Source organism: Thermococcus camini (genome assembly GCF_904067545.1).
Lineage (GTDB): Archaea > Methanobacteriota_B > Thermococci > Thermococcales > Thermococcaceae > Thermococcus > Thermococcus camini.
In genome coordinates this window covers 112,039-169,709 of sequence record NZ_LR881183.1, presented here as the reverse complement: position 1 = coordinate 169,709, position 57,671 = coordinate 112,039, and the positions used below count along the sequence as shown (strand labels likewise).

43 protein-coding genes (2 of these 43 only partly in view) are annotated in these 57,671 nt (G+C 54.2%); 25 read left to right on the top strand and 18 right to left on the bottom strand.

Annotation, left to right across the window (positions count from 1 at the left end):
• The 6 genes from TIRI35C_RS00770 to TIRI35C_RS00745 all read right to left on the bottom strand — a co-directional run.
• Positions 1–10, bottom strand: the start of a protein-coding gene (locus TIRI35C_RS00770) for a hypothetical protein (protein WP_394354777.1). It extends 2,246 nt beyond the left edge of the window; only the first 10 of its 2,256 coding nucleotides appear in the window; the start codon lies at positions 8–10; the stop codon falls past the left edge of the window.
• 12 nt (positions 11–22) lie between these two features.
• Positions 23–754, bottom strand: coding sequence for a carbohydrate binding domain-containing protein (locus TIRI35C_RS00765; RefSeq protein WP_246454631.1), 732 nt, complete (start codon positions 752–754; stop codon positions 23–25).
• A gap of 106 nt (positions 755–860) precedes the next feature.
• Entirely contained in the window at positions 861–3,377 is a 2,517-nt protein-coding gene (locus TIRI35C_RS00760) for a DUF2808 domain-containing protein (RefSeq protein WP_246454630.1), read from the bottom strand.
• Positions 3,378–3,699: 322 nt separating this feature from the next.
• Complete coding sequence (locus tag TIRI35C_RS00755; RefSeq protein ID WP_188201383.1) at positions 3,700–4,773, bottom strand: glycosyltransferase family 4 protein; 1,074 nt, start codon at positions 4,771–4,773, stop codon at positions 3,700–3,702.
• On the bottom strand, positions 4,773–5,891 hold the full coding sequence (locus tag TIRI35C_RS00750) for a glycosyltransferase family 2 protein (protein ID WP_188201382.1): 1,119 nt from the start codon (positions 5,889–5,891) through the stop codon (positions 4,773–4,775). Before TIRI35C_RS00750 ends, TIRI35C_RS00755 begins: the two co-directional genes overlap by 1 nt.
• Complete coding sequence (locus tag TIRI35C_RS00745; RefSeq protein WP_188201381.1) at positions 5,881–7,005, bottom strand: glycosyltransferase family 4 protein; 1,125 nt, start codon at positions 7,003–7,005, stop codon at positions 5,881–5,883. Before TIRI35C_RS00745 ends, TIRI35C_RS00750 begins: the two co-directional genes overlap by 11 nt.
• A gap of 102 nt (positions 7,006–7,107) precedes the next feature.
• On the opposite strand from TIRI35C_RS00745, the gene TIRI35C_RS00740 reads away from it, so the two are divergent.
• From TIRI35C_RS00740 to thpR, 8 genes are all read left to right on the top strand, one after another.
• Positions 7,108–9,465 (top strand): oligosaccharyl transferase, STT3 subunit, encoded by a 2,358-nt coding sequence (locus TIRI35C_RS00740; RefSeq protein ID WP_246454629.1) that lies wholly within the window; start codon positions 7,108–7,110, stop codon positions 9,463–9,465.
• A gap of 218 nt (positions 9,466–9,683) precedes the next feature.
• Positions 9,684–11,615, top strand: a complete 1,932-nt coding sequence (locus TIRI35C_RS00735) for an ArnT family glycosyltransferase (protein WP_188201380.1) — start codon at positions 9,684–9,686, stop codon at positions 11,613–11,615.
• A gap of 48 nt (positions 11,616–11,663) precedes the next feature.
• Positions 11,664–12,482, top strand: a complete 819-nt coding sequence (locus tag TIRI35C_RS00730) for an HAD-IIA family hydrolase (RefSeq protein ID WP_188201379.1) — start codon at positions 11,664–11,666, stop codon at positions 12,480–12,482.
• A complete protein-coding gene (locus tag TIRI35C_RS00725) occupies positions 12,479–12,913 on the top strand; it encodes a ferritin family protein (RefSeq protein WP_188201378.1) in 435 nt (144 codons plus the stop codon). Before TIRI35C_RS00730 ends, TIRI35C_RS00725 begins: the two co-directional genes overlap by 4 nt.
• 189 nt (positions 12,914–13,102) lie before the next feature.
• Entirely contained in the window at positions 13,103–15,835 is a 2,733-nt protein-coding gene (locus tag TIRI35C_RS00720; RefSeq protein WP_188201377.1) for an adenosylcobalamin-dependent ribonucleoside-diphosphate reductase, read from the top strand.
• 132 nt (positions 15,836–15,967) lie between these two features.
• Positions 15,968–16,429, top strand: a complete 462-nt coding sequence (locus TIRI35C_RS00715) for a phosphoribosyltransferase (protein WP_188201376.1) — start codon at positions 15,968–15,970, stop codon at positions 16,427–16,429.
• Between the two features lie 89 nt (positions 16,430–16,518).
• The gene (locus TIRI35C_RS00710) at positions 16,519–17,412 is read left to right on the top strand and encodes a hypothetical protein (RefSeq protein WP_188201375.1); all 894 of its coding nucleotides are present in this window, start codon (positions 16,519–16,521) and stop codon (positions 17,410–17,412) included.
• 446 nt (positions 17,413–17,858) lie between these two features.
• Positions 17,859–18,413 carry an RNA 2',3'-cyclic phosphodiesterase gene (gene thpR / locus TIRI35C_RS00705; RefSeq protein WP_188201374.1) on the top strand — a complete coding sequence of 185 codons (555 nt, stop codon included), beginning with the start codon at positions 17,859–17,861 and terminating at the stop codon, positions 18,411–18,413.
• Here thpR and TIRI35C_RS00700 read toward each other — a convergent pair.
• Entirely contained in the window at positions 18,377–19,696 is a 1,320-nt protein-coding gene (locus TIRI35C_RS00700) for an ATP-binding protein (protein WP_188201373.1), read from the bottom strand. The two genes, thpR and TIRI35C_RS00700, sit on opposite strands and share 37 nt — an antisense overlap.
• A 73-nt stretch (positions 19,697–19,769) precedes the next feature.
• Between TIRI35C_RS00700 and cca the strand changes: the two genes are divergently transcribed.
• Positions 19,770–21,137: a CCA tRNA nucleotidyltransferase gene (cca, locus tag TIRI35C_RS00695; RefSeq protein ID WP_188202895.1), complete on the top strand. Its 1,368-nt coding sequence runs from the start codon at positions 19,770–19,772 to the stop codon at positions 21,135–21,137.
• Here cca and TIRI35C_RS00690 read toward each other — a convergent pair.
• The gene (locus tag TIRI35C_RS00690) at positions 21,060–21,281 is read right to left on the bottom strand and encodes a hypothetical protein (protein WP_188201372.1); all 222 of its coding nucleotides are present in this window, start codon (positions 21,279–21,281) and stop codon (positions 21,060–21,062) included. The two genes, cca and TIRI35C_RS00690, sit on opposite strands and share 78 nt — an antisense overlap.
• 95 nt (positions 21,282–21,376) lie before the next feature.
• Positions 21,377–23,113 carry a glycoside hydrolase gene (locus TIRI35C_RS00685; protein WP_188201371.1) on the bottom strand — a complete coding sequence of 579 codons (1,737 nt, stop codon included), beginning with the start codon at positions 23,111–23,113 and terminating at the stop codon, positions 21,377–21,379.
• A 125-nt stretch (positions 23,114–23,238) separates the two neighbouring features.
• On the opposite strand from TIRI35C_RS00685, the gene TIRI35C_RS00680 reads away from it, so the two are divergent.
• Together TIRI35C_RS00680 and TIRI35C_RS00675 are read left to right on the top strand one after the other, a co-directional pair.
• The gene (locus TIRI35C_RS00680; RefSeq protein ID WP_188202894.1) at positions 23,239–23,547 is read left to right on the top strand and encodes a hypothetical protein; all 309 of its coding nucleotides are present in this window, start codon (positions 23,239–23,241) and stop codon (positions 23,545–23,547) included.
• Between the two features lie 30 nt (positions 23,548–23,577).
• Positions 23,578–24,414 (top strand): DMT family transporter, encoded by an 837-nt coding sequence (locus TIRI35C_RS00675; protein ID WP_188201370.1) that lies wholly within the window; start codon positions 23,578–23,580, stop codon positions 24,412–24,414.
• Here TIRI35C_RS00675 and TIRI35C_RS00670 read toward each other — a convergent pair.
• Both TIRI35C_RS00670 and TIRI35C_RS00665 read right to left on the bottom strand, forming a co-directional pair.
• Positions 24,411–25,829: a COG1470 family protein gene (locus TIRI35C_RS00670; protein WP_188201369.1), complete on the bottom strand. Its 1,419-nt coding sequence runs from the start codon at positions 25,827–25,829 to the stop codon at positions 24,411–24,413. The genes TIRI35C_RS00675 and TIRI35C_RS00670 overlap by 4 nt on opposite strands.
• Positions 25,830–25,952: 123 nt before the next feature.
• Positions 25,953–27,032, bottom strand: a complete 1,080-nt coding sequence (locus tag TIRI35C_RS00665; RefSeq protein ID WP_188201368.1) for a hypothetical protein — start codon at positions 27,030–27,032, stop codon at positions 25,953–25,955.
• A 503-nt stretch (positions 27,033–27,535) separates the two neighbouring features.
• On the opposite strand from TIRI35C_RS00665, the gene ileS reads away from it, so the two are divergent.
• From ileS to TIRI35C_RS00650, 3 genes are all read left to right on the top strand, one after another.
• Positions 27,536–30,733 carry an isoleucine--tRNA ligase gene (ileS, locus tag TIRI35C_RS00660; protein ID WP_188201367.1) on the top strand — a complete coding sequence of 1,066 codons (3,198 nt, stop codon included), beginning with the start codon at positions 27,536–27,538 and terminating at the stop codon, positions 30,731–30,733.
• 99 nt (positions 30,734–30,832) lie between these two features.
• Positions 30,833–33,007, top strand: coding sequence for a DEAD/DEAH box helicase (locus tag TIRI35C_RS00655; protein WP_188201366.1), 2,175 nt, complete (start codon positions 30,833–30,835; stop codon positions 33,005–33,007).
• Between the two features lie 20 nt (positions 33,008–33,027).
• Entirely contained in the window at positions 33,028–33,798 is a 771-nt protein-coding gene (locus TIRI35C_RS00650; RefSeq protein ID WP_188201365.1) for a DUF655 domain-containing protein, read from the top strand.
• 20 nt (positions 33,799–33,818) lie between these two features.
• Here TIRI35C_RS00650 and TIRI35C_RS00645 read toward each other — a convergent pair whose 3' ends face one another.
• The 3 genes from TIRI35C_RS00645 to TIRI35C_RS00635 form a co-directional block, all read right to left on the bottom strand.
• Positions 33,819–33,971 (bottom strand): hypothetical protein, encoded by a 153-nt coding sequence (locus TIRI35C_RS00645; protein WP_188201364.1) that lies wholly within the window; start codon positions 33,969–33,971, stop codon positions 33,819–33,821.
• Between the two features lie 36 nt (positions 33,972–34,007).
• Entirely contained in the window at positions 34,008–34,787 is a 780-nt protein-coding gene (locus TIRI35C_RS00640; RefSeq protein WP_188201363.1) for a hypothetical protein, read from the bottom strand.
• Positions 34,788–34,911: 124 nt separating this feature from the next.
• Positions 34,912–35,997 carry a radical SAM protein gene (locus TIRI35C_RS00635; protein WP_188202893.1) on the bottom strand — a complete coding sequence of 362 codons (1,086 nt, stop codon included), beginning with the start codon at positions 35,995–35,997 and terminating at the stop codon, positions 34,912–34,914.
• 73 nt (positions 35,998–36,070) lie between these two features.
• Here TIRI35C_RS00635 and TIRI35C_RS00630 point away from each other — a divergent pair, with 73 nt between their 5' ends.
• Positions 36,071–36,433 (top strand): ribonuclease P protein component 2, encoded by a 363-nt coding sequence (locus tag TIRI35C_RS00630; RefSeq protein ID WP_188202892.1) that lies wholly within the window; start codon positions 36,071–36,073, stop codon positions 36,431–36,433.
• 11 nt (positions 36,434–36,444) lie between these two features.
• Here the strand turns inward: TIRI35C_RS00630 and TIRI35C_RS00625 are convergent, their stop codons facing one another.
• The 3 genes from TIRI35C_RS00625 to trmBL1 form a co-directional block, all read right to left on the bottom strand.
• Complete coding sequence (locus TIRI35C_RS00625; protein ID WP_246454628.1) at positions 36,445–39,312, bottom strand: ABC transporter substrate-binding protein; 2,868 nt, start codon at positions 39,310–39,312, stop codon at positions 36,445–36,447.
• 110 nt (positions 39,313–39,422) lie between these two features.
• The gene (locus TIRI35C_RS00620; protein ID WP_188202890.1) at positions 39,423–40,772 is read right to left on the bottom strand and encodes a glycogen synthase; all 1,350 of its coding nucleotides are present in this window, start codon (positions 40,770–40,772) and stop codon (positions 39,423–39,425) included.
• A 56-nt stretch (positions 40,773–40,828) separates the two neighbouring features.
• Positions 40,829–41,851, bottom strand: coding sequence for an HTH-type sugar sensing transcriptional regulator TrmBL1 (gene trmBL1 / locus TIRI35C_RS00615; protein WP_188201362.1), 1,023 nt, complete (start codon positions 41,849–41,851; stop codon positions 40,829–40,831).
• Positions 41,852–41,924: 73 nt separating this feature from the next.
• Here trmBL1 and TIRI35C_RS00610 point away from each other — a divergent pair, with 73 nt between their 5' ends.
• The 8 genes from TIRI35C_RS00610 (at position 41,925) to glmM (ending at position 54,597) form a co-directional block, all read left to right on the top strand.
• The gene (locus TIRI35C_RS00610; protein ID WP_188201361.1) at positions 41,925–43,829 is read left to right on the top strand and encodes an alpha amylase N-terminal ig-like domain-containing protein; all 1,905 of its coding nucleotides are present in this window, start codon (positions 41,925–41,927) and stop codon (positions 43,827–43,829) included.
• Between the two features lie 179 nt (positions 43,830–44,008).
• On the top strand, positions 44,009–45,349 hold the full coding sequence (locus tag TIRI35C_RS00605; RefSeq protein WP_188201360.1) for an extracellular solute-binding protein: 1,341 nt from the start codon (positions 44,009–44,011) through the stop codon (positions 45,347–45,349).
• A gap of 39 nt (positions 45,350–45,388) precedes the next feature.
• Positions 45,389–46,288 (top strand): carbohydrate ABC transporter permease, encoded by a 900-nt coding sequence (locus TIRI35C_RS00600; RefSeq protein ID WP_188201359.1) that lies wholly within the window; start codon positions 45,389–45,391, stop codon positions 46,286–46,288.
• Entirely contained in the window at positions 46,285–47,535 is a 1,251-nt protein-coding gene (locus tag TIRI35C_RS00595) for an ABC transporter permease subunit (protein WP_188201358.1), read from the top strand. Before TIRI35C_RS00600 ends, TIRI35C_RS00595 begins: the two co-directional genes overlap by 4 nt.
• 9 nt (positions 47,536–47,544) lie before the next feature.
• Positions 47,545–51,615, top strand: coding sequence for a glucodextranase DOMON-like domain-containing protein (locus TIRI35C_RS00590; RefSeq protein ID WP_188201357.1), 4,071 nt, complete (start codon positions 47,545–47,547; stop codon positions 51,613–51,615).
• Positions 51,616–51,645: 30 nt separating this feature from the next.
• Positions 51,646–52,764, top strand: a complete 1,119-nt coding sequence (locus TIRI35C_RS00585) for an ABC transporter ATP-binding protein (RefSeq protein ID WP_188201356.1) — start codon at positions 51,646–51,648, stop codon at positions 52,762–52,764.
• Between the two features lie 34 nt (positions 52,765–52,798).
• Entirely contained in the window at positions 52,799–53,203 is a 405-nt protein-coding gene (locus TIRI35C_RS00580) for a UPF0146 family protein (protein ID WP_188201355.1), read from the top strand.
• 29 nt (positions 53,204–53,232) lie between these two features.
• Complete coding sequence (glmM, locus tag TIRI35C_RS00575; protein ID WP_188201354.1) at positions 53,233–54,597, top strand: phosphoglucosamine mutase; 1,365 nt, start codon at positions 53,233–53,235, stop codon at positions 54,595–54,597.
• Here the strand turns inward: glmM and TIRI35C_RS00570 are convergent.
• The gene (locus TIRI35C_RS00570) at positions 54,594–55,409 is read right to left on the bottom strand and encodes an MBL fold metallo-hydrolase (protein ID WP_188201353.1); all 816 of its coding nucleotides are present in this window, start codon (positions 55,407–55,409) and stop codon (positions 54,594–54,596) included. The genes glmM and TIRI35C_RS00570 overlap by 4 nt on opposite strands.
• Positions 55,410–55,706: 297 nt before the next feature.
• Between TIRI35C_RS00570 and TIRI35C_RS00565 the strand changes: the two genes are divergently transcribed.
• Positions 55,707–57,581, top strand: a complete 1,875-nt coding sequence (locus tag TIRI35C_RS00565) for an OPT family oligopeptide transporter (protein WP_188201352.1) — start codon at positions 55,707–55,709, stop codon at positions 57,579–57,581.
• A 51-nt stretch (positions 57,582–57,632) separates the two neighbouring features.
• Positions 57,633–57,671: the 5' portion of a PqqD family protein gene (locus TIRI35C_RS00560; RefSeq protein ID WP_188201351.1), read on the top strand. Its footprint extends 297 nt past the window's final position; the window shows 39 of its 336 coding nt (coding positions 1–39); the start codon lies at positions 57,633–57,635; its stop codon lies beyond the right edge, outside the window.

Below are 57,671 nucleotides of genomic sequence, written 5' to 3'. Positions count from 1 at the left end.
GAACGGCCACTTCCAACTTGCTTTACCCCCCTGACTCCAGAAGGGCCCTCAAGGAGTATTTCTCTCCGGAACTGGAGACGACAACGACCCGTATCTCCACAGGGCGGGGAACGTACTCCACCTTGAGCGTTCTCAAAGAGAGCACGTACCCGTCGCCACTGCGTGTTAGGTTGAATTCCCTGCGAGTCTCTATGAGCCTGTCCCCGTCTTTCCTCATGGAAACGTCTGAGATACTGGTCCCATTGGTGGTGTTGACGATAATCGAGGTCTCGTTGGTAACATACATGAGGGGGAAGTTCTCCAGAACGTGGATAAGGTCTTCTCCGGTGAGGTTGAATTTCGCGAGATCGATGCCATACGCCCGTGGAGCACCAACAACGTCCGAAGAGCCGTTCACCTTCAGAGTCCTCGTTTCATTCAGCAGCACTCTCTTGGAGTAGTCAACCTTATCGATGGAAAAGCTGAATTGAATCCTATGGAGGTCACCCGGATTCAGTGTGACCTTACCGGTTTCTATCGAGGAGTTATCTAGGTAAACCGCATACACATAAGTACTGACGTCCTCCTCATGGGACTCAATAAGGAACGCAAGCTCGTACGTCCTGTTCGGCTCAACCCTGGGGAAGATGTCGCTTTCAAAATAGACTTTGGTGTAACCCTGAGAATGAGGCTGATTGAGCGTCACAACCAGCAGGGAAGCCCCCAACAGCACCACAGCAATTAGAGCCAGAGGATAAATCCACCGCCGCCTCATACAGACCCCCACGTGTCCCTCGTCTAGGATAAACCCAGAGAATTTAAAACTTTTGCCAGAAGTCAGGACAAAACTTGAAAAGGAAGAAAAAGGAAACCCTCAAGAATCACCACGGTTCCCTGCAGTAGCAGTTGCAGCTCGGGATGCTGTAAGTGACGACCCAATCTCCAGGTTCAAGGCCAAAGAGTCCTGGGTCGCTCATGTACTCTATCTTAAGGATGTCGTCGCCGGTGCTGAAGCCGTTGACATCGTCTGGGGCTCCCCTGATCCAGGCAGGAGCAAAGACATTGAGGTTCCACGGAAATCCCTCCGCAACGTCCTCGTACCACTTTCCGACTATGTATCCGCTCGGCGGGAGCGGCTGGCAGCCGTAACCCCTGTAAGTTATCCAGTCAACGAGCCAGGAGGCAGCGACCGTACCGTCGACTCCAGAGCCCTCAATGGAGAGTACCAGGACGCCGTCGTCTGTGGTGAACCACTGGATGACAAAGACATCCTCCCAGACGTCGTACCACTGCTCGTCAGGTCCAGCCCACTCGACAACGGTGCCGTTCGGGAGCACGAACGCATCGTACATTCCGTTCTGAGGCGGCCTTCTGACGACGGGCGCTACGCCCTCGGTGTACTCGTAGTATCCGAGCGGCAGGTTGACTCCACTGCCACCGACGAGTATAACGATGTCACCAGGCTGGAGGCCAGGCATCTCACCGGTGGTCAGGTCGACGTACTGCGGGTTGTCGTCGAAGATTACCCTGCTGGCGTTGGCACCGGCCTGGCTGAGGTAGAACAGCACACCGAGGTTGTCGGCTGCCAGGGTGCCGTGACCGGTGGTTATGACCGGGTTCTGGTTGGCGTCAAAGCTCCAGCCGTAGTACGGCTGCGGTGAACCTGGGGCCCAGCTTCCGCCACCCTCGACTATGTACCTAGCGTTCCGGAGGACGTCACAGAGGCCAAGTTCAAGGCAGATACTCCTGTTAACGGTGAAGTCCTGGGTGGCAACCTGTATCGGGTCGTACTTCTCAAGCTGCTCGCCGTGGAGCTCGTATATGGCCTCAAGCTCGATGGTCTTCTCCATACCGGGGGACAGGTACTCGCGGAGTATCTGGCTAAGGTTGTACACGAAGAGCGTGGTTATGTTGTTGTCAAGCTCGTTGACGGCGTAGAACGTGTCGCAGTCCTTCACGTACTCGTTGATGACGTTGAAGCTGAAGAGGGCGAAACCGGGCTTGGTGAACTGGTCAACGTTGGTGTAGGTGACCACGAACCTGAACTTGATCATGGTAACCCCACTAACCGAGAAGTTAACGGAGGCCGTGGAGTACGGGGTGTTGTCCTGTTCGGTGAGGCTCATAAGGTCAGTCCAGCTGCCCCAACCGTTCACCGGGTCGTACACCATGTACTGGAGGGTAACGGTGACGTTCGGGTCAAGGGCAAGGGCATATGAGAACGTGGCGTTAACGGTTCCGGTATAAGTCTTAACGTCAGCGCTGGTGCCATCGATGAGTGGCATTGCGTCGGTCATTATGTAGCTGTTGTTGTCGATCTGGTAGCTGGTTGGATAGGTGGTGAGGGCCCATCCGTATCCTCTGTTGTAGTAGACAACCATGTCAGCAGGCTCGGCGTGCTCGAATCCGTTCGAAAGCGTCCAGCCGTGGAGGTAGTCATCTTCACCGGCCGGAACCTTGGTGGTGAAGTCCTCGGTTATAACACCATGGCTGACCTTGCCATCGCTGATAAGGACGCACTCCTTGTAGGTCTGGAAGTACTCGGCCGGGAGCCAGTACCTGAATTCGTTGTCCACGAATATCTTCATTCCCTTGAACGTCAGGTTCTGGTAGCTGAGGTTCCAGGCGTAGACGTTGTAGTCGAACCTGCTCTCATCACAGTCAAGCGTGTAGTGAAGCGGGTAGCTTATCGTGTAAACAGGACCGTCATCAAGGTACTTAACGAAGGTCTTGTCGAGGATGTCATAGTGCTCGTCCGGGCTGCAGCCACCGCACTCGGAGTAGTTGTAGTGCCAGCCGATGAGGAACGGCTTCGGAAGGTTGAGCGGTGGCTTGGGGCCCTTGATGACGACCTTATCAACACCCGATGACCTCATGTTGCCAGCGACGTAGGTACCAACGCTGATGGTGTATGTTCCCGGGATCGTCGGGTTCTTGAGGCCTCCGAGAATTATAGTAACGTTATCCGTTACGGCTATCGGCGATGTGACGTAGATGAACACCGACTGAACGTTGGGATCGGTGGGATCCTGCTGGTAGCGGACGACGTTAACGACCTGGGACATCTTGTCAACGCCGTTTATCTTGAATGCGACCAGGGTGACTCCCGTGACGTTGAACGGCGCCAGTCCTGTGAAACCGATCTTTATGAGACCCTGGCCGCCTCCAGGCAGGTCAAGCAGGGAGTTGTTGAAGTACAGGGTCAGCTGAACGTTCGTGGCGCCGGTGGTGTCGTTGGAGAGCTGCGGCGGGTTTATGAAGTAGATGTCCGGCAGGGACTCATCCTGAAGCGGCGCCATAACTATCGGGCTTGTTGGCAGCGAAGTACTTACTGCAGCAGGTACTGCAGCCACTAAAACAAACAAAGCCAACAACAAACTAAGGGTCTTCCTTCTCATACCATATTCACCTCTCTATCCCGGTACCGGGGGGTAACCCCACTCGTCATATAGTGTTTTAGAATATATAAGCTTTTCTTTGATTAACAACACTCATATGATAGATTGTAATTAGTAACCAGATAATTGTGCGTAGATTACGTGTAAGGTTTAAGAAGAGAAAAACATCAAATTTAGTAGAATCTTAACATCGATAATTTCCAATTGTAATTCTAGTGTAGAGTAATTATTTACAATGTACCATTTCTGATTCAACAGTATGCAACAATACATACAATGGGACCCTTTCAAGGTACAGCAGGTAACATTCAAGAACTAAATATTAAGTATCAGGTTGAGATTCAAACCCAAGGCGAGCCAAGACAGACATTTTCCGCAGAAGCTTAGGATTGTCCATCATCAACCTTACAACATTGACAAGAACCGGCACGCTTAAATCCCCCAAAACAAAGCCGTTCTTGCCGGATTCTACCAGAATCCTCGCCCCTGCATGGGGGGACACGATGACAGGAACACCAAAGGCCAGGGCCTCGGCGACTACCATTCCAAAGGACTCGAAGGAAGACGGGAGAACGAGAACCCCCGACTTCAAGTATATTCCCGCCAGTTCCTCAGGGTCGTCGATTCTGCCGAAGAACCGGACTCTCGAACCGAGGCCGAGCTCAAGGGCCATCTGCCTGTACTCATCAAGAAGATCACCATCCCCGACGACCCAGAGCTTCCACTCCGGAAACTCGGCCGAAAGCTCAGAGAACGCCCTTATCAGGAGGTCGAGGTTCTTGAACCTGTGGTACCTCCCGAGCTGCCCCACGAAGAGAATCACCTTTTCCCTGGAGCGGCCCCTCTGCCTGGAGGCGTGCTCGGGAAGGCCGATTTGAGGATGGGAAACTCGTGGATTGTAGCCGTTCCCCCGCAGATACTCCCAGACCGTTTTTGAAACGGCTATTATCTCAGCCCCCCAGAGGGTGAACCGTTCCAGGGTCGCGGAGTACAGCCCGGCAAGGGCATCAAGAAAGCCGGCACCCTTTTTGAGCCCGACGGTGTGGTAAACAATCCTGATAGGGATCCCCATGAGCTTGGCCAGAAAGGAAGCAACGTCTGCCGCGAAGGGAACCGGCGTGTGGGCGATAATGAGATCCACACCCTGGATCATCGAGGCCACCTTCATGACAAACTTCAGGCTCAGGGGAGTGTTGGAAACAACGAGACCCGGTTTAACGCGATGAACTTTAATTCCACCAATGTTATCAATACCCCCCTCCCCCCGGGTCATGCAGAGAACCTCGACCTCGTTCTCACCGGATAGCGCCCTGGCCATGTCGAGGGCGTATCTCTCCAGTCCGCCGCCTTCTGGATAAAAATAGGGAGAAACCACAAGGATCCTGCGCCGTCCCATCAATGCTCCCCCTTCAGCATGTAGATGCTGATGAAGAATGAGAAGAATATCACCGACAGCCCCAGGGTAGTGAGGGTGAGCACCAGGACGGCCTCCCTGAGCATGAAGAGGGCCCCGTAACCGGACGAGCTCCACTCCAGGAAGATGTAGATTCCCAGGAACACGCCGACGAGGAACATCAGGCCGCCAACGAGCAGACCCTCCTCTAGTATAGAGTACCTCATGAAGAACCTCGTCAGGCGGGTGGGCTCGTCGAGGCCCTCCTTGACGGCATAGACCCTGGCGGAGATTCCGAACCCAAGTATCTGGAAGCCTAAAAGAGTCAGAGCGCTGCCGAGGATAAGGGTGTGGAGCCTCTCGGGCTTGATGAAGTACGCGTAGCCCATCAGACCGGCACCCAGGGCCATGAAAACTACCGCCGGGAGAAGGAAGAGGTATGAGGGAGAATAGAGAAGCATGAGCCTTAAGTGCCTCCACCCATCCCTGAAGGAACTGAGTTTGGATTCTCCTATCCTGGGGTGGTACCTTATAGGAACCTCCACCGTGCGAAGGCCCCTCCTTGCGGCCTCTATAACCATCTCACTGGCGAACTCCATCCCCTTGCACTGGAGGGGGAGTTTTTCAAGGGCATCCTTTCGTATCGCCCTCATGCCACAGTGGGCATCGCTTATGCCCGCCTTGAAGAGGAAGTTGAGTATCCACGTGAGGAGGGGGTTCCCAATGCGTCTGTGGAGCCACGGCATGGCCCCATCATCCATCTCCCCTTTAAGGCGGGTCCCCATGACGAAGTCCGCTTCCCCACTGAAGAGGGGTTCTAGGAGCTTCGGGATGTCCCCGGGGTCGTAACTACCGTCGGGGTCCATCATCACGATGAACCTGCCCCGAGCGTTTCTGAAACCCGTCAGGTAGGCATCGCCATAGCCCTTCCCCTCCTGCATTATCACGCGTGCCCCCATGGATTTCGCTATCTCAGGCGTCCTGTCGGTGCTCTTATCAACGACTACTATCTCATAGGGAACGCCCATCCTTTCGAGGACACCCTTTATACGGGGCAGCATTATGGATATTGCCTCTTCCTCGTTCATAGTGGGCAGTACTACCGTTATCTCAGGCTCCATTGACAACACCTTTGTAATACCTTTCAAGCTGATTTGCAACGTTGTCCCAGTCATACCTGCGGGCGTATGAAACGGAAGGACGCCTCATGCGGTGAGAGTCCTCCCACACTAATAAGAGTTTCCTTGCAAAGTCCACGGGGGTAGGGTCACTGACGTAACCATTTCTGCCCGCGATGATGAGGTCTGCGGAGGCGTTCATTGGGGCACTGACAACGACCGCCGGAATGCCGGCAGCGTTGGCCTCCAGCACGGCTATCCCAAATCCCTCCCTGAGGGAAGGGAACGCGAAGACCCGCGAGGATTTGACGACGGAAACTACTTCCTCGAAACGCGGAAGAAAGCCGAGGAAGTCCACATTCTTCTCAACCCCCAGTTCACGGGCCATCCGCTCAAGCTCTCCCCTCATGGGGCCGTCCCCCACGATTCCAACCCGGAACGAGGGAACGTCACGCAGTATTATGCGCAGAGCCTCGAGGAGGAGCCCCACGTTCTTGTGCTCGATGAGGCGACCAACGAAGACCGCGTCGTACCACAGTTCGGGATGCGGCTCAACCGAGCGGATAAACTCGAAATCTATCCCGTTGGGGACGAGGCCGAAGTTGAGCCTCCTCAACCCTTTCAGCCTGTGCAGTGTGTGCATGGAAACGACGAGGTGATTTTCCGTCAGCTTCAGGAGATTTCTCTCAATGGCTCCTCCAACGGAAGAGCCCGCGGCAAGGTACTCGTTCCAGTACTCCCCCCAGTACTCGTGCCAGGTTATCACGAAGGCCTCGGAGCCGCTGAACTTCCATCTGGAGGGATAGGCGTGAAGGTAAGGAAACTCCTGACAGTCCACCACATCGTACGAGTCAACCTCTCCCATGAGCACCCTCAGGGAAAACTGCAAGGCCTCGAGGGGGCTCCTTACACCGCCCATGTACAGCTCAACGGGCTTCCCCAGGCCGTGGATCGTTATCCCATCCCTCTCAATAGTCCCTTTACCCCCCCACCATCCAAAGGTGTACCAGTGAACCTCGTGCTTTCTGGCCAACCGCTTCCCGAGTTCGTAGAGCCTTCGCTCCACGCCTCCCTTGACCTCTGGGTAGAGGGCATCGTAGATGAACGCTATCCTCATTCCAGACTCTCCCCACTAGAGCTAGTAACTACCCAATTTAAAAATATCCCCTCACACGATGAAAACACAATACTTTTTAATACTCCAGCCGAAGGTATCCCCGTGGGGATTCAAGTGGATACTCCAAAAACCAGGGAGCCCAGGGTTGGTCTGGGGAGCCTTATAAAAACAAGGTATCTTCTTCCGGGTATAATACTCCTAGCCCTTATCCTCCGTCTGATACCCATGAGGTTCAGCTACTTTCTGGGTTATGACACATATTTCCATGCGACATACGTCGAGTACTCCGCCGCCCTGGGGAGCTGGGTAAACTTCTTCCCCTACGCCAACGCACCCTGGGGAATGCTGATTGACCAGTTCCATCCGAAGTGGTTCTGGATGCCGCCATTCTACCTGTACAAACTTCTCTCCCCCCTTGGAGTATCCATCGGTGAGGCATTCCGCGTGACCCCCGCAATAGTGGGCACCGTGACCATCATCTTCGCGTACATCGCCATAAAAAACCTGTACAGCAACACAGAAGCCGCCCTCTCAGCAGTATTCATGGCGATCTCCTTCGGACACATCTTCCGCTCGATGGCGAACTACTACCGCGGCGACAACTACCTGCTGCTCTGGTACTCCCTGGCACTCCTGGGGATCGGGTTGGCGCTCTCCCCAAAGCTCAGAAAGAAGCTGGGACGCGGGGTGCTCATCCTCTACCTGATCCCCGGGCTCGCGGCAGGGCTGGCCGCAGGATTCTGGAGTGCCTACTATCTGATATTCGTACTCCTGCTCGCCAACGCGGCCTTCCTAGCCCTGGGGAGCCTGCTCCTCAGAAAACCCTGGGCTTTCGTTGATTCCCTCGCTCTGACCCTGTCAACCGCAGTGGGCGCCCTGATGGCAAACTCCCTAGGCCCCCACCTTGGCTACGGAATGTTCGGCTGGAACCGTCCGGACGGAGCTGCGGCCGCAGAAAAGCTGGGCCTGGAGTTTGGGTTGGTGAAGGACGCCTTCCTGCTCGCATACCTGAAATACGCCGTTCCCCTCATGGTGCTGCTGATAGTCCTCCTCCTCGCGGCCTCACACGTTCTGGGAGATACCCGCCATAGGGTGGCCCTCGTAGCCATCATAACGCTCGCAGGAGTAATCATGGGGATCCACTACAGGGGATTAATCGAGAGCGTGTTTCTGACGTTCCTCCAGAGGTTCGGGGACGAAGCCATAGCCGAGACCCAGAGGACGTCCCTGAGGGACGCATGGATCTCCTACGGAACCCTCCTGCTCGCAACTCCCTTCTTTGCCCTCCGTATGAGGCCCTCACAGGTCAAGATACCTGACTTCATCGTTCTGGGCTTCGCAATTCCAGGGCTCATTATGATGGTTCTCTGGACCAGATTCCTGTTCATCGGCTCGCTGGCGGTGGCGGCTCTGGCAGGGATCGGGACGGTCGAGCTGATGAATCTCCTGAGAGAGAAAAATATCAGGAATAGGAAATACATCACCGCAGCGGTGGTGGCACTCCTGATAATACCGTCGGGCGTCCTGGGGATCCAGCACACGCTGAACGCAAGGCCCTTCGTGAACGAGAAATGGGAGACCGCCCTTAAGGTGCTCGAGGAAACATCCAGCAAAAACGATGTCGTCCTCACCTGGTGGGACCAGGGGTACTGGGTGACGTACTTCTCCCACAGGGCAACCCCCTCCAGGGGCGTGCCTGACGAACTGACGGCAAAGTACTACCTCGGCCTCGTTGGCGAGGAAGAGCTGATGAACCTCGGCGTTGATTATGTCATCGTCTCCTACGACACCGTCCTCAAGTTCCCGGCGGTGCTGAAGACTGCAGGGGTTCCGGTTAAGGACTACCCGATGGTACCGATCCCCCTGGTTGAAGAGAGCGGGAACACTCTGATCTTCGCGCAGGACGGGTACTCAATAACGGCCCGGCCTGAAAAGAACGGCTGGAACATCATTGTCAGCGTGGGTGGAAGCGCGTTCTCACCGCTGGGGGCTTTCGTGGAGGGGGGACATGGCGCAAAGGCTGTAAACGTCACAGGGGGCCCAAAGGCGGAGGCCTTCGTGTACATAAACCTGAATTACGGCTACGCAGTCCTTATGAACTGGAAAGCTTTCAACACAACCCTCGCAAGGCTGATGTTCACGGAGAGCCTGCCAGGATACCGCATGGTGTACTCCGACGGAGGATACGTCAAGATCTTCAGATTCGAACACCCCAACGTGGCCGTTGTTTCCAGAGAAGGAAAGATTATCCTGGAGTTCGCGAACGCCACTGGGACGCGCCTGATACTCGAGGGCTTTATGGACAACGGCACTAGGGTCTTCGAGGAAAGCTACGACGTGAGGGGGTTGGATGAGTTCCCTCTACCCCCTGGGCTAGAAGGCAGTGCCGTCGTGAGATATACCTATGAAAGGAATGGAAAGGTGCTGGATAGAGGCACATTTAGGACAAAAGATATTTAAATCAATATCCCTCCCTGTTAGGGGGATGTTAAATGAAAGCCTCCTTGAATGAAGGTATAGAAAAGAGCACAATAATAGTAATCACAACACTTTTCATCGTGTTGATACTGACTAATGTCTTCGGCACGACTATGACACCGATGATATGGGATCCGGCGATCCATTTTATGGACAGCATCAAATATTATCAAGCCATCCGAACCCTATCCCCTCACTCCATGATAACGATAGACCGATACTATCCCCCACTGGCAACGTTAATTCCCATCCCGATCTACGCGATTACAGGCCCAGATCCCAGAGTCGGCATATTCATCGAAAACGCCGTGTTCATTGTGATACTGGTCTACGCGTTGTACAAGCTTTCGGAGTTTACTGGAAGCAGAGTCCCCTCCATTATTGCAGTGTTTGCGGTCCTAACTTCCCCGCTAATCCTGGATCAGGCAATAACATTCATGCTGGACATCCCCCTTACCGCCATGGCAGTACTAACCTGGTACTTACTCCTAAAGAGCAACGGTTTCAGATCAAGAAGATACTCCGTCCTCTCGGGGATTTCTCTAGGGGCGGGACTACTGGCAAAGTGGACCTTTCCGATCTTTGTCATGGTTCCGGTTTTTTACGAGTTGAACCTGTCCATCAGCCCTCTGACCCTCGGGATAAGAGGAATCCTGAAACAAAGAAAAAATGAGCTCAAGAACCTCCTTACGCTGAGCGTTTTGGCAGTACTGGTGGCGGGCTGGTGGTACATACCGAACTTCAAAGCCCTGCTCTCGGCACTAAAGTACAACAGCCAAGTCAGCGGTGCCCTTGAAGGGGATCCCCCAATTCTAACGCTGCAATCTTTCATATATTACCCCAGTTCAAGCATAAATTACTATTTCGGGCTACTTGGAACCATCGTGTTAATTGGGATGTTCATTGTAGTCCTCAAGCTTAGAAAAGACGACTTTGAGAGCCTCCTGATTATTCAAATAATCACGGGGTTCCTGATATTCACATTGACTAGAAACAAAGCACCCCGGTTCCTCATGCCCATGATACCATTTATGGGACTGGTGATTGGGATAGGGATACACAAGATATTCAAACGAAAAAAATATGCAGCAATTGCAGTTACCATCGTCTTAATGGTATCTGGAATTGTGAACGTTCTAACGTTTCAGGGCGTTATCTCCCAGAGAACACTCATAGAGGATCCTAACATGATCCCAGTATCAGGGGGCAGAATTTTTGCAACCGGATTCTATGAGAGCAGGATTTTCGGTCATGTTGAATGGGCGGAGTACCTGAAGACAGACGAAAGGGATTGGAACATTAAGGAGATACTTGCAGACATCAACGATACAAGTGACGATCCCGTGACACTCTATATTCTGGCCCAGAATCCATGGATCTCCTGGCCATTGAGATACAGAAGTTTGATGGAAGACAAGCACATAGATGTCATAGAACCCACCAATGAGAGGAATATAATTCCCTTACTATCGGCAGATTACGTGCTCTACACAGAGGGAGGATTCCTATCGGAGCCGTGGGCACTTGACTATGTGAAGAGAGCTCGGGCAATATTTAAAAAGTACAACAACATCACCAGAGAGTTCTATCCAGTATCCAGATACAAATTTCCAGACGGGGCTATTGGAGTATTGTATGCAAGGAGGAACAGTACTCCCCTCCCCGAAGAGAAGTCTGACAGTGATAACTGCGAGAACATCTCTGCAGTTTTCGGAAACAGCATCGAACTGACAAGGTTCTGTATATACAATCTAAGTGAAATCTCAAGGAGCACGGTTCTAATAACATACACCTGGAAATCCCTCAAAAAGGTCAAAAAAGATTATATCATCTTTGTCCATTTCACCCCCAAAGGGAGTATAGACGCGAAATTCCAGCAGGATCACGGCCCCTGTGGAGGAAAATGCCCCACTTCATCGTGGCAACCAGGCGATACAGTAACAGAATCCTACGTAGTCCAGATCCCCAGCGGGTGCTACACAATACGGCTTGGATTCTGGGATCCCGCAAGCGGGGAGCGTCTTGAAGTCGATGAAATTCACAACGACGGGTACAATCGGGCTATTGTGAGCACAGTATGCAACGATGAAAGCCATGCCATCATAACCAACGGGACCCAAAAGCGTAGGTAATCATTAAAACCCCCAACGACTCCACCAACATCAAGCGGGTGATTGTAGATGATAGGTCTAATCTTCGACATGGACGGCGTTCTCTACAGGGGAAACAAACCGGTTGACGGTGCCAGGGAGTTGATAGAATTCCTGAGGGATAGGGGTATTCCCTTCATCTTCCTCACCAACAACTCCACAAAGGATCCCTCCATGTACCGGAAAAAGCTCCTCTCCATGGGCATAGACGTCCCCGAGGAGGCGATAGTAACCTCCGGCCTGGCAACGAGGCTCTACATGGAAAAACACCTCGAACCGGGGAAAATCCTCGTCATCGGCGGGGAAGGGCTGCACAGGGAGATGGAGCGCCTAGGATGGGGGATCGTTGGCGTCGATGAAGCCAGAAATGGAGGATGGAGAGAGGTCAAATACGTCGTCGTCGGCCTCGACCCGGAGCTGACCTACGAGAAGCTCAAGTACGCCACGCTGGCGGTAAGGAACGGCGCTGGGTTCATAGGCACCAACCCAGACACCACGTACCCCGCAGAGGACGGTATTCACCCCGGGGCCGGGGCGATAATAGCCGCGTTGAGGGCCTCAACGGGCGTGGAGCCGCTGGTGATAGGCAAGCCCAACGAACCGGCCTTCGAGGTGGCCAGGGAGAGGCTAAGAGGGTTCGGGGACGTTGATGAAATCTGGATGGTCGGCGACAGGCTCGACACAGACATCGTCTTCGCCAAACGCTTCGGCATGAAGGCGGTAATGGTTCTGACGGGGGTAAACACGCCGGGAGATGTTGAAAAAACCGGCATAGTTCCAAACATCATCCTTCCGAGCGTTAAAGAGCTCCTCGACTACCTGAAGACCTTCGTGGAGGCATCGGAATGAAACTTGGGGAACTCCTTGAGAGGCTGGTCTGGCAGGAGAACGAGCTGTACAACCTTCACAAGCTCGGTGAGACCTTCGCCACCTTTGAGAGGCCCGATCTGGTGGAGACGTTTCAGCTGATGGCTGAGGAAGAGCTGAGGCACAGGAAAACCCTCGAGGCACTGCTCGCCGAGGGAAGTTTGGAGGGAACCGCGGTCATAGACTACCTCGATTCCCTGTCCCTCGAACCAATGTTGGGTGATGAGAGGGCAAAGCCTGATAGCCTCGAGGAATTGGTGCTCGACGCCCTCGTGAGGGAGAAGCATGCCTACGAGCTCTACACAAAGCTCGCCCAAATACTGGGCGGTTCCCTGGGACACATATTCAAAATGATGGCCGGGGAGGAGCTAAAACACGCCTACCGGCTTAAACTGGTCTACGAAACCCTTTGACATATGGATAAATTATCCGACATCCCATTTTTCTATCCCTTCACCCTCCGGGCAAATTTTGAAGCCCAAATTCGTCACCATGGCAACACTGGGTGGGGCAAGGTATATTTACCGGGCGCACCATAGGGGCATGCTGATGCTTCTCCTAACAGGGGCAACGATAGATAACTGTATGTCAGGGGTGTTTATATGCCAGTTGAAAAAGTGATGAAAAGAGATGGCAGAATCGTCCCGTTCGATAAAGAGCGTATAAAGTGGGCTATACAGAGGGCAATGCTTGAAGTCGGCGTCCGCGACGAAAAGCTCCTCAACAAAGTCGTTAGAAGGGTCGTCAGGAGAGTCAACGAGCTGTACGACGGCCAAACCCCACATATAGAAAACATTCAGGATATAGTCGAGCTTGAACTCATGCGCGCCGGACTCTTCGATGTCGCAAAGGCCTACATACTCTACCGCAAGAAGAAGGCCGAAATCAGGGAGGAGAAGAAGAAAATCCTCAACAAGGACAGGCTGGATGAGATAGACAAGCGCTTCTCAATCAACGCTCTCCGTGTCTTAGCTTCCCGCTACCTGATAAAGAACGAGAAGGGGGAGATAGTTGAGAGCCCCCGGGAGCTCTTCGAGCGCGTCGCGGTTCTCTCGGTCATCCCAGACCTGCTCTACGACGAGCGCGTTTTTGACAAGGAGGGGAATCACGAGCAGGACTTAGGCAGGGTTGAGGAGTACTTGAGAACCATTGACGAGTACGACGGAAAGCTCTCCATCGGAAGGTTCAAGCTCAACAAATACCACTTCGAGAGGCTCCTCCGCCTCTACCGCGAGCTGGCTGAGAAGGGCCAGATGAAGGTGCCGATCGACGATGTAATAAAGATGCTCGAAAACGGCGCATTCGACCACTACGAGGACGAGGTGGAGGAGTACCTCAGGCTGATGACGGGCCAGGTGTTCATGCCTAACACCCCAGCGCTGATCAACTCTGGGAGACCCCTTGGAATGCTCTCGGCGTGCTTCGTTGTCCCGATAGAGGACGACATGGAGAGCATCATGAAGGCGGCACACGATGTGGCAATGATACAGAAGATGGGCGGAGGCACTGGAATCAATTTCTCAAAACTCCGCCCTGAGGGCGACTTTGTTGGAACAACGGCAGGAGCAGCGAGTGGCCCTGTTTCGTTCATGCACCTCATCGACGCCGTCAGCGACGTCATCAAACAGGGCGGCGTTAGAAGGGGCGCGAACATGGGCATCCTCGAGGTCTGGCACCCGGACATAGAGAAGTTCATCCACGCCAAGGAGAAGAACGTCGGAACCAACGTGCTCAGCAACTTCAACATCAGCGTCGGCATCTGGGCCGACTTCTGGGAGGCACTCAGAGAGGGAAAGCGCTACCCGCTCATCAACCCGAGGACGGGCGAGAGGGCAAAGGAAATCGACCCCAAGAGCCTCTTTGAAGAACTCGCCTTCATGGCCTGGGCGAAGGCCGATCCCGGTGTTGTGTTCTTCGACGTCATCAACAAAAGAAACGTTCTGGAGCCGGCGAAGGGCGAGAAAATCCGCGCGACCAACCCATGCGGGGAAGAGCCTCTCTACGACTACGAATCGTGCAATCTGGCCTCAATAAATCTCGCAAAGTTCGTGAAGTACGACGAGAACGGAGAGCCCTACTTCGACTGGGACGAGTACGCCTATGTAATCCAGAAGGTCGCCAAGTACTTGGACAACGCCATCGATGTGAACAAGTTCCCGCTCCCCGAGATAGACAGGAACACCAAGCTCACGAGAAGGATAGGCGTCGGCATGATGGGCCTTGCCGATGCCCTCTTCAAGCTGGGCATAGCCTACAACAGCAAAGAGGGCTACGACTTCATGAGGAAGGCCACCGAGTACCTCACCTTCTACGCCTACAAGTACTCCGTCGAGGCGGCCAAGAAGCGCGGGCCCTTCCCGCTCTACGAGGAGAGCAAATACAAGGACGGCGAACTGCCGGTTGAGGGCTTCTACCACCGCGAGATATGGAACCTGCCCTGGGACGAACTGGCCGAGGAGATCAAGAAGTTTGGGGTTAGAAACGGAATGGTAACCACATGCCCGCCAACCGGCTCGGTTAGCATGATAGCAGACACATCCAGCGGAATCGAGCCGATATTTGCCCTCGTCTACAAGAAGAGCGTCACCGTCGGCGAGTTCTACTACGTCGATCCGGTCTTCGAGTCCGAGCTGAAGAAGAGGGGACTGTACAGCGACGAGATACTAAAGAAGATAAGCGACAACTACGGCTCGGTTCAGGGCCTGGAGGAGATTCCGGAGGAGGTACAGCGCGTTTTCGTCACCTCGATGGACATCCACTGGCTCGACCACATATTGGCTCAAGCCAACATCCAGCTCTGGCTCACCGATTCAGCGAGCAAGACCATCAACATGCCGAACGATGCAACGGTCGAGGATGTCAAGGCCGCTTACCTCTTAGCTTACAAGCTCGGCTGTAAGGGAATAACCGTCTACCGCGACGGCTCACTCTCGGTGCAGGTCTACAGCGTCGAAGGGGAGAAGAAGCAGCGCGTCAAGGCCAAGCCGAGCGATTATGCGGTGGAGAAGCTTAAAGCCGTCGTTGAAGCCGAGCCCTGGCTCTCAAAGTTCATCAACGTGGAGGCCATACTCAACGGCACCAACGGGAAGGAGAAAACCGAGAGCATGGGGCTTACCTTTTCGGTCCCCCACGTCACGGCGCCCAAGCCGCAGGCCCACGAGCATCCCCATCACACGGAACCCTCCGATGTCCCCGAGGAGAAGATAAAGGAACTCCTGGGTATCGCGTACTGCCCGGTATGCTACGAGCAGGATGGGGAACTCGTTGAGCTGAAGATGGAGAGTGGCTGTGCTACCTGTCCAAGATGCGGCTGGAGCAAGTGTGTCATCAGCTGATCCCCATCTTTTCTTAATTTTAACATTTTCCTGCCAACGGAGGCTTTTTAAGCGAAGGACTTTAACTTCTATCCATCATCCAAAAGCCTTAAGTTGTGAGGGTCAAAACTCACGCTATTCGGAGGTGTTAACATGGACAAAGTTTACCTCACCTGGTGGCAGATTGACAGGGCCATCTTTGCGCTCGCAGACAGGCTGAGGGAGTATAAACCCGACGTTATCGTCGGCGTCGCGAGGGGCGGACTCATCCCGGCCGTGAGGCTCAGCCACATCCTCGGTGACTTAGAGGTCAAGGTGATAGATGTAAAGTTCTACAAGGACATCGAGGAGAGGATGGAGAAGCCGCTCATAACCATCCCCCTCCACGGCTCCCTGGAGGGCAAGAAGGTCGTTATAGTGGACGACGTCAGCGACACCGGGAAGACCCTCGAAGTCGTCATCGAGGAGGTCAAGAAGGCAGGGGCGAGCGAGGTTAAGGTAGCGTGCCTCAGCATGAAGCCCTGGACGAAGGTGGTTCCGGACTTCTATGTCTTCCGCACCGACAAGTGGATAGTCTTCCCCTGGGAGGAGTTCCCGGTTGTGGTGAGGGAGTGAGGTTTTCTTCTCTCTTCCCACACTTTCCGTTGCATCGCTATGCAACTCTTTTACTCTGACTTCTTTTGGCTCGTTCTAAGAGGAAAATAATGGTTAGAATAAATCTATACTCGAAAAAAAAGGAAGAAGTCTTACTTATAGTAAACGGAAAAATTTATAAGGAAAAGTTGCACAGTGTTGAGTGCAGACAACCCATGGAGGTGGACCACTTGCGGTGGAAGCCCCTGTTGGCAGTCCTGCTGGGACTGCTGATGGTGGGAGTGACGGCTGGAAGTGCTAGTGCAACCGCTGTGGTTTCAAAAAACCAGTACACACCAATTCAGCTCCGAGTATCCCCTCTATCTAAAACAGATAAATCAAAGATACTGTCCATAGTCTCAGATGAACTCCCGGCCTTGGGAATACCAAGAACTGAGATTTCTATTGAAAATATTCAGGGCTATAAGGCCAGTTCATACTATGCATTCACCATACACACCCCCAAGGGATCAATAGTGGGCATCTACGATGGGAAATCCATAAGCCTCTCACGGATTATAAAAACCACCGAGAACAATATTGTCGTTAAAACTGTGACAGATGGTAATGTCAGGATTCACAGGTACACTAAGAGTGAGATACAAGAACTGTCCCAGCCATTCAAAAGAATAACCTATTATCAGCCCGTCTCCACAGCCCCGTTCAAAGGAGACATAATCCATCCAGACGCATCATTTGATGGACCCCACTGGTGGGGATGGAAAGTTGTATTCACTGAACAGGAAACACAAGATATCGTTAGTATATTGGAGAAGGGGTCAGCCACAGCTGGTGCGATAGCAGCATATTTAATTTATACTGGGGTTCCTGCAGGTATTGCCCTTATAGCGGCAGCAGCATTGATGGCCAGCGCGACAGTTATTTATACTATAGATGCACTAGGGGGTCATAAAGGTATCTACGTGAAGTACGTACTGGGACAGACAATAATATGGCATAACTAAGGTGATGCCCTTGAACGCAAACACGATGGATGTACTCGTTGGAGTTTTCTTTTTCATTTATTCCCTTGCTTTTGGGATAGTGGGATTACGGACAAAAGACCATGCTAAGCAGATGTGGGCTGCTATCGCCTTGTTTTTTGGGGCGATTCTTTTTAGTTTGTGGCTCCGTTACCGCCATTATTAATTTTTCTTAACCACAAAACGAAAACTAAGCCAGGGATGTGAAAATGAACTACAGGACAATTTTGGACTTCCTAATCTTTTTCTACATTTTAGCAATATTCCACCTAAAGCACACAAAGTCAAAACATGGGGACAGTTTGCCACTGGGTACCATGTGGGAAATCGGAGTAATAGCGTTCATCCTGATGTGGCTTCTAGGGTGGTGAAGTTTAAGAAATTCGAAACCCCTTTAACCCCTCCCCCCAACTTTTCTCGGTGGTGGTATGAGGGCGTTCATTGCTATCGATGTGAGCGACGAAGTTCGCGACAACCTTCTCAAGGCCCAGGAGAGAATAGGGAGCAAGTCAGCAAAGATAAAGTTCGTCGAGCGCGAGAACTTCCATGTAACGCTTAAGTTCCTTGGGGAGATTAACGAAGCTTTAGCTGAAGATGTTAAGAAAGCTTTAGCTGAGATAGCAAAGAAGCACAAAAAGCACCGCGTTCGCGTTAAGGGTATAGGCGTCTTCCCGAACCCGAACTATGTTAGGGTCATCTGGGCGGGAATAGAGAACGACGAGGGCATAAAGGCGATAGCGGCCGATGTGGAGAAGGAGATGCGCCGCCTGGGCTTCAAAAAGGTCAAGGACTTCGTGGCGCACATAACCATAGGCAGGGTGAAGTTCGTGCGCGATAAGGTTGAGCTGGCGATGGCGCTCAAAGACCTTGCCAATGAAGACTTCGGCGAGTTCGATGTCGAGGCCATAGAGCTGAAGAAGAGCACGCTGACTCCAAAGGGACCGATTTACGAGACCGTTGCGAGGTTCGAGCTGGCCGGGTGAAGCTGAAATAAAAAGAGTGGAACCGGGATTATCGCGAGGTTGTTTTCTTCAAGGAACTCAAGCTTGTCCTTTGAAAGGAGTATCTTTTCCTTTATCCCAACCCTTGGAAAGTCCGAAGACTTAACTCTATTCCTCCACTTAACCTCAACTCCAAAGCCGGCAGTTATAAAGTCCACCTCCCTGGAACCGCTGAAAAAGTAGGTGGGGTACAGGCGTTTCAGATGTTCGCCAACAACCCCCTCAATTATCCTATCGGTCTCGGGCCCCTTCCCAAAGAGCCTCCTAAAGGTTTGAACGAGTAGGGGGTCGGCAAAGTAGAATTTACGCTCCTTTCGAAACATGGGGACGAGCTCATGTAGTTTGACCTGGAAGTAGTTCCGCCCAATGAACAGCTCCTCAAAGAGTTCGAGATAATCCCTCACTGTAACATGAGAGCCTATCTCAAGCTCCTTAGCGAGGGAGTTCAAGGTTATCCTGTCACCATAGCGGCGGAGGAGGCCCAGTATTATTGAGAGTGCTATTCTCTCGCTTCTTCCGAGCTTGACAACGTCGAGAACCGTGGCGTTGTATATCATCTCATATGTTTCCGAGGTTATCCTGCCTTCCAGGAGTTCGTAGATTGACCTGGGATAGCCTCCTGAGGAGAGGTAAAAGTCAAGTGCCCCGCTCAGAACTTCGAGGTAGGGATAGAGCTCAAGGGCGTTTTCGTAGAACTCCCTGCCCGTCTTTGGAAGTCCGTGGGGGAGTTTGATATTCTTCAGTTTTGGCTCAAAGAGAAGGGAAACCGTCCTAAAGTCCAGTGGAAGGAACTCCTCGACTTTTACCTTCCTCCCGGGAAAGCTCTCTCTCCTTATCCCTGCGGAAGTTGAGCCCGTAACCTGGAGTATCATCTTTGATGAAAGGGGAGAATCTAAGAGAAACTTAACCGACCGCTCCCAGCCCTCAACGAAAGTGACTTCATCGAGAAAAACGTAAGCCGTTCCCTTCACACTCCGGAGAAACGACTTAACAACCGAAACTATCTCACGATAGTCCCTCAGGAGATCGCACGAGAAGTAAAAGATGTTTCTCGGGCTAACTCCCGATTCTATGAGGTTCGCTATAGAGAGCTTCATGTAAGTGGTCTTGCCGACTTGCCTCGGGCCGATCAGGATTTTGTTGAGCGGCTCGAAACGATAGCCAATCCTTGGTTTTCTGGAGAGAGCTTTCCTAACCCGCTCATCCTCGTATATCGCATCGGGGTCAGCCCACCAGGGGTTTTGTAAGACGGCCAGATCCTCCATCTCACATCATTGACAGCTTGGTAACAAAAGATATATAAATGTTTTGATAGCTAAGTATCAATAGGTGCAGAGTATGGACACCGATGACATCATTGGGGAAATTCTAGACAAAATCCGCCCAACTGAGGAGGAGAGGGCCTTCGTGGAAAGCCTGATGATGGAACTGAAGGCCATAGCAGAGGAAACCATCGAAAGCCTGGGCCTCGACGTTAAGCCCCACTTCGTCGGTTCCCTCGCCAAGGACACTTACTTGGCTGGAGACCACGACGTTGACCTCTTCCTCACCTTTCCGCTCGACACTCCTCTCGAAAAACTCAGGGAAAAAGGTCTGGAACTCGGCAAAGCCATCGCTGAGAGGCTCGACCTCTACGAAATCGCCTACGCAGAACATCCTTACGTGAGGGCGCGCTATAGGGGGGTTAAGGTTGACCTCGTTCCCTGCTACGACGTGAAGAGCTGGAGGGACGTGAGAACAGCCGTGGACCGCTCGATACTCCACAACCGCTGGGTTCTCGAAAACCTTGGGGGCAGGAACGACGAGGTAAGGCTCCTCAAGCGCTTTCTGAAGGGGATTAGAGCATACGGGAGCGAGATATACATCCGGGGCTTTTCTGGATATTTTGCGGAGATCCTCGTTATCAAATACGGTTCCTTCCTCGAAGTCCTCAAAAACGCCGACTTCATGCTGAGACAGAAGATAATCGACCCCGGTAACTGGCTCAAGCGGGAGTATGAGCTAGCCATGAAAACGGTCAGACGCGAGGCCGAGGCCGACAAACCTCTCATAGTAATAGATCCGGTTGATCCGAGGCGGAACGTCGCGGCAAATCTGGGCTGGGAGAAGTACGGGAGGTTTTACTTCAAAGCTTACCAGTTCCTGGAGAGCCCCGGGGAGGAGTTCTTTTTCCCGAAGGGCCAGGAAGTAGAGGACTACCTCGCCGAGCTGAGGAAGAAAGGGACCCACCTCGTGACGCTGGCCTTCGATGCTCCCAACCTTGTCGAGGACGTCCTACTTCCCCAGCTGGAGAGGAGCGCGAGGGGCTTTGAGAAGGCCCTTTCAAGGGAAGGATTCAACGTTTTGGGATGGAACGTCGGGCGTTCCTCGGGGAAGGCGTTCATAATGCTGGAAGTGGACCGCAGGGAAAGGGAGAGGGTGAAGATAAAGCCCGGCCCGGAGTTCTTCACGGAGAGGGGATGGGACTTCTACCGGAAGAACGAGCGGGTGTGGATTAGAGGGAAGAGGCTCTTCGCGGAGAAAAGGGTTAAGGAAAACGTCATAGACGTCATAACTGAGCTCATTGAAAAGAACCAGGTGGGGCTTGGAAAGGGGATAAGGGAAGCAATTAAGGGGGCGGACGTCCTTCTAAACTACGTTCCGAAGGAGCTGGAGGACGAGGCCTACCTCTTCCTGAGCAGAGAGAAGTGGAATCTGAAGGGCTAATAGGAGGGTCTTCTTTCCCACTCCCATCTTCTCTGCATCCTTGAGTATGCGTTTGAGCTTCAGGTACTGCTTTCCACCGAGCTTCATCAGCATGGGATCCAGAGCAGACACATCCTCACGACGGTTCTGTTTCTCCAACCCCATCCCCTCCGTCCTTGGTCATTCTGGGATAGACCCATCCAGTTTTAAAGATTAGGCTAACAAAATTAAATAACCAAACGTCAGAGAGGTGGGCAACATCATCCCCTGTGTTCACACCACCCCCAATTCTCCCACTCCCCGTGAACCTCACCCGGGATGTGGCCGGTATCTGCAACGGCCCAGTCGAGGTTGTAGTGCCCTATTAGGGTCCTGAGCTCGCCCCTCAAATTGCGCTTTCCAACGTAGAGGGCCGCCCTAGTGACGACGTTGTAAGCACTGTTGGGCACCTCCGAACTGAGCGCATCGAGCCATGCCCTCTCATCAGTCTCCCCGCCCTCCAGAGAAGGCATCGTCCCAAGGTTCCAGAGGTGGTAGAGGCTCTCGAAGTTGAGGAGCTTGAGGTAAGCCCCCACGAAGAGGCTCCGGAGCTCGTTCCCATCGAAGTACTCCATAAGCTCGATGAGAGCCTTGGCCATTACCGAGACGTTGCCGAAGGCGACGCGCGTGTCCAGGTTCTCCCAGAAGCGCGGGCAGGAGTGGTTGGCGAGGAGCATGAGGTAGTAAACCCTGCCAAGCTTTAAAGCGTCTCCCTCGCCGTTGGCCGGCTCGAGGACGTAATCGGGGGAGGTTTCCATATCAAAGTAATCGTAGTAGTCCCTGAAGAAAATCCTCGCGTAGCGGACGAGGAACTCCTGGGCATTTGAGGGCCCTACGCCGAGGTCTTCGAGGCCCCTCAGAACCCCCAGCCTGACGGTTCTGTTCAGCTCCTCAAAGAGCCTCGTGAAGGCGACCTTCCAGAGCTGAGAAATCTTCCTGCCGTTTACTTCCCTTGCGAAGACCTTTCCGTCGGCTCTTCTGTAGCCCAGCCATCTGGAGTCGCTAGTCTTGCCGTCGGTGCTCAAGCCGAAGTAGTCGCTCCAGGAGGAGTAATCCTTAACTTCAATCCCGAAGGAGCACTCGCCGTCCAAGCGCTTGAACTCGCCGGAGAGCTTCCTCCTCACGAACTCCATCGCCGAGACCCTCTCGACGCCGTTCGCCTCAAGCCCCTCCATCCATGCGGTGAAGCGGTCGAGCTGTGCCGGATTGCCGAGAAGGCTCTCAAGGTCGCTGGCGGTGAAGATTAGATAGGGGACGCCAAGCCTTTCCTTGTGGTCGTCGCGGTAGGAGAGAGTGGCCGAGACCAGACCGGGAACGTCGAGGGTGTTGAAGGCGAAGGCATCGCTTATGCCCCACTCCCTTCCGAAGACGAAGGAGTTGCCGTAGCGGTTGCAGGAGTGCTTCGCCTGGGGGAAGTCGTAGAGGAGCTGCCTCTCGTCGAGGAGGAAGACCAGCCTTCTGTCCGTTGAGGACTCGATGATCTCGGCGGTTCTTCTCGTTATCACGGCCTCGGGAAGCCAGTAGCCTATTACGGGCTTATCCTTAATCAGAGGGGCGTAGAAGTCAAAGGAGACCCTCGCGAGGATTCTCTGCTCAAACTCATCGAGGTGGGGGACTATCGGGTGGAAAGGCGTCGTTGGAACGGCATCGAACCTACGGAGAAGCTCAACGGCGTCCTCGAAAGTGCTTTTATGGTAGCGGAGGAGCATCAGAAACGTGAAGGGTTCTATGTCAATACTAACCCCCTTCATGCGCGAGAGGGTATCAGCTATGTGCTCGTAGGAATATAGCATCGCCCTCGTCCAGTTCTCACCCCTAACTTCTTCTCCGCGGATTCTTATCGCGACGGGGCTCTTCCTCTCCTCGTACTCGATGGGCTTGCCTCCGTCGCCGTCTTTAACGTAAACTATGTCGCCGGGCTGGTAGGCGTGAAAGTGGTGGGCATACTTCATCTCCATTGTCTCACCGTTGGTGATACATTCCTGACCCTTATTTGGGTTTCGTCAGAAAAAGAGAGACATTTTTACCCACACCTGCCCGATAGGTTAATAAACCTGTGCATTGAGATACCAGCGGTGGGATGATGGAGCGCGAATTCAGGAAGATTCTGGGGGATGACCTGGCGAACTACCTCGAGCTCATGAGGGCCAAGCTGACCTTTGCCGAGGAGCTCTACGGGATAAAGATGAACTACGTGCCCCTAATCACGGAGGGAGAAATCGTTATCTTCGACAAGAACGACGGGAAAATCAAGTGGCTTAAAACGAAGAAACCGCTAAGTCTCGAGGAGTTCAAAGCCTTAGCGGATAAAATAAAGGAAAACCTAGAGTCCGGGTACGTGGAAAGCCTTCTGGCGATGAACATGTCCTGCGTCAATGGGCCGGGTGAATAATCTTTTAAATCCTCCCCCTTAATCCATGCGATGAACCGCTCCGAACTAGTGCTTCTCGGCATCACCGCGATATGGGGCTTCACGTTCCCCGCTATGAAGGTTAGCCTCGATTATATGCCACCGATACTCTTTTTGGCTTACCGCTTTGGCATCGCTTCGCTTTTGATGCTCCTCCTTTTCCGCTCGAAGGTTTTGAGGCGGGAGACTTTCAGGGAGGGCTTCATCCTCGGGCTGACACTCTTCTTCGGTCACGGCTTCCAGATAGTGGGACTCAAATACACCACCGCCTCAAACTCCGCCTTCATCACTTCGCTCTACGTCGTATTCACGCCGTTCATAGCGTATTTCATTCTCCGGGACAGGCTCAAACTCAGAGACATTCTCTCACTCGCAATAGCCCTAACCGGCCTCTACCTCATCTCCGGGGCGAGCCTGGACTTCAACTACGGCGACATGCTCACCGTCCTCTGCGCCCTCAGCTTCGCCTTCCAGATAGTACTGGTTCAGAAGTTCGGGGAGAAGGACTACCTCAGCTTAGCATTCTGGCAGATAACCTGGAACTTTGTCTTTTCGCTGGTTTTCGCCCTCCTGTTTGAGCCCTTCATCGTTCCCGGGGAACCGCTGCCCTGGGCGGGGGTGCTGTACACGTCAATCTTCGCCACTGTGATAGCCTTTACCCTCCAGGTGAAACACCAGAGGAACACGAAGGCCCACAAGGCGGCGCTGATATACTCCGCCGAGCCGATATTCGGGCATATAGCGGCGTTCTTAACAATAGGAGAAATCCTAAGCGCCAAGGGCTACCTGGGTGCGGCACTGATAATGGCGGGGATATGGAACGAGGTTAGAAAAGAGGAAAGAGGCTAAACCTTGAACTTTGCCTCGCCAACGCCTATGTTGGTCTCAACCCTGACAATAACTCCCCCGCTCTCCATTGCCTCCATGATGGATCCATCCTCGTCCGGGACTTCGATGATCCCAATGGACTTTCCGGGGAGCTTCTTCGAACCATCCACCAGTTTGGGTTTCTTGATGTCAGCTACCTCCACTTTGCTGGGCAGGGCAAGAACCCTGAGGCGCAGCAGCATCGCGTCATTCTTGGATGTATTCTCAACCCTCACCTTCAGCTTACCATCCCCTGCCCTGGCATCGACAATCTTTATGGGGCCCTTCTTCCTCATCAGGAACAGAGCCACTAGGATCACTACCACTGCGGCCAGACCGATGTAGATATAGCGGTTTTCATTTCCCCCCGCCACGCCAGGGCCTGGGGCCGCGCTGACACCGGCCATCTCGGGGGTTACTTCAAGGCTCTTAACGTCCGTCCTAGCATAGAGCTGCCCGTTTGAGTAGAGGAGCATCTGGAAGGAGTACGTCCCAGGCCTCCAGCCATCGGTGGGGACGTAGTTGTACTTGAACTCCGTGTCGTTGAGGGGGAGGAGGGGTATCCTGGAGACGCTGACGTTCTCCAGCGGCTTTCCGTTGTAAGCAACGCTGAGGACTATCTCTGCGTTCTTGAGGGGTCGGAACAGGTTGCGGACGGTTGAAACGACGTAGGCGTAGCCTATCCTGCCCTCGGCGTTCGTGGCGGGGGTGGCGTCAAAGGCCAGGAAGTAAACCGTTCTAACAACCAGTTTAATCTCCTTCTCTTCGTTCGGGCCGACCTCGAACTCCGTGGAGTTCAGGAAATTGCCGGCGAGGTACGCCTCAACGCGGTATTTTCCTGGTGCCACTACTGCCTCCAGCCTACCGGTGTCCGTGCGCTTTATTGGGTACCTGGAAGGAAGAGAAAGAAGCACTGTATCAACCGGGACCACGTTTCCGGTAACGTCAACCACGACCACCCGAACAGTTGAACCCTCGCCCGTCACCACCACGGTGGCCTTCAGGGCGCCCGATGGCGTTGCTATGCTCTCGTTTCCAACCTGCTTTATCTCCTCACCGCCCACCACAACGGTGTAGTTCCCAGGGGGACAGTTCGGGGCAGCTTTTAAGGTAACGTAGACGACCTTTCTTTCGCCGGGCTCGAGTGTGAACTCTTTCTCCGAGAACTCCACCCTCAGGAGATCAGTCTGGGGATTCACCTGATACACCATTCTAACGTGGATGGTTTCGTTGGATGGGTTGCTGATGACGACCTTCGAGCCGCTGAGGGTGCCCCCAATGGGAACCTGATACGTGTGCGCGTAGAAATCTCCCGAGACACCGATGTACGCCGTGGCCATCGAAGCCGTTAGGAGAACAAGGAGGAGCGGCAACAGACCCAACACCGCCCGCTTCATCGAACCACCCCCACCAATTTTAAACACTTAAAGTATTTAAACCCTGTGGTGAATCGTTGTGGCAGAAAATGGCCCGAGAATAAAAAAACTGACAAAAATCAAAAAGGAAAAGATTTATGGGCTTCAGGCGTTGGTCACCTGGAAGTATACGTGTCCAACGTAGGTGTCCTGGTCGATGTTGCTGCCGACGTCGAGCCAGAGGTAGGCCGTGTGGTGGGCACCATTGCCGGCGCTGGCGTCACCGTCACCGGTCGGGCCGTTCTGGTTGTCCAGCCAGAGGGTATAGGTACTCGCTATGGCGCCTGCAGCTGATGCATCATTGTTGACATTGATCTTGAGGAGTATTTGCTTGTCTCCAGGCGGGGCAGTGACCACCTGGACGCTCCGGGTGTTGTTGTTAACGCCCGTCCAAGTAGCATCGCTCTTGACGTTGACGTCGTAGTTACCGTTGCTGATGACGTAGACATCCAGGTATCCTGTGCTTGGAGAAGTCAGCGCGTTGTCATTGCTCTGCGGATTGACGGTGCCAAAGGCGAAGCTGTCGGTGACCCAGATCTCGCCGTACCAGTTGATGGTGTACCCGTAGCCGGTGTAAACACTGCTCTCAAGGTTCTCATTGTCCAGGGCCTTCACCTGGAAGTCCCAGTCACCCGCGGCCACTCCATCGTTGGCCTCTCTTGCGGTCTTACCAACGATTATCTTGAGACTGAAGGTACCTGTGCTCTGGTCCCAGGTCTGTGGATCTGCCTGCTCCACTATCTGCCAGGTTCCAAAGGTGGTGCCAATCTCGTTGCCGGTGGCGTCGTAGAACTTCCAGGTTCCCGGCTGGTCGCTGAAGGGTGTCCTGATGTACTTGAGTATCACATAGTTGCTCGGGTCAGTACCCCCCGCCGGAAGCGGGCCGACCTTGGTGTTGTTCGTGTCGTAGTAGAACCATATGGTTATCTCCTTTATGTCGTCCATTGTGTTAACGTCGCTGATCGTTATGTCTATCCAGTACGCATTGCCCGGCGTTGCACTGGTGGTCTGGGTAGTGTGGTCGTCAAGGTAGAACTTAACGTCGGTGATCTGCGGGGCCACTGCTCCAATGCTGAACTGTCCACCACTGCTGGCCTCTGTATCGGCGCTGACAAAGGGCACCGCTACCATGGCAAGGCTAACAAACATCACGAAGAGGGCCTTCCAGACCTTTGCCCCTGCCATGACCCATCCCTCCTCGGTAGGAGTTGTTCAAATTCAATCATTGGAGGGTTCGATTTCAGCAGGGGCAAGTTCAAATTTTGGCATAATTTTTATTTCCATGACCATATAATAAAGAAATGTTATTTAAAATTTTCGTTACTAAAAGTCCCAATAATAAAAAAGTTCACATTATTTCATCATATTTTCAAGCAAACGGAACTGATATAATAAATTAAAAGATATCCAAAACCTTAATGCGCAACATGTAGTATCTGCAAAAAAGTAAAATCCTAATTGGGAGAGAATTGCAAATACTGCATACCAAATGTAAAGTAGCATGTGATGTCCCCCCTCGCCAAGGAGCTGACCCCCGGCAGGGGACACGAAAACCTTATAAGCTCACTCCCCAATTCTGCCCCGATGCCCATGAGGGGGGAGTGTTTTATCCTTCGCTTCGCCCGTTTCGCGGCTTGAGTCCCCCTGTTCTAGGGTAGTTATAACTATCATTTCTGGAGGGTTTTGACATGATAAAGGAACCGGAGTTTAGGGAGTATAACCCAGGGAAGCTTGAGGAAAAGGTCGAGCGCTTTTGGAGGGAGAAGGACACCTATGAGAAGGTTAAGGAAAGCAGGGCAAAGGGCCCGAAGTACTACTTCCTCGACGGGCCGCCCTACGTCAGCGGTGCAATACACCTCGGTACCGCCTGGAACAAGATAATCAAGGACATGGTGATAAGGTTCAGGACCATGCAGGGCTACAACGTTAGAAGGCAGCCGGGCTTCGACATGCACGGATTGCCAATAGAGGTCAAGGTCGAGCAGGCCCTAGGCCTGAAGACCAAGAAGGACATAGAGACCGAGATAGGCGTTGACAACTTCATACGCAAGTGTAAGGAGTTTGCCCTCAACAACCTCAAAATCATGACCGAGCAGTTCAAGATGCTTGGCATATGGATGGACTGGGACAATCCTTACATGACAATAAAGAACGAGTACATAGAATCGGGCTGGTTCACGCTCAAGAGGGCCTGGGAAAAGGGCCTCCTTGAGAAGGACAAGAGGGTTTTACACTGGTGCCCGCGCTGTGAGACTGCTTTGGCTGAACACGAGGTCCGCGGCGAGTACAAGATAAGGGAGGATCCGAGCATATACGTCAAGTTCCCTGTTGAGGGCAGGGAGAACGAGTACCTCCTCATCTGGACGACTACCCCCTGGACGCTCCCGGCGAACTTAGCGGTTGCCGTTCACCCGGAGTATGACTACGCCAAGGTCAGGGTCGAGACCGAGAACGGAGAGGAGTACTGGATAATAGCGAAGGCCCTCGTTGAGAGGGTTTTGAACGAGGTCGGCGTTAAGGGAGAGATAGTCGAGGAGTTCAAGGGCGAGGAGCTTGAGGGACTCCGCTACGTTCACGTGCTGATGGACGAGTACCCGGCACAGAAGGAGTTCCGCGAGGGATACGAGTGGGCTCACAGGGTTATCCTCGGCGAGCACGTCACCCTCGGGGACGGTACCGGCTTAGTCCACACTGCACCGGGCCACGGTGAGGAGGACTACGAGGTCGGAAGGGAGTACGGGCTCCCTGTTTACAGCCCTGTCGACGACGAGGGACGCTACACCGAGGGAAGGTGGAAGGGAACCTACGTTAAAGATGCAGACCCGAAGATAATAGAGCACCTTCGCGAGAAGGGCTATCTCGTGAAGGCCGGAACGATAGAGCACAAGTACCCGCACTGCTGGCGCTGTAAGACTCCACTGATATTCCGCGCCACCGACCAGTGGTTCCTCAAGGTCAGCAGGGTGAAGGACAGGATAATAGCCGAGAACGACGATAAGGTGACCTGGTATCCGGACTGGGTGAAGGTGCGCTACGACAACGGTGTCATGAACTCGGGCGATTGGGTCATAAGCAGGCAGCGCTACTGGGGAATACCGCTACCGATATGGCAGAGCAAGGACGGGGAGATATACGTCGTTGGCTCGTTCAAGGAATTAGTTGAGCTGGCCGTTGCGATAGAGGTTAACGGCGAGCGCGTTGAACTCCCCGAGGATTACGACGAGAAGCTCAAGGTCATCGAAGAGAAGCTCGGCCCGGAGGATTTACACAGGCCCTACGTCGATGCATTCATCATAAAGGTCAACGGCAAGGAGATGCGCCGCGTCAAGGACGTCGTAGATGTGTGGTTCGACAGCGGAATAGCGAGCTGGGCTTCGCTGGACTACCCGAGAACGGAGGAGAACTTCAGGAAGCTCTGGCCGGCAGATTTCATAGTCGAGGGCGAGGACCAGGTAACCAAGTGGTTCTACTCCCAGCAGGCCGCCAGCGTCATAGCCTTTGACACAGTCCCCTACAGGCACGTGGCGATGCACGGCTACGTCCTCGACGAGAAGGGCGACAAGATGAGCAAGAGCCTCGGCAACATCATACGGCCAGAGGAGGTCGTCCAGAAGGAGGGAAGGGATCCCTTCAGGTTCTACATGCTCTGGGCGACGAACCCATGGGAGAACCTGCGCTTCAGCTGGAAGGGATTAGCACAGGTCAAGAGGATGCTCAACATACTCTGGAACGTGTATGTTCTGAGTGCCACCTACATGAGCCTCGACAGCTTTGACCCGACGAAGGTTCCAGAGGAGCTTCCGTTCAGGGAGGAAGATAAGTGGATACTCAGCAGGGCCAACGGGCTCATAGGCGACGTCACCGAGGGAATTGAGACCTTCAGGCTCACAAGGGCCACCAGGGCGATATACCACTTCGTCGTTGAGGACCTCAGCAGGTGGTACGTGAGGCTCATCAGGAAGCGCATGTGGGTGGAGGGCGACGACCCGGACAAGCTCGCCGCCTACTACACCGTCTGGAAGGTCTTTGATATACTGCTGAGGCTCATGGCACCGTTTACCCCGTACATAGCCGAGGAGATATATCAGAACATGCTGAGGCCGTTCCTCGGTGTCGAGAGCGTCCACATGCTCGACTGGCCCAAGGCTGATGAGGGGGCAAGGGACGAGGAGCTTGAGCACGAGATGGAGTACGTCAGAAGGATAGTCGAGGCAGGCTCTTCGGCAAGGCAGAGGGCCAAGATAAAGCTCCGCTACCCGGTCAGGAGGATAATCATAGAGACGGAGGATGAAACCGTCGCCAAGGCAGTCGAGAGGCTCAACAGAATCCTGCGCGACCAGCTCAACGCCAAGGAAGTTGTTGTAGGAAAGGTGGAGCGCGAGCTCGTCATAAAGCCCAACTTCGCCAAGGTTGGCCCTGAGTTCAAGGGCGACGCCAGGCTCGTAATAGCATGGATAGGCGAGCACGGCAGGGAGCTCTATGAGGCCGGTGAGATGGACGTCGAGCTCGAAGGAAAGACCTTCCACCTCACGAAGGAGCACCTGAGCATAGAGGAAAAACTGCCGGACTTCTTCGTTGCTGAGGACTTCGAGGGCGGGAGAGTGTTCATTGACAAGACACTCACGAGGGAGCTCCTCGCTGAGGGCCTCGCGAGAGAGTTCGTGCGCAGGATACAGGAGATGAGGAAGAGGCTCGACCTCGACGTCAACGACAGGATAGTTGTTACGATAGAGACGAGCGAAGAGAACCGCGAACTGCTCAGCGAGAACCTCAACTACGTGAAGAAGGAGACGAGGGCAACCGAGGTAATCTTCGGCGAGGCGAAGGGCTACGTGGTTGAGTGGCCAGAAGTCCAGGCGAAGATAGGGATTGAGAGGGTGGAGTGAGGCTTTTTGAATTTTCTCTTTTAACTTCCAGCCATTCTTGTAGTTGTAACACCAAAAAGTATAAATTTCCTTGGACGCCGCTTTATGTGGTGGACAATTATGGAGTTTATCCCAGAGTTTAACAGAAAACTTGAAAACGCATTTAGGTTCACCCTTCACAGGTATCAGGAGGCAGTAGCTGAGGATCTCATAAACCAGTTGGGGCGGGGAGAGAGATTTATCACGGTGTCAATGCCAACTGGGAGCGGAAAGACCATCCTTGAAATGCTGGCGGCAGAGTATTTACTCAGCAGGGGATATAAGAGGATACTTGTCTTGGAGCCAACTCGTTTTCTCTGTGACCAGATGCACCCAAAGTGGAAACTGTTGGTGAAAACCGGCAAGGAGTACGAGGGGAACTGCTGGAGCTTTTTAAGGAACTACAAGGTGGTCATTTCAACGCCCCAGACGGCTTTAAAGTGCGTTTCAAACCTTCAGGGAGAGTTTGATGCCGTAATAATAGACGAGGTTCACCACGCGATTACTGGGAAGTACTACAACGAGCTTATCCCAGAGCTAAGGCCAAAAGTTGTCATCGGGTTCACGGCGCTGCTACCGAGTGAAAAGGCTTACAAGGCTAGCGTTAGCAAAATCGGGAAAGTTGTTGGGGAGTTAAAACTGCTCCACTACGATTTTCAGGAGCTCAGTAAGATTGACTCTAAATTTAATCCTCCCAAAGCACTTGTGGACATATTCGACTCAGAGTTAGACGAAAGGGAGAGGAAACTGTACGACCTGCTGTACTTCGGGAGGCTGCCGGGGGACGCAAAGACACTCTACTTCCTCGAAAGAACGTTTTCAAGGTACGGAAAAAAGGCGTTCTGCGAGAGCTTTTCTAGGGCAGTAGAAAAGGGGAACATAACGGTATCCCAACATGCAGAGGAAATTAACGGCTTCTGCAGGGGTGACGAACCCTCACACAAAGCCCGTGCACTGCTCGACGTTCTGACAGTGTACAACCCCGAAGAAAACCCAAAGCTAAGGCCGGTTATTGTCTTTACATCGCGGAAGGCCACCGCGTACGAGTTTAAAGACGCCATAGTCAGGGGGCTTAAAGTACCACACCACAAAGTTGAAGTCCTGACGAGCGATCTTTCGAGGGAACAGAGAAAGGAGTTACTTCTTAGGGCCAAAAAAGGCGATGTCCACCTAATAATCTCAACGCTCGTTGGAGAGGAGGGAGTGGACATTCCCGAGGCAGGGGTTCTGGTAATGACCGACGTTCCAAGGAGCCCGCTGAGGTTCTATCAGAGGCTCGGAAGGCTGATCAGAGTTTCGAGCCCGATGAGCACAAAGGTTTTTGTGATCACCATGACCCCCAAGACCGAAGAATACGGGGACCTGAGCGAAGCCGTCCGGAACCTTTACTGGGAAGGAGTTGATGTGAGCTACATCCTGCTCAACCTGGAGGAGAAGCTGACAATCCAGAGGCTTCTCGACTACATCAGAGAAACCACCAAGATGCTGAACTCAAAATGGGCGTCGTACATGTTGCTAACGCAGGGAGACGAGCCAAGAGACCCCGTAGAGTACTACCTAAGCGCCCTTAAATCGAGCGAAACGTTTGAAAGAACTCTTAAACAGGTGTTTGGAGAACTATACCGGGAGGAATTTGAAGAATGGGCATTCCTGATAGTCACAAAACCTATCTTAAGGGCGTTTAGCGAGGAACTCAAGAAGACCATGAAGAATGTTGAGAAGAGGCTAAACAGAGGAAAAGTCGTGAGGGACTTCGACAGGCTGATACGGGAGGACAGGCTTTTCTACTTCTACGACCCTGAGAGGCTTTCAGATATGGTGCTCATGGAGCTTGAACGGCTCAGAAAAGAAAGTTTAGAAAATCAAGCATCCGATTCTAGATCTGTGCTTCTCTGGTTTGATAGAAAAGGATTCTTGAGGTTGTTCACCAACGTATTCCTAATTGAAAATCTCGAAAGTATCATCGAAGACATGAAGGAGAAAATCAGGGAGAATGAGGAAATCTTCGGAGATATTTACCTCGAAACTAATCACAACAAAAGAAGCAAAGCTATTGTGGTGAAAGCTTATTTTTCTGCGTCCGCTAGTGGGATAAAGATAAGAATAGAACCTCAGTTCAACTACTACAACTTCAACGAAAACAGCGAACTGAAAGAAAAGAAGATTGAGCTAATCGAGCTGAACGTCAAGGACATCTGCTACAGAGCAATGGAGAAGTACCTTGAAAAATATGGAGAAATAAATTCAAACACCTAATAAGCACAGGAGAGGAAATTATGGGGCACTCAAAAGAATTTGGGAGGAGTCTCCGTGCATATAGAGAATTTGGAATATCTGGTCAAAGAAAAAGATGCTCCACTTGCTTATGGTACCTCAATGGTTTCTGCCTTAAGTGGGATGGAAAAAGAAAACCAAACCACTGGTGTTCGAGCTATTCTCGCAAACCTCAAGGAGTGCGCTTCATAGTCAATAATCCTGCTGCCAAGCCATGTGGACCCAAAATGTATGAGGAGTATGGCTACATCTTGGACGTGATTGCTGACAGGGAAAGCGGTGTTATTGCCCAAATTATTGGAGAGAGTTATTTTAAGCTGTTTGAAGTTAGTATAATCGGTGAGAGCATCAGTGTTGGCGATAGAGTATATATCGGAAAGGAGAACAGAGATGTTGTGCAATACATTCGCCGAACTATTCACTATGAAAACCTAACAAAAAACTCGAAATTCTGGTTGCCCTTTGTTTTGGGGAATATCGTAAGAAATCAAGAAGAGATATTCATTAAATTCTTTAACACTGTCGGACAACTCCCCACCAAACATGGATTACTATTGCTGGCAAAGGTTCAAATGAGAGATTTAGATAAATTTCTAGAAGAGCGTCAGAAGAGACCATTTGAGAGCTATTTTGACATCATTATGAGAACTGGCATTCCAGTTATAGATGCGATAACAAATCGGATTATACTGGAAATAGCAAAGAAACCCCGGTACTATTTGTTCGTTAGACCCAAAGACTGTACAAAAATGAAAATGATAAACTTTTATTAACAATTAACAACATATGTCCTTCAAGGAACCCACTCATTCATCCACTCTTCAACTTCTTTCAGCATTTCCCTGAATCTCTCAACTTCTTCCTCACTCATAGTTCCGAATGCAATCATCAGAACATCAAAATTACCTTTCATCTCCCGTCTTGAAGTGTGCTCCTTGCATGCCATGTTGAAGACTTGGCCTCTCACTACTTAACATTTGCCTCATCCAAAGAACAGTCCCCACGCCACCCACAGCTGGGCAACAACGATAAGCGTTAAGATTAAAGCAGTCAGCTTTCTGCTCTTCCTCGGCCCGTAGAGGCCAGCGAGGCCAAAGAGGAAGTTTAACCCGGAAAGCTCTAGCAGTGGGACCACCAATTCCGTTTTCCGCCCGAAGGCCATGAGCTCCCCAATAGGGTCACTACCGGATGGATAGCCCGAGTGGAGCGCGATGAGCCTGACCGCGACGAGGACTGCCGTATAAAAAAGGTTCTGTCTTATTGTTAGCTCAATCAAAAAACCTCTATTTGGTTCCTTCCCCTTGAATAACCCGTAGAGGGCAAAGGGAAGCCCCAGGACCCAGATGACCATGGAAACAAGGAGAACGAAGAAGGCAAAGATTCTGGCGAATATAGCAACCCCGTTCAGGATTCCCTTCACCGGGTCTCCGGTCATCATCAGGGCGCTCGCGAAGAGGCCCCAGAAGACGAGTGTTTTTCCGATTATATCAAAGATCTCTCTGGAAAGGTAAAGCCTCCCGTGGGTCTTTTCGATTATCTCGGGCAGTCTTTTGATGTCCTCCCGCGAGTATCCGTAGCGTTCAAGGGCCTTTCCAACGAAGTGAAGCGCCACGAGGAGAAAGGGAACCAGTAACAGGACACCTGCGAAAAGGTTCACGGCGTTGAGGTTTTTCCTCGTTTGGGAGGAGAGAGTCCACAGGGCGAACCAGAAGGCCGGAACGAGAAGCCACGGGATGAGGTAGTCCCTGATGAAAACCCTCATGGCCGTTAATATTCCCGGGGGTAAATAACCTTTTCGAAACCCCTACAACTTATGCCCCCGTAAGTTACCTACGCCCCCAGAACCTGCAACTCAAAAGAGTAAACCACAGGGAAATGGGAATGAACTAAGGCAGCGGAATCCTCTCCACCTCAAGCCTGTCGAAGGTCGGATACTCCTCAACGATGAAGAACCTCACGTCGCCTTCAATCGCCTCTGCCAGCTCGACGGCAACCTCTTCAGGCATCTCTATCCTTCCTTTCTCACGGTTGAGGTAGAGCCACTCCGCAGGAACCTCCGCCTCCTCAACGAGGAGCGTGTAGAGCTCGTCGAGGTCGTCGTATTCGGCAATCCCAAACCGGAGCGTCCCGTCCTCGGTTATCTCCATGTAAGGTTTCGCTACGTTCCTCGCCATCCTCCTCAGCCTGTTCTTGAGCTGGACGGCGTCCTTCAGCTTGGCCGTGCACAGGTGGTAGCTCAGCGATGTGTTCTCCTCACCCCACTCTAGGAGCCTTAAGCCTAGCTCAAGGGAGCCCTTTATGGCGGCGCTCTCGTCGCTTATCGGCCTGTACCCCCTGTCGAGGATCGCCCTGAGGTTCGTCTCGCTGAACTCAAGCTCGTTCACGTTGAGAAACTTCGCTCCGAGATTGTCGAGGAAGTCAGCGTACCGCCTCATCCTCTCGAACTGACCGGGAATCGAGGGGATTTCTCCCCCAACGTCCCAGTCGAAGTCGAAGGCGTTGCGAATGTTCTCGATTTCGACCTTGAAGAGCCTTGAGTTCGGATTGAATAGGTCCGGGTGGAAGCGTATCTCGTCCAGGCCAGCGTCGTAGAGCTTTTCGAGGTTCTTCTTGGTGGCCAGAGCGCCCGTCGTGTAGAGGTGGACGTGGAAACTTTCACCAAAGGCCTCCTTAAGGAGCCTGATGTACTCGACCGTCCTGTCGAGCCTTGCCAGGGGGTCGCCGCCGGTGACGCCAGCCCCCCTGGCCTCCATCAGAAGGGCCTCCTCGATGATGTCGTCCAGGCTTTTGACGGGCCTCTCGTTGGCGTAGACGACGTCTCCCCTCCGCGTCTCGCTCAGCGGGCAGTAGAAGCAGTCCCTCGGGCACTTTCCAGTCGTGAAGAGGACGAGCTTCTCACCCCTAACGCAGAGCTGGCAGCCCTTCGGCAGCTCACGAACTGCATAGGAGAAGTAAGGCGTCTCCCAGACCAACCAACTCACCTCGCTAACCCTACACGGGGCAAGGGATTTAAAAAGGTTGGCGGACAAAGTTGAGCAGATGCCTATGAGGGAGAAACCGAAGTATTTACCACCTACCCTGAGGGACAAGCGCCGCTACATAGCCTTTCAGGTCATCGGGGAGAGACCGTTTAAGAAGGAGGAAGTAAAGAGGGCCATATGGGACGCGAGCCTTTCCGCCCTCGGAACCCTAGGCTCCGCCAAGGCCAAACCCTGGTTCATCCGCTTTGATGAAAAGAGCCAGACAGGAATCGTAAGGGTTGACAGGAAGCACGTGGAGGAGCTTCGCTTCGCCCTGACGCTGGTCACCCATATAAACGGCTCAAGGGCCATTTTCAGAACCCTAGGCGTCTCTGGAACGATAAAAAGACTGAAAAGAAAGTTCTTAGCTGATTACGGGTGGAAATAAAAGGGAAAGAATCACCCCATAGCGACTATTGTAATGTCGTCGCCCGCGCTGAATCCGCTGGTGTCGCCTTGGCTTGAACCTGGAAGGGGTATATCCGAACCGAACTCGGTGTCGCTCCAAAGGCCCACGAGGTAGTTGATGTCCCCATAGGCGTCGAGGTTCTGATAGACGTGGGTGAGGAAGTAGTACGTTCCCGCGGCGGTGCTGTCTGCATCGGTGCCATAGATGGTTACGACCAGGGCCCCGGTGGTTCTGTCATTGAAGAACTGGATTATGAAGTATCCCCGGGTAACGTTCCACCACGGGTTGGGAACCAGCCATACAAAGTTCCCCTGCGGCGAAACTATGGTTATGTTGCCGTTACCGATCTCCATATGAACGAGGGCCAGGTTCTCGTACTCTGCGGTCACCTCGTTGACCAGAGGCCCGCCAACGGATATAACCACGTCTCCCTTGAGGGCCTCTTCCATGGAGAACTCCCCTGACAGTCTGGAAACAGTACGGACGTCCAGGGGGAGTGTACGGGACATGTACTGCGCCGTCGAAAAGGCGTCTGGACTGCCCAGGTTGTTGAACACAAAGAAAACCCTGCCGGCGTTCTGAACGGCCTGGGAATACGAGCCAATACTAGCGTACTGCTTCCCAATGGCCTTCAGGACGTCGCCTACATTAACCTCAGGCTGGTGCCTGGGGTCCTGGAAGTTCGGGTAGTAGCCGAGCGGTGAGTACCAGTAGTAAATCTGCCAGTCAGGGTACATGCTTCCAAGACCACCAGCACCCCAACCACCAGTGTAGAGATTCCACTCGTAATTGCTAATCGGCTTCCTGAAAACAATCTCACTCGCCTTCTGCCTGTCAAGAAGCATCCTATCAACCTTGAACCCCATGTAGTTTTCGATTAAATCAGAGACGTACAGACCAATGTCCTTCTTCTCATCCTCGGTACGGATAACGAACTTAACCTCAACCGGCTGGCCGTCAAAGTACCAGAAACCATCGTCCCTCTTCTCAAGGATGTGGCCGTACCTGGCGACCTGCTCCATAGCATTCTTCATTCCCTCGTCGATGAGTCTCATGGCGTAGTTGAAGTCCCCCTCCTCAGTGAGTCCGAGGGCGCGGTAGACAGGGGTGAAGTATTTGGAGGCAGGATCGCTCGGGGTGATGCCGCTAAGGGCCGGGGCAGCCCCACCATGGAAGATATTATCAACTATGTACCTGCGGCTCACGAGGTAGTTGAGGGCAAAGCGTATCTCCCTGACCGCGAAGGGATTGAAGTAGATCCCGGTATCAAGGGTCACGATAGGAGCATCTTTGTCCGGGTCATGGTAGGGGTTGAGGGTCAGATCAACGGAGGAAGAAGCCACATTATAAAGACTAAGGTTGGACAGGAGGTCTGGACTAAGGCCCTGGTACTTGTTGGCGCCAAAGGCGAAGAGTCCAATGTCGAACTCGCCTTCAGCAACCAGGAGGAGAAGGGTATCTTCGTTCTGGACACCCTGGTACTCTATAACGTCGGCATAACCATCCTTCGGGAGCATTGGATCATTATTGAAGGTGCTCCTCTGACCATTGAACTTGACGAGCTTGAGGTAGAGGTTCTCCGGGGAGTACATGTCAAGAATGTACGGACCGTTGCTGATAACGAAGTGGTCGTAGGTGGAATAGAAGTCCAGGTCAGCATTTATCCTCGACGTGGCCGCACTCCAGTCGATGCCCGGGAACGTGCTCATGGCCCCGCTGGAGGAGATGGCCTGAAGAACCTTGGCGAGGTCATCGACGTGCTGCTTGGTGAGGAGGTCGAGCTGCACGAGGTTCTCACCGCTGCTACTGAAGGAGTACCTGCGAGTGATTCCATAAGCACCCCCATTGGCCACCAGCTCTCCCATGGCCCAGTACATCTCCCACGGCATGCTCGGGTAGATGATGTAGTTGCCAGCGGTAACGTCGTCCGCGAACGGGTGGACGTAGTTACCGTAAACCACGTAACCGTTGTCAGTGAACTGGAAGCCGAGGTAGGTCCGGTATTTGGCGGCCGTGTCACTGAGAGAGCTGTCGTAATACGGGTCATGGGAGACATCAATAAAAGCCCAGGTGTAGTAGAAGGCTATGTAGTTCTTGATGTCGTCAACGGTCATCTTCACGCCGTTCTGCCACTCACCCATGTCACAGGTGACGGTGACCTTGACGTTAGCCGTCTCGCCGGCATGAGCTGCAATCCAGCCCCTTGTTTGATTGTAAATCACGGCGTTGTTCGGGACGACGAAATTACCCTTCTCGAGGGTCCACTTGCACCTGTACGGGACGTAGAGACCGTCGAAGTTGATGGTTCCACCGGTGTCATGGATGAGGTTCCAGACCTTTTCACCGTAATAGTCCGTAATCCCCCCAACGGGATTGAACGAATCCGCAAAGAGTGACCCAATCGAAGCAGACTGACCCACTCTTAGGTGCTTGTCTGGAGTCTTGGCGCTCATTATGCTCCACCTGCTGGCGATACCAACACTCGGGTCGCTGATGATGTCGGTAACCCTTTGTTTGTTGACCGGGTAGAACTCCCAGTTTTCGACGAGGAAAATCCTGACACTGTCCATCAGTCCCATCGCCAGTCCAAGCCTCTGAAGATCCCAGTACTGGTCGGCACTGTTGATGACGACGGTGGCGTTGGTAGCCGGGTCAGTGTACTGGGTCATGAGCAGGAGGTAACCGATCTCCTTGGTGGTCCAGTTGAACATCGGCGCCAGGCTCTCCGGCGTGTAGTAAGTTAGTCCAAGGGCGTTGGCTCCGTAATAGACGTCCCTTGAGACCGCCTTTGCCCGCACCCCAGGCACGGCAGCAGCGGCCAACAGCAGAACCATCAACACCGCGGCGAACCGTTTCATTTATTCCACCTCCATACAGTAACACTATGGTCTGTCCAGAAGAGTATTTAAAAGAATTTTCTATTCAGATTTTAGTTACTCAATAAGCAAGTTAGCAAAAAATGGAAACCTCAAAGGAGGAAGGGAACCGCCTTGTCAACGGCGCCCTCGTAAACCCTCATGTATCTTCTGCAGGCGTTCTCCCACGTGAAGTCCCCCCTTGCCCTCCTCTTTCCGTTCTCACGGAGCTTTCTCAATGTCTCTTCGTCCAGCTCCTTGGCAAACACCATTGCCCTGGCTAGGGCAAAGGCATCCCTCGGCGGGACGAGGATCCCGGTGGCGTTCTGGCCGGAGTTGATGTCTATCACCGTGTCTTTTATACCTCCAACGGCGCTGCCTATGGGTATCGCTCCAAGGCACATGGCTTCAAGCTGGACTAGACCGAAGGGCTCGAAGTAGGAGGGAATTATAACAAAGTCCACCGAGCCGTAGAGCTCTCTGACGGTCTCTCTGCTGAGGAGCTCGGTAATCACCCTGACGTTCTCGGAGAAGCGGTTTCCCACGGCTCTGGCCCAGGCCTCAAGCTCCGGATCGCCCTTGCCGATGATTATGAAGCGCATATCCTTAAAGGCGGGGTCACTGGATAAAACCTCTATTGCCCTCAGGAGCGTATCAACGCCCTTCTGGGCCCTGTCAAAGCGCCCTATGAACATGAAGGCCTTCCCATCGCTCAGGCCGAAGCGCTCCAGAACAAGCCTCCGCCTTTCCTCCCTGGGCAGGTCATTCGTCTCCATGAGCTCCTCGTTCCAGAAGGAGCAGTCTATGCCGTTGAAGACGTGAGTAGCCTTGCCCTCGAAGTGCCTGAAGAACCCCCATTCCTCCCACAGATAGCTCCTGCTGACGGTCGTTACGGCATCCGCTATGTATCCGGCGGTGTGCTCGGGGTCTATCTCGGGATACGGTGCCAGCTCAGGTAGATTTGCATCGTGGAAGTAGTGGGCTGGAATTTTCGCCTTGTTGAGCCTGTGGACGGTGAAGACACTCCTTATACCGAAGTACTTCTTCAAAAGGCCGAGGGCAAAGACCGTGTGCCAGTCGTGGGCGTGGATTACGTCCGGCTTAAAAGTTTCAATCAGCCCGTTCATAAGTCCCACACTGGCCTTTCCAAAGAGGACGGTTTTTCGTAATAGGGCCTCCCAGCCCGGGCCGTAGACATCCTTCTCACTAAGGAGTCCCCCTCCGAGGGAGTAGACAGTAACGCCGTTCTGCTCGCGCTTTCTGACTGTTACAGGGACCTCTCCCCCAAAGGTCGAGACCCTGAAGGAGCCAGAGACTTCGCCGAGGTTCTTCCCGTGGTCGGGAGTGAAAACGACGACCTCGTTACCAAGCTTGACTAAACCCTCCGCTATGCTGGTTACTGCCTCGGCGAGGCCGCCAACCTTAACGGGCAAATACTCAAACCCAAGGATAAGAATCCGCATTGACATCACCTACCTGATGAACCAGTGGATGGGAGATGAAGAAGGAAAAGAACCGTTCAATCGAGGAGGATGAACTTCTCGCCCTCGACGTCCTCGAAGTAGCTGCCGATGCCGCCGATCTTCCATTCCTTTCCGCTGGCATTCACGGTTATGTTGGCGGTGAGCGGGGTGTACTCGTATTCGGTTATCTCCCCGTCCAGGGTCACCGGCTCCTTCGTGTCAACGAGCCTTCCGATGACCTCAATCTTCCTCGGCAGCTCGACGTACTTGAGGACGGTTATGAGCGTCCTAATGTTGACGAGGGAGAGGGGCTTCGGTGCCGTGGCGTAGTTGAGGGGTTTGATTATCTCGCTGTTGTCGAGATAGATGGTGTAGAACCAGTGCATGTAGTTCTGAATTATCTTGGGGCTCTTGGCCCAGAAGGAGTAGAACTTCTCCCTCCTCTTGTCCTTTGGCAGGGCCCCGAAGAACAGGGCGTAGTCGATGTCGCCGATTATCCAGCTGGCCATGAGCCATGGCGCACCTCCACTTCTCGCGAGGATTATGTTGTTCCCTTTGAGCCAGTCTGGTATCTCATCGAAGTTGCTGATTATGACGAAGACTATGTCCTTCCTCGCGCGTATCTCGCTCTTGAGCAGCTTGAGGAACTCAAAGGGAGTGTTTATCAGAACCTCGTGCTTGGCGGTCCTTATCACGTACTCCGCGCGCTCAACGGTGTTTTCAAAGCCCTGGATGGTCCATATCTCCGGTAAATCCTCGCCGTGAACCTCGCGGTAGAGTTCAAGGAAGGCTACCTTGAGGTTCTCAACGTCCTCTATGAAGTCCTCCTTTATTTTCTCCAGAACAACCTCAGGGTTGACAGGCTTGTACAGACGGGGGGAGCCCTGCATGACGTCAACAAATCCCTTCCTGTGGAGGGAACTGAGGACGTCGTAAACCCTCGTGTGGGGAATACCGCTCTCCTTCGTTATGTCCGTAGCCTTGCTCGGGCCGAGTTTGAGGAGCGTTATGTAAGCTAAACTCTCGTACTTCGTGAGACCGAGCTTCTGAAGCTTTTCAACTATTTCCTCTTCGTTCATACCAAAACCTCCAATCTTTTAAGTTTCACTCGCGATAGTTTATTCATCACTGGTGATATCTTGGGTGAGGAAAGTGTATAAAATTTTCGGGTTCGAACCGGACGAGAAGTTCGGAAGGGTCGCGGTCGTTGAGTTCTCGATTTCAGCGAAACCGGAAAACAGGTACGCGTACCTGCTCGGGAGCTTCAACGCGTTCAACGAAGGCTCCTTCCGGATGAGGAAGGAAAAAGGCCGCTGGAGGAGGGTTGTGAAGCTACCGGAGGGAGTCTGGCACTACGCGTTCTCCATCGACGGCGAGTTTACCCCCGACCCCGAAAACCCCTGGAGGAAGACCTACAGGAGGCTCTCGTACAAATTTGAAAGGGAAACGAGCGTCGCGGTTATCAACGGTGGGGGCGGGCCCTTTCACGCGCCGAGCGCGACCTATCTTTACACCGTTGCCGGGAGAACCCACGTTCTCCTGAGGGCGAAAGTGGGGACAGTCGCCAAGGCCACCCTCGTCCTCCCGAAAAGCGAGGGCATGGTTGAGATGAGGAGAAAAGCCCGGGATGAACTGTTCGAGTATTTCGAGGTAGTCCTGCCCGGAGACGGTGAACTGGAGTACTCCTTCGAGGTTCGGACGTGGGAAGGCGTGATAAGGAAAACGGGGCCATTCAGGGCCGTTCCATACCGCCCGGAAACCCCCCGCTGGGTCTACGAGAGGGTTTTCTACCAGATAATGCCCGACAGGTTCGAGAGGGGCCTGCCCGGAACGCCCCCGGGGACGCGACTCAGAGCGGGGGATTTCCACGGGGGCGATTTGGCCGGAATAATAAAGCGGCTGGAACACCTCGAAGAACTCGGCGTAAACGCGCTCTACCTCACCCCGATATTCGAGTCCATGACGTACCACCGCTACGACGTCACCGACTACTTCAGGATTGACAGAAAGCTCGGGGGATGGGGGGTCTTCAGGAAGCTGGTGGGGGAACTCAAAAAGCGGGACAGCAGGCTGATTCTCGACGGGGTTTTCCACCACACGAGTTTCTTCCACCCGTACTTCCAGGACGTGGTGAGGGCGGGAGAAGGAAGTGAGTACCGTAGGTTCTACCGCATAACCGGCTTTCCCGTCATTCCAGAGCAGTTCCTGAGGATTCTGCATTCGGAAGAACCATGGACCGAGAGGTACCACCTGATAAAATCCCTGGACTGGAACTACGAGAGCTTCTACTCGGTGTGGCTGATGCCGAGGCTAAACCACGACAGCCAGGAGGTAAGGACGTTCATTCTGGAGGTGATGGAGTACTGGCTCGAGCGGGGAGCGGACGGCTGGCGTCTCGATGTTGCCCACGGCGTTCCGCCGGAGCTCTGGAGGGAGATGCGGAAGGCCATGCCAGAGGAGGCGTACCTCGTTGGGGAGGTCATGGATGACCCCAGGCCCTGGGTTCCCGACGCATTCCACGGTACCATGAACTACCCCCTATACGAGCTCATTCTCAGGTTCTTTGTGGAGGGGGAAATCGACGCGGGGGAGTTCCTCAACGGCCTGGAGCTGCTGAGCGCCCACCTGGGCCCCGCGGAGTACGCCATGTACAACTTCCTCGACAACCACGACACCGAGCGCTTCCTTGATCTTGTGGGCGATGAAAGGAGATACCTCTGCGCCCTGGCCTTCCTGATGACCTACAAGGGAATTCCTTCGATATTCTACGGCGATGAAATCGGACTCAGGGGCCGGCTGGGCGGTGGTCTAAGTGCCGGGAGGGCGTTCATGGTATGGGAGCGGGGGAAGTGGGACACTGAGATTTTCGAAACCACGAAACGGCTGATACAGCTTAGGAGAAAAAGCAGAGCACTTCAGCTCGGCGAGTTCGTGCCTGTAAGGTTCCAGGGGCGCACGATGATATACGAGAGGGTTCTCGGGGACGAAAGGGTCAGGGTGGAGATCAGGTACCCGATGGAACCAGAGGACTGCGCCTTCCATGTGACGACGTCATGACGTCTTCTTCCGTGGGATGAATGGAAAGGGCAGACAGCCCAACCCGTCCTCTGTGGTCCACTTTTTTCATGGGGGACTAACTATGTGCACGGCCAACAACTCTGATCAAGGAAGCGCAAGATATATATATCACCGTCGATGATACTATATCACCCAAAATCAAGGCGGGTGATTAGGATATGAAGAAAGGACTGTTTGCCCTGCTTTTGGTGGGGGTTTTGGTTCTCAGCGTTGTGGCCAGCGGCTGTATAAGTGGTGGAGGGGAGAGCCCGAGTTCAACAACCAGCTCCCCCAGTCCAACCGAGACCACCACGAGCTCACCGAGTTCAACCACCTCCAGCCCGAGCCCCACTAAGACCACAACCACCCCCGAGACGGAGTGCGGAAGCGGGGAGGTCGTCATCTGGCACGCCATGCAGCCCAACGAGCTCGAGGTCTTCCAGAGCCTCGCCGAGGAGTACATGGCCATGTGTCCGGACGTCACCATAACCTTCGAGCAGAAGCCGAACCTTGAGGATGCACTAAAGGCGGCGATTCCCTCCGGCCAGGGGCCGGACCTCTTCATCTGGGCACACGACTGGATTGGAAAGTTTGCTGAGGCGGGAATGCTCGAGCCGATTGATGACTACGTCACCGATGACGTCCTCAACGGCTTCGCCCCGATGGCACAGGAGGCCATGCAGTACAAGGGTCACTTCTACGCCATGCCCTTTGCCGCCGAGACCGTCGCGCTCATCTACAACAAGAACATGGTGAGCGAGGCCCCGAAGACCTTCGACGAAATGAAGGCGATAATGGAGAAGTACAACGACCCTGACAACGAGAAGTACGGAATAGCGTATCCGCTCAACGCCTACTTCCTCTCGGCCTGGGCCCAGGCCTTCGGTGGCTATTACTTCGACGATAATACAGAACAGCCGGGCCTTGACCAGCCCGAGACGATAGACGGTTTTGAGTTCTTCTTCCAGAACATCTGGCCGTACATGGCACCGACCGCGGACTACGGAACCCAGCAGAGCATATTCCTTGAGGGCCGTGCCCCAATGATGATAAACGGCCCGTGGAGCATAAGCGACGTTAAGAAGGCCGGAATAGACTTCGGCGTCGTTCCGCTCCCGCCGATAACCAAGGACGGCAAGGAGTACTGGCCGAGGCCGTACGGTGGAGTCAAGGACATCTACTTCGCGGCGGGTATAAAGAACAAAGATGCAGCATGGAAGTTCGTCAAGTGGTTCACCACCAGCCCTGAGGTCATCAAGGAGCTCTCACTCCAGCTCGGCTACATCCCCGTCCTCAAGGAAGTTCTCAACGACCCCGAGATTCAGAAGGATCCCGTTATCTACGGCTTCGGACAGGCCGTCCAGCACGCCTACCTGATGCCCAAGAGCCCGAAGATGGGTGCCGTCTGGGGCGGCGCCGACGGGGCAATCAACGAGATACTCCAGGATCCGGAGAACGCCGACATAAAGGCCATACTCGAGAAGTACCAGCAGCAGATACTCGACAACATGAACGGCTGAAGCCTTTCTCCTTTTTCATACCTTTTTGGAGGGATTGGAATGAAAAAGACCACGACCATTGCTCTGTTCCTAATCCTGCCTGGAATGGCAGCGTTCCTGTTTTTCAACCTGTGGCCGATAATATACTCGATATACCTTGCATTCACCAACGCCCAGCTCGGCAACTTCCCGGTTCAGGCCCCGGACGCCCCGCAGCTCCAGTTCGTCGGCCTGGAGAACTTCCGCTGGATACTTGGCGACGAAACATTCAGGAGCGCCTTCCTGTGGACGTGGATATTCGTGGTGACCAGCGTTACCCTCAAAGTCCTCGCGGGAATCGTCCTCAGCCTGCTCTACAACAGCAGATACGTCAAGGGAAAAATGATCTACCGCTCCCTCCTCATAATTCCCTGGGCGCTGCCACTGCTCTTCTCAGTCACCGTGTGGAAGTTCATGTTCGACCCGATATTCGGGCCGGTGAACCAGATGCTTAAATCCCTGGGGGTCCAAAACCTCCCCAACTGGATTAACGACCCGCTGTGGGCCTTTCTCGCACTCAACATAATCGAGGTGTGGCTCGCGTACCCGTTCATGATAACCGTCATCACGGCGGCGCTCCAGTCCGTGCCTGACACGCTCGTTGAGGCGGCGATAATAGATGGGGCCAACTACTGGCAGAGGATACGGCACGTTGTCCTTCCGATAGTCGGCAAGCCGATAGCATTCGCCACCATACTCACCAGCGCGGCGAGCTTCCAGTACTTCATGGTGCCATACATCTACAACGCGGGCCTCTTCGAGGACAAGTTCATACTGCTCTACGGTTTCAGGAAGGCCTTCGGAGCCAGTCCCCACTACGGAAAGGCCGCGGCGATAATGATAATCGCCACGCTCGTGCTTGCCGTGTACATGTACGTTAACGTCAGGATAACCAGACTTCAGGAGGGTGCCAAAGGATGATGGGAAGGCGCAAAGGGGAGGTCGTCAGGAGCTTTATCCTGACCCTGCTGGCCATCTTCGTCATGTTCATCATACTCTTCCCGGTCTACTACATCTTCGTCGTCTCAATAAGCCCGGGCTCAACGCTCGCAACCACGGAGTTCCACATCATTCCCCGAAACGTCAGCCTTGACTCGTACAGGGAAGTGCTCTTTGGATTCTCGGGAAGCAAACTATCGGAGAACTTCACGGGAACCATCGAAGGAAGCGCCCACGTCCAGGACGGCAGGCTGTACCTGCTGGAGGGAACGATAAAGGGCGAGGTCAAATACGGGCCCTTCACGGGACTGGTGTTTGAGATTCCTGTGAAAAACCTGGTCTTCGATGTTTCAACGGACGTCAACGCTCAGGGGCAGCTGAATGGCGATGTCAAAGGACTCTTCATCCTCACGAGGATGAACGACGACGGCACCGTGGGCTTCGCGATAATGAGGAACGTCGAGCTGAAGGGCGGGACCATTGAAGGCATCCACGTCTCGGGCCCGATGGAGAAGTACGTGGTTGCCAGGAACAGCGGAACCGTCAGGTTCACGAGGATCGGGAAGTTCGTCAACTCGAAGTTCTTCGGCTACCTCAAGAACAGCCTCATCATAGCAACAATAACGGTGCTGCTGACGCTCGTGTTCGTCGTCCCGGCAGCTTACGCGTTCTCGCGCATGAAGTTCTTCGGCAGGGAGCACGTGCTCTACTTCTACCTGATGTTCACACAGGTCGCTGGAGGTCTCGGAATAGCGGGCCTTATAGCCCTCTACGGTATGATAGTCAAGCTGGGCCTCTACGACAAGCTGCCGGTGCTGTCCTTCATCTACGCCGCGGGAAGCGTTCCCTTCAACACCTGGCTGCTCAAGGGATACATAGACTCCATAAGCCCGGACTTCGACGAGGCTGCCCTGGTGGACGGAGCGAGCTATCTGCAGATAATCAGGCACGTGCTCCTCCCGATGGCACTGCCAGGAATAGCGACCGTGTCTATATTCGCCTTCATAGGCGGCTGGACGGAGTTCATCCTGGCAAGCCTGCTGCTGACCGAGCCACACCAGCCACTGTCCGTGTGGATTTATCTCCTCCTGGGCGGCATAGGCAGGGGAATAGACTGGAGCTACTTCGCGGCGGCTGCGCTGCTATTCGCCCTGCCGGTGTTCGTGATGTTCATGCTCGCCCAGAACTACATAAGGAGCGGTCTTACAGTTGGAGGTCTCAAGGAGTGAGGTGGTAATATGAAGCGGGTGGTTGCCCTTTTCCTTGCCGTTTTGATGGTTGGAAGCCTAATGGGAGCAAGCTTCAAGGGCGTTGGGGCGGCCGAGCCGAAGCCGCTCAACGTCATAATAGTCTGGCACCAGCACCAGCCCTACTACTACGACCCTGTCCAGGACATCTATACCAGACCGTGGGTCAGGCTCCACGCGGCCAACAACTACTGGAAGATGGCCCACTACCTGAGCCAGTACCCTAAAGTACACGCCACGATTGATTTATCGGGCTCGCTCATAGCCCAGCTGGCGGACTACATGCACGGCAAGAAGGACGTCCTCCAGGAAATAACGGAGAAGATAGCGAACGGCGAGCCCCTCACCGTCAATGAGAAGTGGTTAATGCTCCAGGCACCGGGAGGGTTCTTCGACCACACCATCCCCTGGAACGGTGAGCCGATAACCGACCCCAGCGGCAACCCGATAAGGGACTTCTGGGATCGCTACACGGAGCTGAAGGACAAGATGATGGCCGCGAAGGCCAAGTACGCGAACTTACCGCTCGAGGAGCAGAAGGTTGAGGTAACCAACGAGTTCACCGAGCAGGACTACATCGACCTCGCGGTTCTCTTCAACCTCGCCTGGATAGACTACGGCTACATAATGAGCAACCCCGAGCTCAAGGCCCTCTACGACAAGGTGGACGAGGGCGGCTACACGAGGGAGGACGTTAAAACCGTTCTCGACGCCCAGCTCTGGCTCATCAACCACACCTTCAAGGAGCACGAGAAGATAAACCTCCTGCTCGGCAACGGCAACGTTGAAGTTACCGTCGTCCCCTACGCACACCCGATAGGCCCGATACTCAACGACTTCGGCTGGGAGAGCGACTTTGATGAGCACGTCAAGAAGGCGGACGAACTGTATAAGCAGTACCTTGGAAACGGAACCGCCGTCCCGGTCGGAGGCTGGGCCGCTGAGAGTGCCCTCAACGACAAAACCCTCGAAATCCTCGCCGAGAACGGCTGGCAGTGGGTCATGACCGACCAGCTCGTCCTCGACAGGCTCGGCGTCGAGAAGACGGTTGAGAACTACCACAAGCCCTGGGTGGCCGAGTTCAACGGAAAGAAGATCTACCTCTTCCCGCGCGACCACGCGCTGAGCGACAGGGTTGGATTCACCTACGCTGGAATGAACCAGTATCAGGCCGTTGAGGACTTCGTGAACGAGCTCCTCAGGATCCAGAAGGAGAACTACGACGGTTCCCTGGTCTACGTCGTCACCCTCGACGGCGAGAACCCGTGGGAGCACTACCCATACGACGGCAAGCTCTTCCTGACCGAGCTCTACAAGAAGCTGACCGAGCTCCAGGAGCAGGGGCTGATAAGGACCCTCACGCCGAGCGAGTACATTCAGCTCTATGGCGACAAGGCCAACAAGCTCACCCCCAAGATGATGGAGAGGCTTGACCTCACCGGCGACAACGTTAAGGCACTCCTCAAAGCCCAGAGCCTTGGCGACCTCTACGACATGGTCGGCGTTAAGGAAGAGATGCAGTGGCCCGAGTCGAGCTGGATAGACGGAACCCTCTCCACGTGGATAGGCGAGCCCCAGGAGAACTACGGCTGGTACTGGCTCTACCTGGCCAGAAAGACCCTGATGGAGAAGAGAGACGAGATGAGCCGGGCCGACTGGGAGAAGGCCTACGAGTACCTTCTGAGGGCAGAGGCGAGCGACTGGTTCTGGTGGTACGGAAGCGACCAGAACAGCGGCCAGGACTACACCTTCGACCGCTACCTGAAGACGTACCTCTACGAGATGTACAGGCTCGCTGGAGTCGAGCCGCCGAGCTACCTCTTCGGAAACTACTTCCCGGACGGAGAACCGTACATTACCAGGGCCCTCGATGGGCTTAAAGAGGGCGAGGTGAAGAACTATTCGAGCATGTCCCCGCTGGCAAACGGCGTCAGCGTTTATTTCGACGGCGATGGGCTGCACTTCATCGTTAAGGGTAACCTCAGCGAGTTTGAGGTCAGCATATGGGAGAAGGATGAGCGCGTCGGCAACACGTTCACACTCCTCCAGGAGAGGCCGACCGGGCTCAGGTACTCGATGTTCCCGTTCTCAGCGGACAGCGTTGGTCTCCCCATAACCAAGCACATCGTCTATAAGAACGGCAAGGCGGAGATATACGGCGCTACTGACTACGAGAAGAGCGAGAGGCTTGGAGACGCGACCGTTGAGCAGACGAGCGACGGAGTGGAAGTCATCGTGCCATTCGATTATCTCAAGAACCCGAGCGACTTATACTTCGCAGTCTCAACGGTGAAGGACGGCAAGCTCGAGGTCATAAGCACCCCTGTGGAGCTCAAGCTCCCGACCGAAGTCAAGGGAGTCACGATAGCGGACATCGCAGACCCCGAGGGTGACGACCACGGACCCGGAAGCTACGTCTACCCAACGGACGGTGTCTTCGTCGATGGGGCCTTTGACCTCCTCCGTTTCAGGATGCTTGAGCAGACGGACAGCTACGTGATGGAGTTCTACTTCAAGGACCTCGGGGGCAACCCATGGAACGGTCCAAACGGCTTCAGCCTCCAGATAATCGAGGTCTATCTGGACTTCAAGGACGGCGGCAACAGCACCGCCATAAAGATGTTCCCAGATGGACCGGGAGCCAACGTTAATCTCGACCCGAACCATCCCTGGGACGTCGCCTTCAGGATTGCAGGATGGGACTACGGAAACCTTATCATCCTCCCGAACGGAACCGTTTACCAGGGAGAGATGCAGATCTCAGCCGACCCGGTCAAGAACGCGGTGATAGTGAAAGTCCCGAAGAAGTACATCGCCATAAACGAGGACTACGGCCTCTGGGGAGACGTCCTCGTCGGTTCGCAGGACGGCTACGGCCCTGACAAGTGGAGAACGGTGGCAGTTGATGCGGAGCAGTGGAAGCTCGGCGGCGCAGACCCACAGGCGGTCATAAACGGCGTGACCCCGCGCGTCCTTGATGAGCTGGTTCCACAGGGCTTTGAACCGACCCAGGAGGAGCAGCTGAGCAGCTACGACGCAAACGATATGAAGCTCGCCACGGTCAGTGCCATTCCGCTCCTCAAGCAGGGCATCGTTGTGACCGACCCCGAGGGTGACGACCACGGACCCGGAAGCTACGTCTACCCAACGGACGCGGTCTTCAAGCCGGGAGTCTTCGATCTCCTCAAGTTCAAGATGACGGAGGGCAGCGATGACTGGACCCTCGAATTCTACTTCAAGAACCTCGGGGGCAACCCATGGAACGGACCGAACGGCTTCAGCCTTCAGATAATCGAAGCGTACTTCGACTTCAGGGACGGTGGAAACGTCACGGCGATAAAGATGTTCCCGGACGGACCCGGAAGCAACGTCCAGCTCGACCCGCGCCACCCGTGGGATTTAGCGTTAAGAATCGCGGGATGGGACTACGGAAACCTCATCGTCCTGCCGAACGGAACCGTTTACCAGGGAGAGATGCAGATCTCAGCTGACCCTGTCAAGAACGCCATAATAGTCAAGGTTCCGAAGAAGTACCTGCCGAACGTTGGGGAATACGGGCTCTATGCGGCAATCATCACCGGCTCCCAGGACGGCTACGGCCCTGACAAGTGGAGAACGGTGGCCGTGGATGCGGAGCAGTGGAAGCTCGGAGGAGCGGAGGCAGACGCGGTTATCAACGGTGTAACCCCGCGCGTCGTGGACGAACTCGTCCCGGCTGGCTTCAGCCCGACCCAGGAGGAGCAGCTGAGCAGCTACGACGCAAACGATATGAAGCTCGCCACAGTACTCATGATACCGCTCGTCGAGGGCAGCGGCGGGGAGGAGCCGACCCCGACCGAAACCACCACTACCAGCGAGACGAGCAGTTCGAGCACCACCCCCACGACGAGCTCACCGAGCCAGACCACCACAACCCCAACAACTACCACCGGCCCGAGCACGACCACCACGACCACATCAAGCCCAACCACGACCACCACCAGCGGCGGAGGCGGAATCTGCGGCCCTGCCGCCCTGGTGGGACTCGCCCTGCTGCCGCTCCTCGTCAGGAGGCGGCGCTGACCTTTCATTTCAAATTTTTGAGGTGATAGAATGGCCGAAGTCAAGCTCATCAACGTCTGGAAGCAGTTTGGGGAGTTCACAGCCGTCAAGGACATGAATCTTCACGTTAAAGACGGAGAATTCATGATACTCCTCGGCCCGAGCGGCTGCGGAAAGACGACGACGCTGAGGATGATAGCGGGACTGGAGGAGCCGAGCAGGGGACAGGTGTACATAGGGGACACGCTCGTAGCGGACCCCGAGAAGGGTGTCTTCGTCCCGCCCAAGGACAGAGACATAGCCATGGTCTTCCAGAGCTACGCCCTCTATCCCCACATGACGGTCTACGACAACATAGCGTTTCCCCTCAAGCTCAGAAAGGTCCCGAAGGCTGAGATCGACGAAAGGGTCAGGGAAGTCGCCGAGATGCTGGGCCTCACCGAACTCATGAAGAGGAAGCCGAGGGAGCTCTCGGGAGGCCAGAGGCAGCGTGTTGCTCTCGGAAGGGCCATAGTGAGAAAACCGCACGTCTTCCTGATGGATGAGCCGCTGAGCAACCTCGATGCCAAGCTCCGTGTCAAGATGCGCGCCGAGCTGAAGAGGCTCCAGAAGCAACTTGGAGTCACCACCATCTACGTCACCCACGACCAGGTGGAGGCAATGACGATGGGCGACAGGATAGCGGTCATCAACCAGGGAGTGCTCCAGCAGGTCGGAACTCCTGACGAAGTATACAACAGGCCCGCCAACACCTTCGTCGCGGGCTTCATCGGGGCCCCTCCGATGAACTTCATCGATGCCACCATAACGGAGGACGGTTTCGCTGACTTCGGCGAGTTCAGGCTGAAGCTCCTCCCGGACCAGGTGGAGGTTCTGAGGGACAGGGGACTCCTTGGAAAGGAGGTTATCTTTGGAATCCGCCCGGAGGACCTCTACGACGCCATGTTCGCCCAGGTGAAGATACCGGGCGAGAACATGGCGCGGGCCATGGTGGAGATCATAGAGAACCTAGGAAACGAAAAGATAGTCCACCTGAGCGTCGGTGAGGTAACGTTCCTCGGCGCCTTCCGCTCGGAGTCCAGGGTCGTGGAGGGCCAGGAGGTCGACGTGGTCTTCGACATGCGCAAGATCCACATCTTCGAGAAGGGAAGCGGGAAGGCAGTATTCTAAAGCTTTTTAAATCCCCTTTTCCCCATTTTCTTCCATGGTTATAGAGGACTTCGCCGATTTTCTGGCCATGCAGGTACCGAAGGGCAGGATAGCCGAGCTTGGAATAGGCTTCCAGTTCAAAGTGGCGCTCAGACTCAAGGAACTGGGCTACGACGTTCTGGCCGTTGACTGGAACCCGGCGTCCGTCGAGAGGGCGGTGGAGCTCGGCCTGAACGCCGTCAGGGACGACCTCTTCAGCCCGAACATGAAACTCTACGAGGGGGTCGGGGCGCTTTACTCCGTGAGGCCGACCCCTGAGATAGTGCGGCCGATCCTAGTGCTCGGGCAAAAACTCCACGTCCCAGTTTACATCCTCCCGCTCACAGGGGACACCATGCCGAGGACGATGAGGCTCACCAACTTCAGGGGGCTGGCGATATACTCCACTAAAGGTATTTAAACCGCCTCCCAAGTAGTCATGGTGGTGATATGAAGCTCTTCGGTACCGCTGGAATTAGGGGCACCCTGTGGGAGAAGGTCACGCCGGAACTCGCGATGAACCTCGGAAAGGCAGTTGGCACGTACATCGACGGGAAAACTGTGGCGGTCGCGAGGGATGGAAGAACCTCAAGCGTAATGCTCCAGAACGCCCTCATCTCGGGACTTCTCTCGACGGGAAAGGAGGTTCTTGATTTCGGTTTGATTCCGACGCCTGCTTTAGCATGGGGGACGCGGGAGCACGGCGATGGGGGAGTCATGATAACGGCAAGCCACAATCCACCGACCGACAACGGAATAAAGGTCTTCAACGGCGATGGAACGGAGTTCTACGTTGAGCAGGAGAGGGAACTGGAGGAACTCGTTTTCTCCGGAAACTTCAGAAAGACCACATGGAGTGAAATAAAGACCGTAAAAGCCATCGATGTCATCAACGACTACATAGGAGCCGTTCTTGACTTCGTTAATCACGAGACCAACTTAAAGGTCCTCTACGACGGCGCCAACGGTGCCGGGAGCGTTTTGGCTCCGTACCTGCTCCGCGAGATGGGGGCGAAAGTGATGAGCGTGAACGCCCACGTGGACGGCCACTTCCCCGGAAGGAAGCCGGAGCCGAGGTACGAGAACATAACCTACCTCGGTGAACTGGCGAGGGAGCTCGGCGTCGACCTCGTAATCGCCCAGGACGGCGACGCCGACAGGATAGCGGTCTTCGACGAAAAGGGCAACTACATCCTTGAGGATTCACTGATAGCCCTTTTTGCGAAGCTCTACGTGGAGGAGCACGGAGGGGGGACTGTTGTTGTTTCAATCGACACCGGCTCTAGGATAGACCACGTCGTCGAGAAGGCCGGCGGAAGGGTCGTAAGAATCCCCCTCGGCCAGCCGCACGATGGGATAAAGAAGTACGGGGCCGTATTTGCCGCGGAACCGTGGAAGCTGGTCCACCCGAGGTTCGGGCCGTGGATAGACAGCTTCGTGACCATGGGGCTTCTCATAAAGCTCATAGACGAGAGGGGCCCGCTCTCCCAGATAATCCGGGAGGAGATACCAACATACTACCTCACCAAGAAGAACGTGAAGTGTCCCGACGAGTTCAAAGGCATTGCTCTTGAGAGGGCATACAATGTCCTCGAAGAGAAGCTGAGGGGAGAGCTGAGGGAGGTTCTCACGATCTCCGGCTACCGCCTCCAGCTGAAGGACGGCTCGTGGATCCTTGTGAGGCCGAGCGGAACGGAGCCAAAGATTCGCGTCGTCGTCGAGGCACCGAGCGAGAAGAGGCGCGATGAGCTCTTCGAGCTGGCCTACAATATCGTTAAGAAATCCGTTGAGGAGGCAATGAAAAATAGAAACTAAACGAATCTCGCAGGCCTCAGCGTTCTCACCGCTATCTCGTTCTTTTCCATCCTGACCCTGAAGCCCTCCTTGGCCACGTAGGTCTTGACGCCGGTGACGGTTTCGATGTACTTGGCCTCCTTGTATGGGTTCGCGAAGTGCATCTTCATGCCTATGTGGCTCACCACGAGGGCCTCGGGCTTCTCACGCATCCTCTTGAGCATCATGACGATGTCGTCGGTGCTCAGATGGTAAGGGATGCCCATGTCCCTCGGCCTGGTGACCGCCGCGATGATCAGTCTCGAACCATCGTGCCACTCCAAGAGTTCATCGAAGTAAGCCGTGTCGGGGATGTACGAGATGTCCCCCATGGGGCTCTTCATGCGGAAGCCGATGGTGGTCGGGTCCGAGTGCTGGGCCGGGGTTATCACCATCTCCTCATCGCCTATCGCTATCCTGCTTCCCGGCTCCGGGATGTGTATGCTCTCGAGCACGTCCAGGTGGTACTTGCTGACGGCCGGAGTGTGGGTCTCGTCGCCGTAGACGACGCTCTTGGATGCTATGAGAACGCCTCTCTTCTTGAGTGCGCCGCCGGTCATGGCCTCTATCATGACCTCCGCGTCATTGCAGTGATCCACATGCCTGTGGGAGACGAAGATGACATCGAGCTTCCTGGGGTCGAGCTTGTAGCGCCAGCTCCTCACGAGGGCGCCGGGCCCGGGGTCAACGTAGATGTTCCTGCTGGCACGTATGTGGAAGCCGCCGGTGGAGCGGAACTGGGTTATGGTGATGAACCTGCCGCCGCCGCTACCGAGGAAGGTTATCTCTATCAAATCTCCACCCCCGTGTTCTTCTGCAGACATAGGGGTATCACAGAGGGAGTATATAAGACATTGCCCTTTCCCTGCACGGATGGAAACATATGAACACTCAGATGGATAACTTGGGGTTCATATGAATAGCATATAACATAATGTCAAATGAATACATCACATCATGCATGAGTATGTAACAAAATAGCATATATTATGGCCAAAAATTTCCCAGATATTTGTAAAACAGGAAGTCTAACAAAACATTTTTAACGATTCAGGTGTCTAACTACTACGTCACCGTTTGGAGGTGCAAATATGGAGCTGAAACCGTACATACCACCGGAGAAATCACTGCCCGAATATACGGTGAAGGCTTTTGTTTTGGGTATCGTCCTTTCGATAATAATGGGCGCGGCAAACGCCTACCTTGGAATGTACGCGGGTATGACCGTGAGTGCCAGTATCCCTGCGGCGGTCATATCGATGGCAATACTCTTCGCGTTCAAGGACAGGAACATCCTCGAGAACAACATGGTGCAGACCGCTGCTTCAGCGGGTGAGTCGCTGGCGGCCGGAGTCATATTCACGTTCCCGGCGCTGGTAGTCCTCGGCTACTACACGACCTTCCCGTACTACATAGTCACCATAATCGCCGCCCTCGGCGGTTCCCTCGGTGCCCTCTTCACCATAGTGCTCAGAAGGGCCTTCATAGCCGAGGAGAAGCTCCCGTATCCCGAGGGTATGGCCTGCGCCGAGGTCCTCATAGCCGGTGAGAGGGGAGGAAGCCACGCCAAGCCGATACTCTACGGTGGAATCTTCGGAGGCCTCTTCAAGCTCTTCGGAAGCTCGGGCCTCTGGTCGGGAACCGTCGAGGCCGCCAAGATGGTCGGCTCCCGCGTCTACTACCTCGGAAGCGACCTCTCCGCGGCGCTCATAGCCGTCGGCTACATCGTCGGCCTCAACATAGCCTTCCTGGTCTTCCTCGGAGGCGCCATAGCCTGGTTCATAGCCATTCCGATCTACGCCGGTCAGATGGGCCACACCGACCTCGGCCCGCTTGACCTCGCATGGACCATCTGGAGCACCAAGATTCGCTACATGGGTGTCGGCGCGATGGTCGTCGGTGGTCTCTGGAGCCTCATCAAGCTCAGGAACCCGATAAGGAGGGGCATCAGGGCCGGCCTTGAAGTCGCCAAGAGGAAGCAGTCCGGCGAGGCAATCCTCAGAACCGAGGAGGACCTCCCGCTCAACTACGTCCTCATGCTCATAGCGGCCTTCGTCGTCCCGCTGTTCCTGCTCTACTTCCACATCATCGGCTCGGTGGGAATTGCGGCAATAATGGCGGTGATACTCCTCATCGTCGGCTTCCTCGGAAGCTCGATAGCCGGCTACCTCGCGGGTGTCGTCGGTTCATCCAACAACCCTGTCTCGGGAATCACCATCATGAGCCTGCTCTTCACCGCCTTCGCCCTCAAGGCCCTCGGCCTCAGCGGGATGGAGGGCATGGCGGCGACCATACTCGTCGCGGCGGTCATCTGTACGGCAGCAGCAATAGCAGGTGACACCATGCAGGACCTCGCCACCGGTTACATGGTTGGAGCCACGCCAAAGAGGCAGCAGGTATTCGAGATGGTCGGAACCTTCTTCGCCGCCCTCGTCATGGCCCCAGTGCTCAACCTGCTCATCCAGGCCTACGGTATAGCCGGAACCCCGACCGCCAAGGAAAATGCCCTCGCGGCACCTCAGGCATTCCTCATGGCCAAGGTCACCGAGGGTGTATTCACCGGCAACCTCGAGTGGAACATGATATACATAGGCGCTGGAATAGCCATAGCCCTCATAATCCTAGACGAGATACTCGCCATGAAGGGCTCCAAGTTCAGGACCCCGGTCATGCCGGTCGCGGTCGGTATCTACCTGCCACTCAGCCTCGGCGTTCCGATATTCATCGGCGGTCTCGTCAAGCACTTCGTCACCAAGTCCAGAAACGAGGAAGGGGAGAACCCGACCGACCCGGGAGTACTCGGCGCCGCAGGACTTATCGCCGGTGAGGCCCTCATGGGCATATTCTTCGCCGCCCTCATCGTTGCGGGCATCGCCCCGAGCTCGGGCTTCAGCAGCAACATCCTGGGAGTTATCCTCCTTGCCGGAATAGCGCTCTGGCTCTACATGACGGGCAGGAGGAAGTGATTTCCCCTTTTCTTTCCCAATCTTTAAATTTTGAACGCCGGAGGAATGGGCATGGAAGAGTACATGAACCTCGTGCCAGTGCGCAACGAG

Coding starts and splice junctions, on each gene's coding strand:
- TIRI35C_RS00765 (WP_246454631.1), bottom strand. CDS start 754: ATGAGGCGGCGGTGGATTTATCCTCTGGCTCTAATTGCTGTGGTGCTG.
- TIRI35C_RS00760 (WP_246454630.1), bottom strand. CDS start 3,377: ATGAGAAGGAAGACCCTTAGTTTGTTGTTGGCTTTGTTTGTTTTAGTG.
- TIRI35C_RS00755 (WP_188201383.1), bottom strand. CDS start 4,773: ATGGGACGGCGCAGGATCCTTGTGGTTTCTCCCTATTTTTATCCAGAA.
- TIRI35C_RS00750 (WP_188201382.1), bottom strand. CDS start 5,891: ATGGAGCCTGAGATAACGGTAGTACTGCCCACTATGAACGAGGAAGAG.
- TIRI35C_RS00745 (WP_188201381.1), bottom strand. CDS start 7,005: ATGAGGATAGCGTTCATCTACGATGCCCTCTACCCAGAGGTCAAGGGA.
- TIRI35C_RS00735 (WP_188201380.1), top strand. CDS start 9,684: ATGATAACGATAGACCGATACTATCCCCCACTGGCAACGTTAATTCCC.
- TIRI35C_RS00730 (WP_188201379.1), top strand. CDS start 11,664: ATGATAGGTCTAATCTTCGACATGGACGGCGTTCTCTACAGGGGAAAC.
- TIRI35C_RS00725 (WP_188201378.1), top strand. CDS start 12,479: ATGAAACTTGGGGAACTCCTTGAGAGGCTGGTCTGGCAGGAGAACGAG.
- TIRI35C_RS00720 (WP_188201377.1), top strand. CDS start 13,103: ATGCCAGTTGAAAAAGTGATGAAAAGAGATGGCAGAATCGTCCCGTTC.
- TIRI35C_RS00715 (WP_188201376.1), top strand. CDS start 15,968: ATGGACAAAGTTTACCTCACCTGGTGGCAGATTGACAGGGCCATCTTT.
- TIRI35C_RS00710 (WP_188201375.1), top strand. CDS start 16,519: ATGGTTAGAATAAATCTATACTCGAAAAAAAAGGAAGAAGTCTTACTT.
- thpR (WP_188201374.1), top strand. CDS start 17,859: ATGAGGGCGTTCATTGCTATCGATGTGAGCGACGAAGTTCGCGACAAC.
- TIRI35C_RS00700 (WP_188201373.1), bottom strand. CDS start 19,696: ATGGAGGATCTGGCCGTCTTACAAAACCCCTGGTGGGCTGACCCCGAT.
- cca (WP_188202895.1), top strand. CDS start 19,770: ATGGACACCGATGACATCATTGGGGAAATTCTAGACAAAATCCGCCCA.
- TIRI35C_RS00690 (WP_188201372.1), bottom strand. CDS start 21,281: ATGGGGTTGGAGAAACAGAACCGTCGTGAGGATGTGTCTGCTCTGGAT.
- TIRI35C_RS00685 (WP_188201371.1), bottom strand. CDS start 23,113: ATGGAGATGAAGTATGCCCACCACTTTCACGCCTACCAGCCCGGCGAC.
- TIRI35C_RS00680 (WP_188202894.1), top strand. CDS start 23,239: ATGGAGCGCGAATTCAGGAAGATTCTGGGGGATGACCTGGCGAACTAC.
- TIRI35C_RS00675 (WP_188201370.1), top strand. CDS start 23,578: ATGAACCGCTCCGAACTAGTGCTTCTCGGCATCACCGCGATATGGGGC.
- TIRI35C_RS00670 (WP_188201369.1), bottom strand. CDS start 25,829: ATGAAGCGGGCGGTGTTGGGTCTGTTGCCGCTCCTCCTTGTTCTCCTA.
- TIRI35C_RS00665 (WP_188201368.1), bottom strand. CDS start 27,032: ATGGCAGGGGCAAAGGTCTGGAAGGCCCTCTTCGTGATGTTTGTTAGC.
- ileS (WP_188201367.1), top strand. CDS start 27,536: ATGATAAAGGAACCGGAGTTTAGGGAGTATAACCCAGGGAAGCTTGAG.
- TIRI35C_RS00655 (WP_188201366.1), top strand. CDS start 30,833: ATGGAGTTTATCCCAGAGTTTAACAGAAAACTTGAAAACGCATTTAGG.
- TIRI35C_RS00650 (WP_188201365.1), top strand. CDS start 33,028: ATGGGGCACTCAAAAGAATTTGGGAGGAGTCTCCGTGCATATAGAGAA.
- TIRI35C_RS00645 (WP_188201364.1), bottom strand. CDS start 33,971: ATGGCATGCAAGGAGCACACTTCAAGACGGGAGATGAAAGGTAATTTT.
- TIRI35C_RS00640 (WP_188201363.1), bottom strand. CDS start 34,787: ATGAGGGTTTTCATCAGGGACTACCTCATCCCGTGGCTTCTCGTTCCG.
- TIRI35C_RS00630 (WP_188202892.1), top strand. CDS start 36,071: ATGAGGGAGAAACCGAAGTATTTACCACCTACCCTGAGGGACAAGCGC.
- TIRI35C_RS00625 (WP_246454628.1), bottom strand. CDS start 39,312: ATGAAACGGTTCGCCGCGGTGTTGATGGTTCTGCTGTTGGCCGCTGCT.
- TIRI35C_RS00620 (WP_188202890.1), bottom strand. CDS start 40,772: ATGCGGATTCTTATCCTTGGGTTTGAGTATTTGCCCGTTAAGGTTGGC.
- trmBL1 (WP_188201362.1), bottom strand. CDS start 41,851: ATGAACGAAGAGGAAATAGTTGAAAAGCTTCAGAAGCTCGGTCTCACG.
- TIRI35C_RS00605 (WP_188201360.1), top strand. CDS start 44,009: ATGAAGAAAGGACTGTTTGCCCTGCTTTTGGTGGGGGTTTTGGTTCTC.
- TIRI35C_RS00600 (WP_188201359.1), top strand. CDS start 45,389: ATGAAAAAGACCACGACCATTGCTCTGTTCCTAATCCTGCCTGGAATG.
- TIRI35C_RS00595 (WP_188201358.1), top strand. CDS start 46,285: ATGATGGGAAGGCGCAAAGGGGAGGTCGTCAGGAGCTTTATCCTGACC.
- TIRI35C_RS00590 (WP_188201357.1), top strand. CDS start 47,545: ATGAAGCGGGTGGTTGCCCTTTTCCTTGCCGTTTTGATGGTTGGAAGC.
- TIRI35C_RS00585 (WP_188201356.1), top strand. CDS start 51,646: ATGGCCGAAGTCAAGCTCATCAACGTCTGGAAGCAGTTTGGGGAGTTC.
- TIRI35C_RS00580 (WP_188201355.1), top strand. CDS start 52,799: ATGGTTATAGAGGACTTCGCCGATTTTCTGGCCATGCAGGTACCGAAG.
- glmM (WP_188201354.1), top strand. CDS start 53,233: ATGAAGCTCTTCGGTACCGCTGGAATTAGGGGCACCCTGTGGGAGAAG.
- TIRI35C_RS00565 (WP_188201352.1), top strand. CDS start 55,707: ATGGAGCTGAAACCGTACATACCACCGGAGAAATCACTGCCCGAATAT.